The following is a 57,671-nucleotide window of genomic DNA, read 5'->3' on the forward strand; positions in this document are numbered from 1 at the left end:
GCTCCCCGAACAGGACTCGAACCTGTGACCCAATGATTAACAGTCATTTGCTCTACCAACTGAGCTATCGGGGATCGATATGTTACCGGCAATGTAGGGCGATGATGGCTCCCCGAACAGGACTCGAACCTGTGACCCAATGATTAACAGTCATTTGCTCTACCAACTGAGCTATCGGGGATCGGATTCATCGCGTGCTGGCTGTTGGCTCCCCGAGCAGGACTCGAACCTGCGACCCAATGATTAACAGTCATTTGCTCTACCAACTGAGCTATCGGGGAACATCTGTCAGCACGCGGCGTAGTATACGGACTGGATTCGAGGCGTCAAGGGTGAATCGCACATCGGATGAGAATTCCTGGCGCTGAATTTCTCAACGCAATCAATGTGCTGGGCACGCGACCGAAGAGAGCGCCAACCTCGACACGCCCCGCCGAGAGGCCTTTCGACCTGCCCCGGCTGCCTGCGCTGCGCCCGCCACAGGCAAGACGTGGCGCGAGCGGCAACCTCCGCTCGTCGCGTTGACACCCCCGCGCATTCGGCTTAGCGTCAATTCATTATAATCAATAGCGCCTTTTGACCGGCCCCGCGGTCCGTCAGAGGGCGACGACAACAACAAGATCTTTCAGGAGGTGCCCATGACGGCACGCGATACCTCGACCCGCAAGCCCTGGTACCAGCGCATCCCCCACCCCGCCATTCTGATCTTCTGCCTGCTCTGCGCGGTGTGGCTGCTGACGCAGATCATTCCCGCCGGCACCTATGAGCGTCATGAGATCAACGGGCGCAGCGCGGTGATCCCCGATACCTTCCATCTGATCGACCAGCCGGCGCCGTCGGTGCTTCAGATCTTTCACGCCATTCCGCTGGGCATGATCGCCGCGGCCAGCGTCATCGTCATCGTGTTCATCGGTGGCGGGCTGTTTCGGGTGATGGAGGCGACCGGCGCGTTGGAGAATCTGGTCGGCACCCTGGTCAAGCGGCTGGGCCGCGAGCGCCCCACGGCTCTGGTATGGCTGATGACCTTCGTCTTCGGCGGGCTCGGCGTGGCCGTGGGCTACGAGAACAACATTGCGCTGATCCCGCTGGCAGTGCTGCTCGGCCTGGCCCTGGGCGGCGACCGTCTGGTCGGCACCGCCATCGCCCTCGGCGGCGTGGGGATCGGCTTCGCCACTTCGCCGATCAACGTCTATACCGTCGGCGTCTCGGACCAGATCGCGCAGCTGCCGCTGTTCTCCGGCGCCGGGCTGCGCAGCGTGCTCTGTGTGGGCGCGCTGGCCCTGCTGGCCCACCACACCAGCCGCTACCTGAAGCGCGTGCGAGCGGATGCCGAGACCTCGCTGCTCGAGCGCGACGAGCGCGCCGGCAGCCTGGACAAGCCGGTCGAGAGCTACCGCCTGCGTGCCGCCGATATCCGTGTCCTCGCCACCTTCGTCGTCGGCCTGGCGATCATGCTCTACGGAGTCTTCGCCCACGGCTGGTACATCAATGAGATCTCCGCCGTGTTCGTGGCCATGGCGCTGGCCATCGGCGCCATGGCCAAGCTCTCGCCTTCACGCATCAATCAGTACTTCTTCGAGGGGGCGGCCTCGGTGACCAGCGGCGCGCTGCTGGTGGGCTTGGCCCGCGCGCTGCAGGTGATGATCGAGCAGGGCCATATCGGCGACACCATCGTCCATGGCCTGGCCGAGCCCCTGGCGGGCCTGCCGGTGCTGGTGTCGACCCTGGCGATGACCCTGGTGCACTCGGTGATCAACGTCTTCATCCCCTCCGGCAGCGGCCAGGCCATGGCCACCATGCCGATCATGATCCCGCTCTCCGACCTGATCGGCATGACCCGCCAGACCGCGATTCTGGCCTTTCAGGTCGGCGACGGGCTGACCAACATGGTGGTGCCCACCTCCGGCGGCACCCTGGCGATGCTGGCGATCGCCCGCGTGCCTTACGACCGCTGGGTGCGCTTCTTCTTCCCACTGCTGGTCCAGGTATTTCTGCTCAGTTGGCTGGTGCTGGCCTTCGCAGTGGCGATCGGCTGGGGGCCGGCGTGAGCCGCAAGCGCTCGGATCAGATCGCCGAGGGGCTGCGCCAGCGCATCCTCTCCGGCGAGCTGCCGCCCGGTGCCCGGCTGGAGAGCGAGGCCGCCTTGAGCGCGCGCCTGGACACCAGCAAGTGGACCCTACGTGAGGCGCTGAAGTCGCTCGAGACCCAGGGTCTGATCCGGATCCGCAGCGGCCCCGGCGGGGGTGCCAGCATCACCGAGGTGAGTGCATCCACCGCCAACGAGCTGTTGTGGAACTTTTGCTTCAGCCGCGACCTGTCGGTGGCGGATATCTACGCCCTGCGCAAGCTGCTGGAGCCGGCGCTCGCCCGCGAGGTCACGCCGCTACTCGACGCCCCCACCCTGGCACGCCTGAGCGCCACCGCCGGGCGCTGCTGCAGCCAGCGCCCGGAGGGGCGCGGTGTCGCCGAGCGCGAGGACGAGCTCGATTTCCACAACCTGCTCGCCGCGGTCTCGCCCAACCCGCTGCTGCGCTTTCTGATCGAGTTCCTCAACGGCCTGCTGCTCAAGGTGGTGGCAGCCCAGCACCACGATCCGGCGCTGGCGGGGATCGATATCAACTACCACGGCCACGACTATCATCTGGAACTGATCGAGGCCTTTCACGCCCGCGACGCCGAGCGCGCCGAGGCCGTGATGTATGCCCACATGCAGGCCGCCGAACGCTACATGGGCGAGCTGACTGCGCTCAGCCAGCGCGCCGGCGGCCACCAGGACGAGGAGACGAGAGACCTATGACGACACCTTCCGCGGATACCAACCACGCCCCGCGCACCCACTACACAGCGACCGAGATGCTCGCCGAACTGGTTGCCTTCGATACCGTTTCGCGCCACTCCAACCTGGCGCTGATCGAGTTCATCGAGCGCTATCTCACCGCCCACGGCGTGGAGAGCTGGCGCGTAGAGAACGACGACGGCAGCAAGTCCAATCTGCTCGCGCGTATCGGCCCCGCGGTCGAGGGCGGCGTGGTGCTCTCCGGGCATACCGACGTGGTCCCAGTGGATGGCCAGCCGTGGAGCACTGACCCATTCACCCTGACTGCCCGTGACGGCAAGCTCTACGCCCGCGGCAGTTGCGACATGAAGGGGTTCATCGCCTGCGCCCTGGCAGCGGTGCCACAGTGGACGGCAACAGAGCTGTCCAAGCCGGTATGGTTGGCATTCTCCTACGACGAGGAGATCGGCTGCCTCGGCGCACCGCGCATGATCGAGCGCCTGGTGGCAGACTTCCCACGCCCCGCGGTGGTGGTGGTGGGCGAGCCGACGCTGATGCACCCGGTGACCCAGCAGAAAGGCATCACCTCGCTCAAGACCGTGGTGCACGGCGTGGAGTCGCACTCCAGTCAGGTCGACCAGGGCATCTCGGCGATCCATGTCGCGGCGCGCCTGGTCACCCGCATCGAGGAGATCATGGCCGAGATGGTCAGCGAGGGAGAGACCAACGCCGACTTCAACGTCGCCCACTCGAGCCTCCACGTCGGCCGTATCCAGGGCGGCACCGCGATCAACATCATGGCCCGGGAGTGCAGTTTCGAATGGGAGATCCGCCACCTGCCCGAGCAGGGCTTCGACGCCGTGTTCTCGCGCTTCGACACCTTCAGCCGACGCCTGGAGCAGGAACTGAAGGCCCGCGATGCACGCTTTGCCATCGAGACCACGCCGCTGACGCACACCGTGCCCGGCCTCGCCGGCAGCGACAACCGTGATGCCATCGCCCTGTGCCGACATCTGCTGGGCGAGCGCGAGACCCAGGCGGTGGCCTACGCCACCGAAGCCGGCCAGTTCCAGAACGCCGGGCTCGAGGCGATCATCTGTGGCCCCGGCAGCATTGCCCAGGCGCACCAGCCGGACGAGTTCATCAGCGAAGAGCAGCTCGCCCAGGGCGAAGCTTTCATGCAGCGCCTGGGTGAATACCTGCAGGCGTGATGTGTGAGGAGCGAGCCATCAGGACGCCACACCAGCACGAGGCGGACGCGCAAAAGATCGCGTACGGCAACGAACGAGATCGCGCAGAGAACAATAACGAACAGGAGAAAGATCGGATACCGCGGGGGGAGTTGGTGGCTACGCCCTGATTCGAACAGGGGACCCCATCATTATGAGTGATGTGCTCTAACCAGCTGAGCTACGTAGCCATCCGGGGTCGTTGCCGTAAGGCAACGGTGGCGCACTATACCGGTGACGGGTCGCGACCGCAAGCCCTTGATCGCAAACCCTTGCCATGGCGGCCGTTCCCGAACCGCAGCGGTTCGGGAACGGCGCCATCAGCCGCGCTGGCTCACAGCCCCAGCGACTGCTTGACCGCCGGCAGTCCCGGTTGACCGTCCACCGTGGTCACGCCCTCGAGCCATGCCGTCAGGGTGTCCGGATGCGCCTTGAGCCACGCCCGGGCCGCGTCTTTCTCGTTCTGGCCCTCGTCCATGATCGCCCCCATCACCTGGTTTTCCATCGTGAGGGTGAAGCTCAGGTTGTCGAGCAGCTGGCCAACGTTGGTGCACTCGTCGGAATAGCCGGCGCGGGTATTGGTGTAGACCGTGGCGCCGCCGTAGTCCGGCCCGAAATAGTCATCGGCCCCGGACAGATAGCCCATGTCGAAGTTGGTGTTCATGGGGTGCGGCTCCCAGCCGAGGAAGACCATCCACTCCTTGTTGCGGGTGCGCGCCTTCAGCTCGGCGAGCATGCCGGCCTCGCTGGAGTCGACCAGCTGCCAGTCGCCCAGCCCGTAGGCATCGTCGTCGATCATCTTCTGGATGATCATGTTGCCGTCGTTGCCGGCTTCGATGCCGAACAGCTTGTGGCCGAACTGGTCGGCATGGGCGTCCAGATCCTTGACCGAGGTGACGCCGGCATCGAGCACGTACTGCGGCACTGCCAGGGTGTACTTGGCGCCTTCCAGATTGGCCCGCGGACGCTCGACCTCGCCGCGCTCGATGTAAGGGTCGCTGATCGATGCCATCGACGGCATCCAGTTACCCAGGAAGACATCGAAATCGCCGTTCTTCATCCCGGCATAGGCCACCGGCACGGAGACGGTGTCGGAAGACGGCTTGTAGCCCAGCCCCTCGAGCACCACGCTGGTGAGCGCGGTGGTGGCCTGGATATCGGTCCAGCCGACTTCGGCGAAGTGCACGCTCTGGCAGCTTTCCGGCACCGCCGCCTGGGTGGCGGCGCTGACGCTCAGGCTGGCGCCGGCGAGGGCCAGCAGTAGCGACTGTCGTTTCATGCAAGATCTCCCTGATACGAAAATGACGCCCACGCCTGAACTGCATCACCGTTGCGCAGTGCCCGAGCACCCCGGCTCGAGCGCCGCACGCAGCCCTGGCTGCTGGCGGGCGACTTCCCGACTGTTGTGTGGCTTGCGGTTGAGAATCGGCCAACTCAATAACCAGTGATTATCGAATCATGCCATTTAGATTCGGCATCACAATAGCAGATTTTTTGTTGATTGACCGTTCAATAAAAAAATCGCATAATGCCGCTATCCTTACGTCGAAGCGCCCTGGCGCCAATTTGAGTATCCGCCGTTTCAGACCGCAGTAGGAGAGCCCTATGCCGAAAGTCGGAATGCAGCCCATTCGTCGCCGGCAGTTGATCGAGGCGACGCTCGAGGCGATCGACGAAGTCGGTCTGGCGGATGCCACCATCGCCCGCATCGCCCGGCACGCCGGCGTCTCCACCGGCATCATCAGCCACTATTTCGATGGCAAGGATGGGCTTTTGGAAGCCACCATGCGCCATATCCTCGGCGATCTCGGCAGCGCCGTCAGCGAGCGCCGCCGCATGCTGGGCGAGGCGCCACCCCAGGCTCATCTGCACGCGATCATCGACGGCAACTTCGATCGCAGCCAGACCAGCCGCTCGGTGATGAAGACCTGGCTGGCGTTCTGGGCCAGCAGCATGCACCACACCAACCTGCAGCGGCTGCAACGGGTCAACGATCGCCGACTATATTCCAATCTGAGCAGCCAGTTCCGCCGCGTGCTGCCCAAGCGCCAGGCGCGCGATGCGGCCCGCGGGCTGGCGGCACTGATCGACGGGCTATGGCTGCGCGGCGCCCTGGCCCAGGAGGGGCTCGACGTGGACCGCGCCAGGCAGCTGGCCTACGACTACGTGCGTGAACAGCTCGACACGCCGCAACGCGCCCAGCGCCGCACCAGCGACTACGCCTGAGCCGGGCAGTCGCTCGCCACCCAGATTCGCATCAGACACTCGACTTCGAAGGGAGACCACCATGGCACGACTCGAGACGCAGACACTCTACATCGATGGGCGTCGTACGCCGGCCAGCGGCGAGGCCACCTTCGACGCCATCAACCCGGCCAACGGCGAAGTGATCGCCAGCATCCAGCAAGCCAGCGCCGCGGACCTCGACAAGGCCGTCGCCAGCGCCGCCCGCGCCCAACGCGAATGGGCCGCCATGACCGGCATGGAGCGCTCGCGCATCCTGCTCAAGGCGGTGGCCCTGCTGCGCGAGCGCAACGACGAGCTGGCCGAGCTGGAGACGCTTAACACCGGCAAACCGATCAGCGAGACCGCCAGCGTCGACGTGGTCACTGGTGCCGATGCGCTGGAGTATTTCGCCGGCCTGGCCCCGGCCATCGAAGGCAGCCAGATCCCGCTGCGCGAGGACTCCTTCGTCTACACCCGGCGCGAGCCGCTGGGCGTGATCGGCGCCATCGGCGCCTGGAACTACCCGATCCAGATCGCCTGCTGGAAAGCCGCGCCGGCGCTGGCCGCGGGTAACGCGGTGGTGTTCAAGCCGAGCGAGGTGACGCCGCTGACCGCGATGAAGCTGGCCGAGATCTTCACCGAAGCCGGCCTCCCCGACGGCCTGTTCAACGTGGTGCACGGCGATGGCAGCGTCGGCGCGATGCTGACCGAGCACACCGGCATCGCCAAGATCAGCTTCACCGGCGAGGTCGGCACCGGCAAGAAGGTGATGTCGGCCGCCGCTGGCTCGACGCTCAAGGACGTCACCATGGAGCTGGGCGGCAAGTCGCCGCTGATCGTATTCGAGGATGCCGATCTCGACCGCGCCGCCGACGGCGCGATGATGGCCAACTTCTACTCCAGCGGCCAGGTCTGCACCAACGGCACCCGGGTGTTCGTGCAGCGCTCGGTGAAGGAAGCCTTCGAAGCCAAGATCGTCGAGCGCGTCGAGCGTATCAAGGCCGGCGATCCGCTCGACCCGCAGACCAACTTCGGCCCGTTGGTGAGCTTCGAGCACCTGGAGAAGGTGGTCGGCTATCTCGATATCGCCAAGCAGGATGGCGCCCGGCTGCTGATCGGCGGTTCGCGCCTGACCGAGGGTGACTTCGCCCAGGGCGCCTGGGTGGCGCCCACGGTCTACACCGACTGCAGCGACGAGATGCGTATCGTGCGCGAGGAGATCTTCGGCCCGATGATGTCGATTCTGGCCTTCGATGACGAGGAAGAGGTGATCCGCCGCGCCAACGACACCGAGTACGGCCTGGCCGCCGGCCTGTTCACCGAGGGGCTAAACCGCGCCCACCGGGTGATCCATCGCCTCGAAGCGGGTATCTGCTGGGTCAACACCTGGGGCGACTCGCCGGCGGAGATGCCGGTGGGCGGCTACAAGCAGTCCGGTATCGGCCGCGAGAACGGCGTCGAGACGCTGGCGCACTATACTCAAACGAAGTCGGTGCAGATCGAGATGGGGCCCTTCGCCTCCGTGTTCTAGGTATGACGTGCCAGACACGACGTTCTGGACACCACGAGACGACGTCTAGGCAACGATCTAGACGATGAGAGGCTGGCGGGCCGCCACGGCCCGCTGCCCTCTCCCCCGCCTGCCCCCGCGGCTTCTCTCTCACCCCTTTGCTGACTCAAGGAGCGTGTGTATGCAACAGGCTCGCGAATACGACTACATCATCATCGGCGCCGGTTCCGCCGGCAACGTGCTGGCCACCCGCTTGACCGAGGACCCCGAGGTCAAGGTGCTGCTGCTCGAGGCCGGCGGTCCCGACTACCGCTTCGATTTCCGCACCCAGATGCCGGCGGCACTGGCCTTCCCGCTGCAGGGCAAGCGCTACAACTGGGCGTTCGAGACCGACCCCGAGCCGCACATGGATAACCGCCGCATGGAGTGCGGCCGCGGCAAGGGCCTGGGCGGCTCCTCGCTGATCAACGGCATGTGCTATATCCGCGGCAACGCGCTGGACCTGGACAACTGGGCCAAGCGTCCCGGGCTCGAGGACTGGCGCTATCTCGACTGCCTGCCCTACTACAAGAAGTCGGAGACCCGCGACATCGGTCCCAACGACTTCCATGGCGGCGATGGCCCGCTCTCGGTGACCACGCCCAAGGCGGGCAACAATCCGCTCTACCAGGCCTTCATCGATGCGGGCGTGGAAGCGGGCTTCCCGCGCACCGATGACCTCAACGGCGCGCAGCAGGAGGGCTTCGGTCCGATGGACCGGACGACCACCCCCAACGGGCGGCGTTCGTCCACCGCGCGGGGCTATCTCGATATCGCCAAGCAGCGCGATAACCTGACCATCGTCACCCACGCCACCACCGACCGCATCCTGTTCGAGGACAAGCGCGCGGTCGGGGTCAACTACCTGCACAAGAACCAGCCGCAGCAGGCGCTGGCGCGCCGCGAAGTGCTGCTGTGCGGCGGCGCGATCGCCTCACCGCAGATCCTGCAGCGCTCCGGTGTGGGCAACCCGGCGCTGCTCGAGAAGCACGGTATCGAGGTGGTCCACGATCTCAAGGGCGTGGGCGAGAATCTGCAGGATCACCTGGAGATGTACATCCAGTACGAGTGCAAGAAGCCGATCTCGCTCTATCCGGCGCTCAAGTGGTACAACCAGCCCAAGATCGGTGCCGAGTGGATGTTCCTGGGCCAGGGTGTGGGCGCCAGCAACCAGTTCGAGGCCGGGGCCTTCATCCGCACCGACGATCGCGAAGAGTGGCCCAACCTGCAGTACCACTTCCTGCCGATCGCGATCAGCTACAACGGCAAGAGCGCGGTGGAGGCCCACGGCTTCCAGGCGCATGTCGGCTCGATGCGCTCGGAGAGCCGCGGCCGCGTGCAACTCACCGACCGCGATCCGCGGAGCGCGCCCAGCATCCTGTTCAACTACATGTCCACCGAGCGCGACTGGGAAGAGTTCCGCGCCGCGATCCGGGTGACCCGCGAGATCATCAACCAGCCGGCGATGGACGAGTTCCGCGGCCGCGAGATCGCCCCCGGACCGGACGTGCAGAGTGACGCCGAACTCGATGCCTTCGTGCGCCAGCACGCCGAGACCGCCTACCACCCCTGCGGCACCTGCCGCATGGGTACCGGCGAAGACGCCGTGGTCGACGGCGAGGGCCGCGTGCACGGCCTGCAGGGGCTGCGGGTGATCGATGCCTCGATCATGCCGATCATCGTCACCGGCAACCTCAACGCCACCACCATCATGATCGCCGAGAAGCTGGCCGACCGCGTGCGCGGCAAGACGCCGCTGCCGCCGGCCGAGGTCGACTACTACGTCGCCAACGGCGCTCCGGCACGCAAGACGCCGGCACGCGCGTCCTGACCCTCTTTTTCTCGCGTTTCCGAGTCTTCAGCCCGGCCACGATGGTCGGGCTTTTTTGTCGTCGCACGGCCAAGATTCCGAGGATCGAACCCGTGTGTGCAGGTTGCGCATTTCGTGAACACTGTTCCGTTAGACTGCGAATCTGTTTAGCCTGTCACGGTTTGCGTCTACGCTTCTGGCGCAGGCTCATCACGAACGCCGTCCAAGGATTGCCGCCGCCCATGTCGTCTTCGCCTACTCAACGCCCTCGTCGTCCGCTGCGCTGGTTGCTGCTGATTCTGCTGCTGGTGGTGCTCGCCGGGGTCGCCTATCACCTGTTGCTGGCCCCGGCGGACAAGGCTACCCCGCCCGCCCGCGCAGGTGCCCCGGCCACCGCGGTGTCGGCGGTCAGCGCCAGCCGCGGCGATCTGCCGCTGCGCCTCAGCGCCCTGGGTACCGTACGCCCGCTGCGCAGCGTCGATATCCGCACCCGGGTCGAGGGCGAGCTGACCGAGGTGGACTTCAACGAAGGCGACCGGGTGGAGAAAGGCGAGCTGCTGGCAAGGATCGACCCGCGCGACTATCAGGCGGCGCTGGCCCAGGCCCAGGGCCAGCTGCGCCAGAATCAGGCCCAGTTGGCCTCGGCGCAGGAGGATCTGGCGCGCTATCAGAAGCTGATCTCCACCAACTATGTCTCGCGTCAGGAGCTCGAGCAGCAGCGCCAGCTGGTGCGTCAGTACGAAGGTAGCGTGGCCGCCGACCAGGCGGCGGTCGACAGCGCCCAGGTGCAGCTGGACTACACCCGGATCACCGCGCCCTTCAGCGGCGTGGTGGGTATCCGTAACGTCGATCCCGGCAATATCGTGCAGTTGGGTGACAGCGACCCCATCGTCACCCTGACCCAGCTCGACCCGATCTCGGTGATCTTCTCGCTGCCCAGCCGCTACGTCGACACCGTGCGGGCGCGCCTGGCAGCCGGCGAACATCCGGCGGTGAGCGTGACCGGCCCCGACGGCCAGACCGTCAACGGCCAGTTGACCAGCGTCGATAGCCGCATCGACAGCGCCACCGGTACCATTCGCCTGCGCGCCACCCTCGACAACCCCAGCGGCGGCCTCTACCCCAACGCCTATGTCGACGTCAGCCTGATCTCGCAGACCCTGCGCGACCGCGTGATCGTACCCGAACCGGCGATTCAGACCGGCCAGAACGGCGACTACGTCTACGTGGTCAACGCCGATGACAGCGTCAGCCGCCGCGAGGTCGAAGTGAGTGCCAGCGAGGACCACCAGAGCGCCATCGCCAGCGGCCTCGACGCCGGCGAGCGCGTGGTGGTGGACGGCGTCGACAGCCTGCGCGACGGCGCCAAGGTGCGTGTGGTCAGCGATGCCCTGCCGGGGGAGTCCACCGACGACAGTGGCAGCGCCAGCGCTGATGAGCCGGGTGGCAATAACGCTGGTGATAGCGGCGGAGATAGTGGCGAAGATAGCGGCGGAGATGGCGCCGAGACCAGCGCCACCCAAGGGGCGGCCTCGGCCGCGCCGGCAGGAGGCGCGGACGGCAGCGCCTCATGAATCCCTCTCGCCTGTTCATCCTGCGCCCGGTCGCCACCTCGCTGATCATGCTGGCGATCCTGATCGCCGGCGCCCTGGCCTATCGCCTGCTGCCGATCTCGTCGCTGCCGGAGGTGGACTTCCCCACCATCCAGGTGACCACGCTCTACCCCGGCGCCGGCCCGGACGTGATGCTCTCCCACGTCACCTCGCCGCTGGAGGATCAGCTGGGCGAGATCGCCGGCCTCGAGGACATGAGCTCGACCAGCACCGGCGGTGCCTCGCTGATCACCCTGCGCTTCGCCCTCGACTCGGACCTGGGAGTCGCCGAGCAGGAGGTTCAGGCCGCGCTCAGCCAGGCCGAGACCCTGCTGCCGGACGATCTGCCGCGCCCGCCCAGCTACAGCAAGGTCAACCCCGCCGACGTGCCGATCATGACCCTGGCGGTGAGTTCCAAGAGCCTGCCGCTGACCCGGGTCTACGATCTGGTCGACACGCGCATGGCGCAGAAGATCGCCCAGATCAGCGGCGTGGGTCAGGTCAAACTGGCCGGCGGCCACCAGCCGGCGATAAGGGTCAGCGTCGACGCGCGCCAGTTGGCCGCCCACGGCCTCGATCTGGCCGCGGTGCGCAGCGCCATCGCCGCGGCCAACGTCAATCAGGCCAAGGGCACCCTCTACGGCCCTTACCGCGCCTATACCATCGACGCCAACGACCAGCTGCTCTCCGCCGACGGCTATCGCGACCTGATACTCAAGAGCGATGCCAACGGTGTGCTGCGTCTGGGCGATGTCGCCGAGGTCGAAGAAGGGGCTGAAAACGCCTATCTCTCGGCGCGTGCCAACCAGGACGGCGCGATCCTGATCGACGTGCTGCGCCAGCCCGGGGCCAACGTGGTCGCGGTCGCCGACAGCATCAAGCGCACCCTGCCGCAGTTGGAACGCACGCTGCCCGGCAGCGTCGACGTGCGCGTGCTCACCGACCGCACCACCACCATCCGCGCCGCGGTCAAGGATGTGCAGTTCGAGCTGATGCTGGCGATTGCGCTGGTGGTCATGGTCACCTTCCTGTTTCTGCGTAACATCCCGGCCACGCTGATCCCCAGCCTGGCGGTGCCGCTGTCGCTGGTGGGTACCTTCGGCGCCATGCAGCTGGCCGGCTTCAGTCTCAACAACCTCACCCTGATGGCACTGACCATCGCCACCGGCTTCGTCATCGACGACGCCATCGTGGTGCTGGAGAACATCACCCGCTACATCGAGAAGGGTGAGCGGCCGCTGGCCGCCGCGCTCAAGGGCTCCCGCCAGATCGCCTTCACCATTCTCTCGCTGACAGTATCACTGCTGGCGGTGCTGATTCCGCTGGTTTTCATGAGCGGCGTGGTCGGGGTGCTGTTCCGCGAGTTCGCACTGACCCTGGCGATCTCGATCGTGATTTCGGCTTTCGTTTCGCTGACGCTGACCCCGATGCTCTGCGCGCGCTGGCTCAAGCATCGTCCGGAGGCGGTCGAGGAGAGTGATGACGAGGCGCTGGTACGCGGCCGCCAGGGTCTGTTCGGGCGGGTGACCCGTGGCTACGAGCACGCCCTGAACTGGGTGCTGCGCCACCAGGGCCTTACCCTTGGCGTGGCCGTGGCCACCCTGGCGGTGACCGGGCTGCTGTTCACGCTCACCCCCAAGGGACTGTTTCCGGTACAGGACACCGGGGTGATCCGCGGCATCACCACCGCCACCCAGTCGACCTCGTTCCACGCCATGTCGGTCCGCCAGCAGCAGCTGATCGACCGCCTGCTCGCCGATCCGGCGGTGGCGAGTCTCTCCTCGAGCATCGGCATCGACGGCACCAACACCACTCTCAACAGCGGCCGAGTGACGATCAACCTGAAGCCGCTGGATGCGCGCGACGACCTCCAAACGGTGCTCGCCCGGCTGCGCCAGGCGAGTCAGGGCATACCCGGGCTGACGGTGGCGCTGCAGCCGGTCCAGGATCTGACCCTGGAAGACACCATCAGCCGCTATCCCTATCAGTTCGCGCTGACCCAGGGTGACCGCGCCACCCTGGACGCCGACGCCGCCAAGCTGCTCGCCCGGCTGCGTCAGGCGCCAGCACTGGCCGGCGTCTCCAGCGACGTGCAGAACGCCGGGCGCAAGCTCCAGGTGACCATCGACCGCGCCCGTGCCGGGCGTCTCGGCGTCAGCGTCGCCGATATCGACGACGCGCTCTACGATGCCTTCGGCCAGCGCCTGGTCTCGACCATCTTCACCCAGGCCAGCCAGTACCGGGTGGTGCTCGCCGCCAACCACGCCGACAGCGATGGCCCGGCAGCGCTCTCGCGGCTCTACGTGATCAATGCCGATGACGAACGCATCCCGCTGACCACTCTGGTCAGCCTGCACGAGACCACCACCCCGCTCTCGCTGCAGCGACAGAACCAGTTCCCCTCGGCGCTGATGTCATTCGCCGTCGCCGATGGCTACTCACTGTCGCAGGCCTTCGCTGCGGTCGACCAAGCGGCGCAGGAGAGCCTGAGCGCGCAGACCACGCTCAGCTATCGCGGCGCGGCGCTGGCCTACAACGATTCCACCGGGGATACCCTGTGGCTGATCCTGGCCGCCATCGTCACCATGTATATCGTGCTGGGGATTCTCTACGAGAGCTTCATCCACCCGTTGACGATTCTCTCGACCCTGCCCTCGGCGGCGATCGGTGCCCTGCTGGCACTACAGCTGAGCGGCGGCGCGCTGGGTCTGGTCGCGGTGATCGGCATCATCCTGCTGATCGGTATCGTCAAGAAGAACGCGATCATGATGATCGACTTCGCCCTCGAGGCGCAGCGCGAGCGCGGCATGGCCCCGGCCCAGGCGATCCATACCGCGGCGCTGCTGCGCTTCCGGCCGATCATGATGACCACCTGTGCCGCCCTGCTCGGGGCGCTGCCGCTGATGTTCGCCAGCGGCTACGGCGCCGAGCTGCGCCAGCCGCTGGGGTTGACCATGGTCGGCGGGCTGCTCTTCAGCCAGCTGCTGACGCTGTTCACCACGCCGGTGGTGTATCTGTTCTTCGACCGCCAGGCGGCGCGCTGGCGGCGAGACGCGCCGAACACGGCCGCCGACGAGGTTGAGGCATGAGTCTCTCGGCCCCCTTCGTCCGTCGCCCGGTGGCCACCCTGCTGCTGGCGCTGGCGGTGGTGATGCTGGGCTCGCTGGCCTACGAGCGACTGCCGGTGGCGCCGCTGCCCAACGTCTCCTTTCCCACCATTCTGGTGATCGCCAATCTTACCGGCGCCAACCCGGAGACCATGGCGTCGAGCGTGGCGACCCCGCTGGAGCGCTCGCTGGGGCGGATTCCCGGGATCACCCAGATGACCTCCAGCAGCAGCAGCGGCTCGAGCCGGATCATCGTCCAGTTCGATCTCGACAAGGACATCAACGTCGCCGCCCAGGAGGTCCAGGCGGCGATCAACGATGCCCAGCCGCTGCTGCCCAGCGCCATGACCAGCCGCCCCAGCTACCGCAAGCTCAACCCTTCGGCGGCACCGGTACTGATTCTCTCGGTCACCTCCAACACCCTGCCCACCGGCGAGCTCTACCGCCTCGCCGATACCCAGATTGCGCCACCCATCGCCCAGGTCCAGGGCGTCGGCGACGTCAGCGTCGGCGGCAGCTCGTCACCGGCGGTGCGCGTCGCCCTCGACCCGCGCCGGCTCAACCACGCCGGTATCACCCTGGACGCGGTGGCCGGAGCGCTGCGCGCCGCCACCACCCAGTCGCCCACCGGCTTCGTCCAGAACATCGACCACCGCTGGGAGATCGACACCGACTCGCAGCTGCTCGAAGCCAGCGACTACGACCAACTGGTGATCAAGCGCGGCACGGATGGCGCCGAGGTACGCCTGGGCGATGTCGCCACCATTCGCGATGGGGTCGAGGATCGCTACAACGTCGGTTTCCAGAACGACCGCCCGGCCGTACTGCTGATAGTCAGCGCGGCCAGCGGGGCCAATATTATCGAGACCATCGCCGGGGTGCGCGAGCGGCTCGTCACTATCCGCTCGGCGCTGCCGGGGGATGTCAATCTCAGCGTCGAGCTCGACCGCGCGCCGGGTATCCAGGCGTCGCTGCACGAGACCCAGCTGACGCTGCTGCTGGCGATCGCGCTGGTGGTACTGGTGGTCTTTCTCTTTCTGCGCAACGCCCGCGCCACCATCATCCCCAGCGTCGCCATTCCGGTCTCGCTGGTGGGCACCTTCGCCATGATGCGGGTGTTCGACTTCTCCCTCGACACCCTGTCGCTGATGGCGCTGATCGTCTCGATCGGCTTTCTGGTCGACGACGCCATCGTGGTGGTGGAGAACATCGCGCGCCATATCGAACGCGGCGTACCGCCGCTGCGGGCGGCGCTGGATGGCGCCCGCGAGGTGGGCTTCACGGTCACCGCGATGAGCGTCTCGCTGGTGGCAGTGTTCATCCCGCTGCTGCTGCTGGGCGGCTTCATCGGGCGGCTATTCCACGAGTTCGCGGTCACGCTATCACTGGCCATCGCGGTATCGCTGCTGGTCTCGCTGACGCTGACGCCGATGCTCTGCGCGCGCTGGCTCAAGCCCAGCCGCGCCCAGGAGCCGCGCTGGTCGCGGGCGCTCGCCGGCTTCGGCCGGCGCTGTCTCGACCTCTACGCACGCAGCCTGGACATCGCGCTCAGACACCGCCGGCTGACGCTGCTGTCGCTGCTCGGCGTGATCGTGCTCAACGGTTATCTCTACGTCGCGGTGGACAAGGGCTTCGTGCCGGAGCAGGACACCGGGCGTCTGCTCGGCACCATGCGCGCCGACCAGGCGCTGTCGTTCGACGCTGCCTCGGACAAGCTGCGCCAGGTCCGCGAGCGCCTCACCGCCGACCCCGCGGTGGCCAGCGTGCTGGGCTTCATGGGCGGTCGCGGCCCGGGCCGCGGCGGCGCCTCGGCGACGCTGTTCATTACTCTCAAGCCGCAGCGCACCCAGTCGACCCAGGCCATCGGCAACCGCCTGATGGCCGGTCTCCAGGGCATGCCCGGGGTCAGCACCTTCATGTTCCCGCTGCAGGACATCCGCGTCGGCGGCCGCTCGACCAGCGCCTCGATGTACGAAATCACGCTCAAGAGCGATGATCTGGCCCTGCTAGGCACGTGGTCGAAGAAGGTGCAGACGGCGATGGAGAGCGTCGACGGCATCACCGCCATCGACAGCGACAACCGCGGCGAGGGGCAGTCGGCCAAGCTGGTGGTGGATCGCGACCTGGCCGCGCGCCTGGGCGTCGACATGCGCAGCATCGATACCGCCCTGGGCCAGGCCTTCGCCCAGAGCAAGGTCGCCAGCCTCTACGACGCCGACGAACAGCGCTACGTGGTGATGGAGGTGGCGGCGCCCTATCGCCAGGCGCCGGAGGCGATCGGCGATCTCTACGTCAGCGGCAAGGACGATACTCTGGTGCCGATCTCAGCGTTCAGTCATATCGAACGCAGCACCACACCTGTCAGCGTCAACCACCAGGGGCAGTTCGCTGCCACGACGATCTCGTTCAACCTTGAGGATGGAGTCTCCCTCGGCGAGGCCACCGCGCGCATTCGCGCAGCGGTCGACGCGCTGCGCCCACCCACCGCGATCCAGGTCGATTTCGAAGGCAGCGCCGGCACCTTCCAGAGCGGCATCGAAGCGATGCCGTGGCTGATCCTGGCGGCGCTGGTCACCGTCTACCTGGTGCTGGGCATCCTCTACGAGAGCTATATCCACCCGCTGACGATTCTCTCGACGCTGCCCTCGGCGGGGGTCGGCGCGCTGCTCGCGCTAATGGCGCTGGATACGCCGTTCACGCTGATCGCGCTGATCGGCATCATCCTGCTGATCGGGGTGGTCAAGAAGAACGCCATCATGCTGATCGACTTTGCCGTGATCTGCGAGCGCGAGCAAGGCATGAGCCCGCTGGAGGCGATTCGTCACGCCGCCCTGGTGCGCTTCCGTCCGATCATGATGACCACCCTGGCGGCGATTCTGGGCGCCCTGCCATTGCTGCTGGGCACCGACGAGAACGCCGCCCTGCGTGCTCCGCTGGGGATCACCATCATCGGCGGTCTGGTGGTCAGCCAACTGCTCACGCTCTACACCACGCCGGTGGTCTATCTCTATCTCGACCGCCTGCATCGGCGCCTGCGCCCGCGGCAGCTGGCCAACGAGCACGCCGACTGAGCACGCCGACTGAGCGCTGGCGAGGAGTAAGGCTCGCCGCGTTCAACCGGCGTGACGATAGCGCCCCTTGCCGGCGCGCTTGGCCTGATAGAGGGCGGCATCGGCGCGATCGATCAGCTTCATCAGCCGCTCGGCGTCCAACTGACGGAGGTCGGCCTCGCGTGCAATGCCAATGCTCATCCCCACCCCGGGATAGGTCTTGTCGAGCGCCTTGATGGTCGCCAGCAGGCGCTCGGCGATCTCCGACGCCAGGAACTCGCTGGCGCCGGACAGTAGCAGCAGAAATTCGTCCCCACCCCAGCGCACGACGAGATCCTGCTGACGCAACACCTGCTGAAGGAGTGCCGCCACGTCCACCAGCAGGGCGTCGCCGGCCTCGTGGCCTTGGTGGTCATTGATCTGCTTGAAGCCGTCCAGATCGATATAGTAAAGCGTCGCTGGCAGCGCGCCCGCGACACTGCGGCGCAAGTCATCGACCCGGCGATAGAAGCCGGGACGATTGTGGAGGCCGGTCAGATAATCGTGTTCCGCCTGGAAGCGGCTGCGGCTCTCCCCCAACAGGGCCCGCTCGGCGAAGCCATTGAGATAGCAGCTGAACCATAGCGTGGCCAGCCAGTAGACCGGCCCCTGGGCGACGAAGATCCAGTAGGCACCCTCCGCCTGGAACGGCACCGCCAGCTTGAGCGGCACATCGGCGAGCAGCACCAGCAGGACCGACAGCCGCGGCCGGCCAATGCACAGGGCGGGAAATGAGCTGGATACCACCAGCAAGGTACCGATGGCGACCAGCTGCAGCGGTGGTGGCGCCTCCATGAGGGCATAGACACCGAGCCCGCCCAGTGACAGCGCCCATAGCAGCACGAGAATGAGAATCCCGTCCACCGGCGCGCTCTGGCCGCGCTGCGCGCGTCGCTGACGCCAGTGGTACTCCAGGACTCGGCCGGCCATCAGCCCCAGGTTCAATATCACCCAGGCCAGCATGAACGGCGATGGAGTGGTGATCAGCATGGCCACGCCGGCGAGCAAGGTGCACGTCATCCCCGCCAACAGCAGCGGCAGATGCATGATGGCGCCACCACTGAGCCTTTTTATCACCTCGTCCGGCAACGCACGATCGCAGCCGTTGAGCCAACGCAGGAATCGATACCGGGGCAGGTCGAAGTTCATGCTGTACGAGCGCCGACCCAGGGCCACGAGACGCAAGAGGAGTTTCATTCAGGCTTCCGTTGAGGATCGCGTGCGATCGATGGATGGTGACCGGTGATCGACGACGGCCATCGCGTCGTATGTCTCTGCGCCCCTAGTGTGCCCTCGACTCGTCTAGGAGCCTATCGGCAGGCGGTCAGGCACGCTGAAGCGAGCCCGCCTAGCCCAAAAGGATAAGAGCCGTGACGCTAGCCAGCCGGCCTGCGATCCGCTAGTCTGAAAACCAAATTCAAACGCTCGTCTGAATTTGTGGGAGCGTCCCCCGCAGCGGTGTCTGCGGCCGGCACTCCCGACGTCTTCTCCTGCGGAGTTCGCCATGATCACACTGCTGCTTCTCGTCGCCGCCATCGTCGGCTGTCTGGTCGTCATGCGTCGCGAGGCCGGCGCCCTGCCGGCCGTCGCGGTACTCGCCGTTCTCGGCGTACTGGGGCTGGTTCTGGATGCCGAGATCATCGGCGTCGTGCTGCTGATCGCCGCCGCCGGCATCGCCATCTGCGGGCTCAAGCCGCTGCGCCGGCTGTGGCTGTCGCCACGTCTGTTCAAGGTGTTCAAGAAGATCGCGCCCAAGGTCTCCGAGACCGAGCGCGTGGCGCTGGATGCCGGCACCGTCGCCTGGGACGGCGAGCTGTTCAGCGGCCGCCCGGACTGGAAACGCCTGCTGGCGTTCGACAACCCCGGCCTGAGCGACGAGGAGCAAGCCTTCATCGATCACCAGTGCGCGGTCGCCGCCGGCATGTGCAACGCCTGGGAGATCGCCCGCGAGCGCGCCGACATGCCCCCCGAGCTGTGGGATTATCTGAAGAAGGAGCGCTTCTTCGGCATGATCATTCCCAAGGCCTATGGCGGCCTCGAGTTCTCGGCCAAGGCGCAGTCGGCGGTACTGCAGAAGCTCGCCTTCAACGAGACCCTGATGAGCACCGTCGGCGTGCCCAACTCGCTCGGCCCGGGTGAACTGCTGCTCAAGTACGGCACCGAAGAACAGAAGAACCACTACCTGCCGCGCCTGGCCGACGGCCGTGACATCCCCTGCTTCGCGCTGACCGGGCCGCGCGCCGGCAGCGACGCGACCTCTATCCCCGATGTGGGTATCGTCTGCCGCGGCATGCACGAAGGCAAGGAAGTGCTCGGCCTCAAGCTCACTTTCGAGAAGCGCTGGATCACCCTGGCCCCGATCGCCACCGTGGTCGGCCTGGCCTTCCGAATGTTCGACCCAGACAACCTGCTCGAACGCGGCGAGAGCGATATCGGCATCAGCTGTGCGCTGATCCCGCGTGAGACCGAAGGCATGCAGATCGGCCGCCGTCACCATCCGATCGGCAGCCCGTTCATGAACGGTCCGATCCGCGGCAAGGATGTGTTCATCCCGCTCGACTACCTGATCGGCGGGCTGGAGATGGCCGGCCAGGGCTGGCGCATGCTGGTCGAGTGCCTCTCCGTGGGGCGCTGCATCACCCTGCCCTCCGGCGCTGCCGGCACCGGGCGCTACGCGGTGGGCTGGACCGGCGGCTTCGCGCGGATCCGGCGCCAGTTCAACATCGCCGTGGCCGACATGGAGGGGGTGCAGGAGCCGCTGGCGCGTCTCGCCGCCAAGGCCTATATCTCCCAGGCCGCGGTGATGCAGACCGCCAACACCATCGACCACGGGGTCAAGCCGGCGGTGCCCTCGGCGATCCTCAAGAGCCAGCTGACCGAATTCCAGCGCGAGATGATGATCGACGCCATGGACGTGCATGGCGGGCGTACCGTGACCCTGGGGCCGCGCAACTACCTGGGGATCGGCTTCAGTGCCACGCCGGTGTCGATCACCGTCGAGGGCGCCAACATCATGACCCGCAACCTGATGATCTTCGGTCAGGGCGCGATCCGCTGCCATCCTTACGTGCTCGACGAGCTGGCGGCCAAGGACAGCAATGACTTCGCGGCGTTCGACAAGCTCTTCTTCCGCCATACCGGGCTGATCTTCGGCAACGCCGCGCGCGCCTTCACCCAGGCACTGGGACTCGGCCGCGCCGAGGTACCGTTCGACTCCCTGGCCAAGCCCTATGCACAGGAAGTGGCACGCCTCTCCTCCGCGTTCGGGCTGTGCGCCGACGCCGCCATGGCCAGCCTGGGCGCCAAGCTCAAGCAGCGTGAGATGATCTCGGCGCGCCTGGGCGACGTGCTCTCCAACCTCTACCTGCTGTCGATGGTGCTCAAGCAGTGGCACGACAGTGACCGGGTCGACGGTGAAGCCGCGCTGTTCCACTACAGCTGCCGCTTCCTGCTCAACCGCGCCGAGCAGGCCCTGGTGGAGCTCTACGAGAACCTGCCCAACCGCGCCCTGGCCCATCTGCTCGCTGGCATCACGATGCCGCTGGGGCGCCGCTGGCACAAGCCGCAGGACAGCCTGACCCGCGATATCGCCAAGGCGATCTCCACCGACACCGCGCTGCGTCACAAGCTCACCCGCAATACCTGGGACAGCTGGGAAGAGGGTCAGCAGGAGAACCCGCTGGCGCGCTACAACGCGCTGCTGGCCAACGCCGAGCGCGCCGAGACGATCTATCGCACGCTGGCCAAGGCGCGCGCCAAGCGCGAACTGCCGGAAGCCGCGCTGCACCCCGAGCAGTGGATCGAAGCGGGTCTCGAAGCCGGCCTGCTGAGCGAGGAGGATGCCGTATTCATGCGCGCCCACGAGGCCGAGGTGCTGGACATGCTGACGGTCGACGACTTCGACTTCGACGCCTTCACCAGCCAGCAGCCGAGTGCCAACCACGAGCGCCAGACCCACACCACGCCGGCGTGAATAGGGGCTGGGGGCCAGCAGTAATGATCCCCAGCCTCTCTCTCCCCAAAGGCCGCGGCCCCGTTCGAGAACGGGGCCGCGTTTTTTTTGCGCGCCCGGTGCGCGTTGAGAGGCTCGGGCTGGCAGCCGATGACGATCCGACTACTGCTCCAGCACCTGCAGCTGGACGTCGGCGGTGCCGTCATCGATCAGCCCCAGCTTCTCGGCGGCCCGCTGCGACAGGTCGATGATCCGCCCGGGGACGAAAGGCCCGCGGTCGTTGATACGCACGATGGCGCTGTCCCCGGTGCTCAGATGCGTCACCTTGACCCGGGTGCCGAACGGCAGCGTCTTGTGCGCCGCCGTCATCGCCTGGCCATCGTAGGGTTCACCGCTGGCGGTCAGCCGCCCTTCGAAATAGGGCGCGTAGTAGGTCGCTTCGCCGACCCGGCGGCGCTGGTTGGGCACCGGGCGTGGCTCGCGCGTATGCGCTACCACCGGTCCCGGCCCCTTGCGCTTGCCGGCAGCCTTGCCGGTGGTACTGGTCGCGGCCGGCGCGGCGTCCGTCTGGGTGGCCTGGGGCATGGCGCAGCCGGCCAGCAGTAGCCCCGTGGCGAGCGCGGCAAGCAACGGCCGCCACCCGAGTGCGGCACGCCCAGACGGCACCGGCGGCGGATCAGCGCGGGATGAATCGGCACCGGGCAGGTGGTCGCGAACGACGGCGCTAGCCCGAGCGGGCGCCGTGGAAACATCGAGCGTGGAGACATCGAGCATAGAAAAATCGATGGTGGCCATAAATTGCAGGTCTCTCGGCAAGCGGGTCGCGATGGCGGATCGCGGAACATCACGGCTGACGGAAGCTGCGCTCATGATAGCGGCCAAATGAGCAAGATGAGAGGAATCGCGGTGAGCGTGACCACCGCCGACAGCGGCAGCCCCAGCTTCCAGTAATCGCGGAAACGATAGCCCCCCGGCCCCATCACCAGGGTATTGGACTGATGCCCGATCGGGGTGAGAAAGGCGCAGGAGGCGCTCACCGCCACTGCCATCAGGAACGGATCGAGCGAGACCTGCATGCCGCTGGCCAGATTGGCCGCGATCGGCGCCATCAATAGCGCCGCGGCGGCGTTGTTGATGACGTTCGAGAGCAGCAGGGTCAACACGAACAGCGCCGTCAGGGTGACCACCGGCGGCCAGCCGCTGCCCGCCGACATCATGGCGTCGGCGATCATCTGCGCCCCGCCGCTGGTCTCCAGCGCCTTGCCCACCGGCAGCATCGCCGCCAGCAGCACGATCACCGAGCCCTCGATCGCGTCATACCCCTCCCGCAGTGGCAGCACGCCCAGGGCCAGGGTGATCAGCGCCGCCAGCGACATGGCGATGGCCGCGGGCAGCAGATCGAACACCATGGCGGCGATCGCCAGCGCGAAGATGCCCACCGACAGCCACAGCTGGCGCGGCTGCCCCAGCGCCAGCTTGCGACTGGCCAGCGGTAGGCAACCCAGCGTCGACAGGCTCTCGCTCAGGTTGTTCTCGTCGCCCTGCAGCAGCAGGACATCGCCGGGCTGGAAGCGCACCTCGCGCAGGCGCTGCTTGAGCCGGGTACCATCGCGGGAGACCGCCACCAGATGCAGGCCGTGCTGGTTGAGCAGGCGCAGTTGGGAGACGGTGCGGTTGATCATCATCGAGTCGTTGCGCACCACCACTTCGACCAGCTGCAGCTCGTCGGCATCGAGCCGGGGCGGCGCGGCGGCGCTGTCCTCGTCATCCTCGCCGCTGGCGCTGATGCTCAGCCCCGCCTTGTCCTCGAGCAGCTTGAGATCTTCCGGGCCCGCCTCCAGCAGCAGGATGTCGCCGGCGGCCAGGGGCCCAAAGAAGCGGTGGCCGGAATAACGCTCTTCGCCACGCAGCACTGCCAGTACCGGCACCGGGTCGCCGCACACCTCGCGCAACTCGCGCAGGCCCCAGCCCACCGCCTTGGCGTCCTCGTTGACGTGCAGCTCGCTGAGATAGGCCGAGGTCTCGAACAGCTCGTCGGCGGATGCCTGGCCCTGGCGCTGCGGCGTCAGCCGCCCACCCAGCAGGATCATGAAGGCGAACCCCGCCAGCGCCACGGCGCCGCCCACCGGGGCGAAGTCGAACATGCTGAAAGGGCCCTCGCCCTGCCCGGCGCGGAAGGCACTGATGATGATATTGGGCGGCGTGCCGATCAGCGTGATCAGCCCGCCCAGCAGCGAGCCGAAGGCCAGCGGCATCAGCAGCAGCGAAGGCGAGGTGTCGTGCTCGCGGGCGACGCGCACCGCCACCGGCAGCAGCAGCGCCAGCGCACCGACGTTGTTCATCATCGCCGAGAGCAGGATCACCGTCGCCGTGAGCACCGAGAGCTGCCAGATCGGGCGACTACCGGCCTTGAGCGTCTTCTCGGCGATCCAGTCGACCACGCCGGCGTGTTCGAAGCCACGACTCAGAATCAACACCGCGGCGACGGTGATCACCGCCGGATGGCCGAAGCCGGAAAATGCCTGATCGGCGGGCACCAGCCCCAGCAGCACGCTCGCCAGTAGCGCCGCCATGGCCACCATGTCGTAACGAAAGCGGCCCCAGACGAAGGCGACCAGGGTCAGAAAGAGGACCGCGAAGACCCAATAGGCATCCTGCATGGGTATGACTCCTTGTCGTGCACTGCTGCCCTCCCGGCAACAGGTTTGGTAGGCAAACCACCTGCCGAGCCTGCCCGCAGCAGCGAAAAAGCCGGCAGCGCCCCAGAGGCGCTGCCGGCTTTTGCAGCATAGGTCATTGTCACGCCGACGGCCGTGCGCCGGCGCTTGCGGGCACGGCTCAGGGGATCAGAATCGTCGACCCGGTGGTGCGTCGCGCCGCCAGAGCCTCCTGCGCCTTGCCCGCGTCGGCCAGATCGAAACGCTGGGCGATATCCATCTTGACCTTGCCGCTCTCGAGCAGATCGAACAGATCCAGGCTCATCTCATCCAGCCGCTCAGGCGTGTCGGCGTAGCCGTTGAGGCTAGGGCGGGTCAGATAGAGCGAGCCCTTCTGGTTGAGAATGCCGATATTGACCCCCTCCACCGCGCCGGAGGCGTTGCCGAAACTCACCATCAACCCGCGCGGGGCGAGACAGTCGAGCGAGGTGGTGAAGGTGTCCTTGCCCACCGAGTCGTAGACCACCGGCACCATGGCTCCGCCGGTCAGCTCGCGCACCCGCTCGGCGACGTTCTCCTTGCGGTAGTTGATCGTCGCCCAGGCGCCGTTGCGCTTGGCCAGCTCGGCCTTCTCGTCAGAGCCCACGGTGCCGATCACCTTGACGTCGAGCGCCTTGGCCCACTGGCAGGCGATCGAGCCCACACCGCCGGCCGCGGCATGGAACAGGATCGTCTCGCCGCCCTCCAATGGAAAGGCCTGGCGCAGCAGGTACTGCACCGTCAGCCCCTTGAGCATCGACGCCGCGGCGATCTCGAAGGAGATGTCCTCGGGCAGCTTGACCACTTTCTCCGCCGGCAGCACGTGCAGCTGCGAGTAGGCGCCGAGTGGCCCCTGGGCATAGGCCACGCGGTCACCGACAGCAAGGTGGGTCACGCCTTCACCCACTGCCTCGACCACCCCCGCCCCTTCGGTGCCCAGCCCGGACGGCAACGACGGCGCCGGATAGAGCCCGGTGCGGAAATAGATATCGATGAAGTTGAGGCCGATGGCACGGTTCTCGACGCGCACCTCGCCCGCCTGGGGCGCTGCCGGTTCGAAGTCGACATACTCGAGCACCTCGGGGCCACCGGTGCGAGAAAACTGAATGCGCTTGACCATGAACTTTCCTTGTGGAGAAACGGGTTGAGCTGGGCGTACTTGGCGTGCGTCGTGGTATCGGACGACACGAACCTCAGTCCTGTCGATACCTCAGTCCTGTCCAAACCCTCATCCAAGCGCCATTCGCCAGCCGGGTCAAGCGACACGCCGCGAACGGGCCGGTTTGATGCTCGGAGGCTCGGCCCGCTCGATGGGGTCAGATCACGCTGTGGGGAAAGCGCTCCAGCGCGGCAACGAAGCGCTGCTTGTAGGATTCGAAGGTCTCCGGGTCGGCCTTGAAGGTCTTGACGATGCCGTCGCCGTCGAAGCGCACCACGCCGGGCAGCTTCCCGCCCTTGGGCTCGGGATGACGCGGCGCCAGACCGACAAGCATGCCGCCCTCGGCATCGATCCAGCGGGTGATGCCGCAGTCACGGAAAAAGCGCTGTGCCTCGGCGTCATTGGCGAGCACGCGCAGCGGCGCCTTCTCGGCGAGCAGACGGATCAGGCGCGCACTGTGCTCGCTATGGCCGTCGCCCTGGGGTGTCGAAACCATCGCCAGCTCCATGCTGCGACCCTCGACGTCGGCGGAGACCAGCGCCAGGCTCAGCACCTGGCGGTCATCGTCGGTCAGCGCGAACAGCCGTGCCGCTTCCTGCTCGAACAGCACACCCAGGGTTCCGGCGAAGGTGACCAGCGGCGCCAGCCCCGCTTCACGGCCATAGACATTGGCGCACAGCTGGGCCAGGCACGCCTCGCGGCTCTCGGGATTCTTCACATGAACGACTTTCATCGGACTCTCCGCACGCATCGACTCGGCCCCGCCCGCGCTGACGATCGAGGACGCACGCTGTTGGCGTGCCGCCGGACGCGGGCAGGCAAAAGCGCGCAGCCTAGCATATTCCATCGCCGCGGGCGCGCCACCGGCCCCGGAGGCCGGCATCACCCCTCGGTTCGAGACCGGGTCAGCGGACAGGACTGGCAGTAGGCCACCGGGCAGGCGGCACGGTAATAGAGGCAGCAGCTGCGCCGATAGCGCACCTCGACGCCATCCGCGCGGCGGGTCTTGGCGTGATGGAAACGCGCCAGCGGGTTGAAGTCGATGCCGAACAGCTCGGGCTCGGCCTCGAGCAGGAAGCGGTAGTCCGCCTCACAGCGCCGGCGCGCGGCGGCATCGACCAGCCCGCCTTCGAGCTCGATCAGGCGGCGCTCGTAGAGTGAATAGACCCGCACCGCCAGATTCTCCCAAAGCATGCGCGGCGGCACGCCGCCCACCTCGCGCAGGGTCTGCCACAGCGGTGTGATCAGCCCGGTGAACAGCTGCTTCAACAAATCGTGACGCGCGTGCTCCCGCGCCGCCGGCGCCCAGTGCTGAAGTTGCAGCGAGCGCAGTGGCAGCGTCGAACGCCACGCCTGGCCATCGTGGCGGATATCGATCAGGCAGTTGCCCGGCGCCAGATCGAGCCCGCGATCGCACACCGAGAGCAGATAGAGTGGCGCGCCGGTGAGCAGAAAACCCAGGCGCTTCGACAGCAGCGAGGCGGTGGTGCGCCGGTCGGGCGAGCCGAGAATCGGCCCCAGACGGTCCAGCAGTTCAGCGCAGCGCCGGGGGTCGCAGAACGCCGTCATCGATAGAGCCGCCGCCTCCGCGGCATCCGCCGACTCGAGGCACAAGGCCTCATGCAGATAGCGATGGTGCTCGGCCGCCACTGGAGCGCAATCCTGGTGGCCAAGCGGGTACCGCGCCGCTGCCGGCATCATCACGTTGCCCCCTTGCCGAACGGAATGCATAGCGGCGTATGGAAGAATGGATCCTCGATCACCCGGCACTCGAGCTGGAATATCTCTTTGACCCGTTCACGGGTGATCACCGTCTGAGGCCGCCCCTGGGCGTGAACGCGGCCCGCGCGAATCGCCACGATATGATCGGCATAGCGGCACGCCAGGTTGAGATCGTGCAGGACCATGACAATGGTCTTGCCGGCATCGCGGTTGAGGCTGACGAGTAACTCCAGCACCTCCATCTGATGGGTCAGATCGAGAAACGAGGTGGGCTCGTCGAGCAGCATCAGCGGCGTGTCCTGAGCTACCGCCATGGCGATCCAGGCACGCTGACGCTGGCCACCGGAGAGCGTCTCGACGCGCTGCTCGGAAAGGTCGTGAAGGCCGGTCCTCGAAAGCGCCTGCGCGACGGCGCGTTCATCGTCTTCGGACCACTGCGCCAGCCAGCTCTGATGCGGATGGCGGCCCAACCCCACCAGTTGACGCACGCTGATGCCCTCCGGCGCCACCGGGTGCTGTGGCAGTAGCGACAAAGTCCTGGCCACCGCCTTGGTCGGCCGCTGCCGGATATCCTCACCGTCGAGAGCGACCTGACCCTGCCACGGCGTCAGCAGTCGAGCCAATGCTTTCAGTAGCGTGCTCTTGCCGCAGCCGTTGCTGCCGACCAGCACCGAGATGCGCCCTTCCGGCAGCTCGAGCGACAGCTCGCGCAGGATGGCCTGCCGCTGGTAGCCCAGCGTGAGTCGGTTCGCAGAGAGAGTCGCCATGGCGTCAGCGTGCCTGTTTCATCATCAACCCCAGAAAGAACGGCGCTCCGATGGCCGCCACGAAGAGCCCCGCCGGCAGATCCAGCGGCGGAAACAGCAGCCGCCCGGCAAGATCTGCCGCCATCGTCATGCCCGCGCCGACCAGGATTGCCATGGCAATCTGCGCCGCGCCCGGCTGGCGCAACAGACGTCTCGCCACATGCGGTGCCACCAGGCCGACGAAAGCCATCGCCCCACCCCAGGCCACTGCGATACCCGCCAACCCCGCCGCCAGCAGGATCAACAGCGTGCGTGTCCACTGTACCCGCACCCCGATACCCACCGCCAAGCCGTCGTCCAGCGGCGCCAGCAAGGCAAGACGCACCAAGGGCATCAGCGCCACCAGCGCCACGCCGAAGCAAGCCGCGAGCCACCCGACATCGGACCAGTTGCCGCCGTAAACGCTGCCGGTCAGCCATACGTAGGCCGACAGTGTGGTGGTGAGCGGACTGGACACCAGCACGAAGGTCGTCACCGCACTCAGCAACGTCGACAGTCCGATGCCCATCAGCACCAGCCGCAGCGGCGTCGTCCCCCCGCGCCAGGCCGCGAGCATCACCAGCAGTACCGCGAGCAGCGCCCCCAGGGCCGCCGCCAGCGGCATCCAGGCGGTGCCGACATCGGCGGCCAAGAATGCCAGATAGCCGACCGCCAAAGTCGCGGCGCCGACGGTCACGCCCAGGGTATCCGGCGACGCCAGCGGGTTGCGCATGACCTGCTGCAGCAACCAGCCAGAAAGCGCCAGGGCCGCCCCCACCAGCGCGCCTAGCAGCGTCCGTGGCAGGCGCAGCTGCCACAGGATCAGGCCAGCGCCGCTATCGGGCGAGCGCAGTGCCACCAGCCACTGCGGCGCAGACACGGCAGCCTCGCCGAGAGCCAGCGAGGCCAGCAGAATCAGCAGTACCACCAACAGTGCCAGCGCCACACGGCGCCACGCTCGCCAGGTAACGACACGCGAAAAGGGTCCAAGACGCAGCGCGCGAGCCTCACCCATGGCGGCCCCCCTGGCGACGCACCAGTGCCATGAACACCGGCGCCCCGAGTAGCGCCGTCATCACGCCGATGGGCACTTCCCGGGGCGGAATCAGGGTCCGCGCCATCACGTCCGCGACGAGCAGCAGCATGGCACCCAGCAGCGCCGCCAGCGGCAGCCAGTGGCGATGATCCGGCCCTGCCAGACGTCGCGCCAGGTGCGGCACTATCAGCCCGATGAAGACGATATTGCCCGCCATCGCCACCGCCGCGCCCGCCAACAGCACCACACACACGACCGAGATCAGTTGCAGGCGCCGCACCGAGATACCGGCGCCGACTGCCACCGCCTCCCCCGCCGCCAGCACGTTCCACTGCCGCAGACAGGGCCAGCACGCCAGCAGTGCCGCCAGCGTGACCAGCATCAGCGGCCAGACCTGCGTCAACGGCCGGGCCGCGACCGACCCTGCCAACCAGAACAGCATCGTATCCAGCCCCTGCTGATCGATCACCAGCAGCGCCTGACTGAAAGCATGGAACAGCGCACTCAACGCGGCGCCGGCCAGGATCAGTCGCAGCGGCCCACTCGGGGCTGCTGGACGCATGGCTATCGCCCAGACCGCCAGTGCCGCCAGCGCCGCGCCTGCGAAGGCGCCGCCGCTCGCCAGCCACGCTGGCAAGCCGCTCCCCAAGGTGACCAGACAGACCACCACCAGCAGCGCGCCAGCGTTGACGCCGAGCAGCCCAGGCGATGCCAACGGATTGCGGGTCAGGGTCTGCATGATACCGCCGGCCACGCCCAACCCTGCGCCCACCGTCAGTGCCACCAGGGTGCGAGCCATACGGGTGGTACGAATGAGCAGATCATCGACATCGGTCGGTGACGGCGACCACAGCGCCTGCCATACCTGCAGCGGGCTGGACCAGTGAGCCCCCGCCATCAGGCTCACCACCACGGCGATGGCCAGTCCGGCGCTAGCCAGTCCGACGATAGCCAGAATCGTGCGCAGGCTCATGCCGAGGCCTCGGTGGTATCCAGCCACGCATCCAGGTCGTCGAGCATGCCAAATACACCCAGGATGCCCCCGGAGAGACTCCAGGCTACCGGATCGACCTGCCAGACACGTCCCTGACGCACCGCCGCCAGACGCTGCCAGAGTGGATGCGCGCGCAGACGTCCGTAGTGCTCGCGTGCGGGCCGGTCGCGCGGCTGCAGTAGGAAGAAGACGTCGGCGTCGAGCGCCGGCAGGCTCTCCACGCCGCTCAGTGTCAACAGCACCCCAGGCTGCCCCTCGACCTGTCGGGGCCAACCAAACCCGAGCTGGGTCAGTACCGAGCCGCCGAAGCTGGGCGCCAGGTAGCTGCGAATCTCGCCGGCCCTGACATCGAGCAGTGCCACCGTCAGCGGCCAGCGCGCGCCGAAACGCTGCTGCAGTCTTGCGCGTAGTCCCGCCATGCGCGATGCCAGCACCCGCTGCAGAGACTCGGCCCGAGCCTGGCGGTCGAGTGCCTGCGCCATCGTCTCGAGGGTATATCGATAGTGGTAGATATCATCCAGCAGCGTCAGCGGAGCCAGCGCCGACAGCAGCGGCGCGATACGCTGATGACGGAAACGCGAAGCCACGATCAGATCCGGCTCCAGCAGTGCGATCCGCTCCAGGTTGGGCTGTGTCTCTAACCCCAGAAGCGCGGACTGGGCCAGCGCTGGGCGCAGATAGGGGTAGATCGGCTGATACTGCCATGACAGCACGACCCCGACCGGAACCACGCCGAGCGCCACCGCCGTATCGGTGGCACCCTGGAACAGCGTGGCGATCCGCTGCGTTCGGCGCGGCGCGCTTGGCTCTTCCCGGCGCGTGATGCCGACGCGCGCCAACGCCGGCATGGCACCCAATGCCAGCGTCGGCATGGCGCCCAGTGCCAGCGCCCGGGCCATGAACTCACGACGTTTCATCGCGGGTCCGCTCGATCACTCGGCACGCCAGCGCGGCTGATATCGTCGGCGACATCAAAAGTCCACGCTGTAGCCCAGGGTCAGAGTCCGCCCTCGCCCTGCGAAGTAGCGTTCGTTCATATAGTCCGCATTGGGGCTATCCAGCGCACTCTGCGAGTAGTAGGTGATGTACTGCTTGTCGAAGAGGTTAGCGACGGCGAGATTCAACTGCCCCACCGGTAGCCGATAGCCGACGGCGGCATCGACCAGGGTGTAACCGTCGAAGTCGGTGTCCCAGCCATTGCTGCTGTCGTCGAAATCCTTGTCGAAAGCGTGATTGATCTGCACGAACGACGTCCAGCGCGGAGACCACCGGGCGCTCCAGCTCGCGACCAGCCGGTCCGGCGCCACGTTGAGCCCGTTCAGCTTGGCATCCAGGGTGCCATTGTCGTCACTGTCGTAACGTCCCTTCATGTGGGAGTAGCCAAGCCGGGCGCTGTGACGGTCGTTGAAGCGATAGCCGACGGACGCCTCGATGCCTTCGATCTCGGTCTTCTCTCGCTGCATCACGAAGGCATCGTGGCGGGTCGTCAGACGCGTGCCATAGTCGGAAGACGACACGTAATAGCTCAGCTCGGCGTTGAGGCGACCATCGTCATAGCGCACCCCGGTCTCGATATTGTCGGTCACGATGGGGCGCAGATTCTCGAAGCGGTCGACCGACTGTCCGGGCGTGTCGATACCGCGCAGCACGCGGCCGACATCGGGAATGGCAAACCCTTCGGAATAGCTGGTGAACAGGCTCCAGTGTTTCACCGGTCGCCATACCACACCGGCGTTGTAGAGGGTCTCGTCGAAGTCGGGGGACCCGCCGTCTACCCGCACACCGTTGTTGGCGGCCACCGTGCGGTAACTATCGACATCGAGCTTGGCGTATTCGTAACGCGCCCCGGCCGAGAAGGTCAGCGACTCGATCGGGCTAAAGTCGATCTGGGCGAACGGCGACAGATCGGTGTATTTCACCTTCGGCACGTAGGTGCGATCGGTGCCCCACAGATACTGCTCGGTATCGTCGCGCATGGCGTCGAAGCCGAAGGTCAGCTTGACCCGGTCATCCCACAGCCCCTCCTTGGTCAGCGAGGTCTTGATGCCGTACTTGCGAGTCTCGGCCATGGTCTGGTCGTAGAGCGTCCCGACCGGCGCAATCGCGGGATCCTGGAAGGTGCCGGAGTTGGTCGCCCCGAACAGTGATTTGTAATCCTGGTAGAAGCCCAGCACATTGAGATGCATGCCGGCGAGATCGTAATCGTCCCAGGTGACGCCAGTGGTCCAGACACTGTTGAAGGGCGCCGAGCCTTCTGGATCGCCACGGCGCGAGGTCGTGGGGACACCGGCGTTACGATCGCCAAGCACGCTGACGTAATCGTTCTGCCCCTCGATGCGATAGCGATTGACACTCAACTGCAGACGCCGGTCTTCATCGAACCAGTAAGCGATCTTCCCGAAGACATCGTAGGCGCGGGAGTTCATCAGGTCGCCCTGGGTATTGTCGACGCCGATCGCATCACCCTTCCCATCCAGGAACAGCCCCTGGTCCTCGTAGCTCAACGAGAACAGGTAGTCGACCGGCCCACGATTGCCGCTGACCGCGTAGTTGGTGCGGTAACTGTTGGTATCGCCATCCAGCTTGGAGGTCGGCGTGGTGAGCTGGGCCTCGAAGTGCTGATTGAGCGAGCCCGGCTCGGGGCGTTTGGTGATCAGGTTGATCACCCCGCCGGCGGCGCCCAGACCGTTGGTGGCGTTGGCCCCCTTGATCACCTCGATATGATCGATCATCGAGAAGTCGATGGTGTGCAGCTCGCGCCCCGTGGGCCGCAGCGGATTGGACTGCGGGATACCATCGATCATCACCAGCGGCGTGCGTCCGCGCAGGGTCTCGCCACTTCCGCTCATCTTCTGGCGCGGCGGTGAATAGTCCGGCAGCAGGTTACTGAGTATCTCGGAGGAGTCGGAAGTGATGCGTCGCTGCTGTTCCAGCTCCTGGCGTGAAATCACCCGGATCACCTGCGGGGAGTCCTGCTGTTCGGCACCCGAGCGCGTCGCTGTCACCACCAGCGGTTGTTGATCAGCACCGTCTGCCATCACACCCGGCGACGCCATCAGTGTCGCTAGTGCGCCCCAGACCATGCCGGTTCCCTTTGATCCCATGTCTCGCCTCTTGTTTTCGATCTTGTCGAGTCGTCACGCGCTCCAGCCACCGCCGTGAACGCCGGCGGATTATTGCAAATGAAATGCATAATTATCAACGAATGAGAATCGTTTGTTTTTGAATGAACCAACATTGCCCTCTCCGGCTGTCTGAGCAAGCAACACGAGGGGCCGCCCGCAAATAATCCGCGCGCCGTCTTGACGCCGACCGCGGCGTGGACGAAGGTCAAGCCTGATTTCGGGGCGTCGCCCCGGCGCCTGCGTGCGACACCCGCCGGCCAGCCCCCGCTTACCTCTCACCGGAGACCCTAGACGCATGACACAGAGTTCGTCCCCTCAGCCCACCCCGGGCGATGGACCCCGCTATATCGCGCACCGTGGTCTCTCCGCGCGCGCGCCGGAGAATACGCTGGCGGCGGTGCAAGCCGCGCATGCGGCCGGATGCCGGTGGGTAGAGCTGGACGTTCAACTGCTCGGCGACGGCACCCCGGTGCTGTGGCACGACGCCGGGGTCAAGCGCTGCTCCAACGGGCGCGGCAAGCTGTTCCGCTTCGACGCTGCCAGCGCCGCGCGGCTCGACGTGGGCGCCTGGTTCGGTGAGCAGTTCCGCGGCGAGCGCATGGCTACGCTCGAGGCAATGCTGGCACTGCTCAAGCGTCTCGACATGGGCCTCAATCTGGAGCTCAAGGTGACCCGCGGGCGCAATGCGATCGAGCTGGTCAAGGCGGCACTGCCGCCGACCCTGGAAGCCCTGGCACCGGAGAAGCTGATCGTCTCTTCGTTTGACCGTCACGCCCTCACCGCAGCGCGGGCGCTGGAGGCGAACCCGGATCGATTGCGCCTGGGCGTGCTCGACGACAAGGCGCCCAAGCGCTGGTGGCGCGAGACCGAGCGGCTCTCCGCCTACAGCCTGCATCTGGACTGGCGCAAACTGAAGGTCAAGCGCGCCCGCGAGATCGCCGACGAGGAGATCAAGCTGTTCTGCTACACCGCCAACGACCCCGTCGCCTTCGACAAGCTGTGGGAGTGGGGCGTGGACGGCGTGATCAGCGATGACCCGGTGCGCTTCATCGAGCATGCCGGCCAGCAGCAGATCCATACCGAGTCGCAGCGCGGCGGCGTCTGACACAGCGCACGAAAAGCGCCCGTTAGTCGCGTCAGTTAGCGTCTTTGACCGCGACCGCCCCGGGCTATGATGCCAACCTGCCCGTTTCCAGGTTGCGAGCCGTCCATGAATCCCTCCACCCTCATCGGCATGGTCGCCAGTGCGCTGCTGCTGGTGACCGTCGTGCTCTTCACCGCTCAGGCCCCGAGCAGCTTCTTCAATCTGCCGGGGCTGGCGATCGTGCTCACCGGCACCCTGGCCGCCAGCTTCATCAGCTATCCGCTCGCCGAGATGCAGCGCCTGTGCCGCCAGATCGCGGTGGTGTTCCGGCGCGAATCCCAGCAGAGCGAACTCGATGCCGACCTCGACCAACTGGTCGAAATGTCGCGCCACTGGAGCCGCGGTAACATCCGCGCCATCGAGAGCGCGCTGGAGGGCGTCACCAACCCCTTCCTGCGCACCGGCATGCAGATGGTGATCGCCAACAGCCGCGAGGAGGAGATTCGCGAGATGCTGCGCTGGCGCATGGTGCGGGTGAAGGCGCGCGAGCGCACCGAGGCGCAGATCCTGCGTACCATGGCGATCTACGCCCCGGCATTCGGCATGCTCGGCACCCTGGTCGGGCTGATCAACATGCTTGAGGTGATCCAGGCCGGCGATCTGACGATCATCGGTCCGCGTCTGGCGGTGGCGCTGATGTCCACCTTCTACGGCATCCTGCTCGCCAACCTGGTGTTCAAGCCGATCGCGGTGAAGCTGGAGCGGCGCACCGAGGCGCGACTGATGGCGATGACGATGATCCTCGAAGGCATCATGATGGTGAGTAAACGCCGTCTGCCCGCTTTCATCGAAGAGGCGCTCAACACCTACCGCGTCGAACATCGCGACGAGATGCGTGACCCGCGCCAGGCCGCGGCCACGGATCTCTCGTCCCCGACCTCATGAGTGGCACCACGGACTACGCCGCGCGGGGCCCCTTCGCCGAACTGCTGTTCGACGACGACGCCCTGGCCGAGGGTGGGCGTGGCAGCGAGAGCGACTCCTGGCTGATGAGCTATCTCGACCTGCTGCTGTTACTGGTCACCTTCTTCGTGCTGATGCTGGCGCTCTACGGCGGCCAGCTCGCCTCCCCTGAACAACCCGCTACGCCCCAGGTCGCGCTGGCGCTCAAGGTGCCGGCACCCGTGCCTCCCAAAGCCGCCCCAAGCGCCGCCCAGATCGGTTTCTATCGGCCGCCGCGCCAACTGACGGCTGCCCCCGTGGCCAGCGATGTCGGCTTCTACGCGCCGCGACCGGCCCCGCCGCCGCTGGTGCCGATGACACCGCTGCTGTTCGCGGTGCCGCTATTCGACCTGCCCGACCCGGTGGACGAGACACTGCCGCAGATCGACGGCGTCCAGGTGACCGCGATTCCGCACGGCTTCAATCTGCGCATCCAGGATCATCTGCTGTTCGACTCCAGCGCCGTCGGCGTCAGCGACAAGGGCCGCGCGCTGCTGCAGAAGATGATCCCGCTGCTGCAGGAGTTCCAGGGCACCATCTCGGTCGAAGGGCATACCGACAGCGTGCCGATCTCGACCCAGCAGTTCCCCTCCAACTGGGAGCTCTCCGCGGCGCGTGCCGCCGCCGTGGTGCGCGCACTGCGTCTGGACGGCATCGATGGCGGTCGCCTGCGCGCCATCGGCTACGCCTCAACCGAGCCGCTGGCCGACAACGACACCCCCGCCGGCCGGGCACGCAACCGCCGGGTGGAGCTGGTACTGCAGGAGACTGGCAGCGACGGCTCGTGAGCCGCGCGACGCGCGATTTCCCTGGCCGGCGAGAAGCTGCGACAATCCGCGCGTCGAGAGCGACGTGTTCGGGAAACGGGTGAGAGCCCCGTACTGCCCCCGCAACGGTAATCGCGTCAGACACCGGTGGATCTTGTGTGTCCAGCCACTGTGAGCATCGGCGCCCTCTATTGCGGCGCGCCATCCACTCATGGGAAGGCCCGGTGTCGGGTGATCGAAGATCACCGCGCGTGAGTCCGGAGACCGGCGTCGTTCTCTTCACTGGTTGATGCGGAGGGCTCAAACCAGTGACGACAGCGCACGCCGGCCGCCCAGAATGCGTTGGCCGGAGTATTTCGTCACGCCGTTCCCTCCCATCGCGTCATCGCAACACAAGGAACCGCCCGCGGCGCCACTGCGCCGCGTACGAGAACGGTTCCGATACGCGTTTGGGGATCATCTTTCATGGGTTACCGTCCTACCGTCATGGCCCACGGCGTCGCCATGGCCCTGCTGCTGCCAAGCCTCGGCGCCGCAGCCCAGCAGCTCGACGACGTGCAGGTCACCGCTAACCGGCTGCCACAGTCGCAGGCCGACGTGCTCGCCAGCACCACCATCATCGACCGCGCGGAGATCGAGCGCAGCCAGGCCGACAGCGTGATCGACCTGCTGCAGAACCGCGCCGGTATCGAAATCACGCAGAACGGCGGGCCCGGCACCATTACCAGCCTGTTCATGCGCGGCACCGAATCCGACCACACCCTGGTGCTGGTCGACGGTGTACGCATCAATGCCGCCACCAGCGGCGGCGCCAGCCTGGAGTTCCTGCCGGTCGAGGCGATCCAGCGCATCGAGATCGTGCGCGGCCCGCGCGCTGCCGCCTACGGCGCCGATGCCATCGGCGGCGTGATCCAGATCTTCACCCGGCGCGGCGGCGAAGGGACCCAAGCGGCTCTGTCCCTGCGCGCCGGCGACCAGCACACGCAGAAACAGAACCTGTTCTTTTCCACCGGTGACGCCGCTACCCGCCTCAACGCCAGTCTGTTCCGGCGCGACGGCGACGGCTTCAACGCCCTTGCCAGCGACGCCAGCGGCGAGCGCGATGGCTTCAAGCGCGGCGGGGCTCAGTTAGGGCTATCGCACCGCTTCGGCGCCAACGCCAATCTGAGCCTGAATGCCCTGCGCCAGGATACCGACGCCGACTACGACGACTGCTTCCCGCTCAATGCCAGCACCGCCAGCAACGACTGCCGCACCGACGGCTATCTGCAGACCTTCGGCGGGCGCTACGATCTGGCTCTGGCGCCCGACTGGGACATGGCGATCAGCGCCGGGCACTTCGACGAGCGCCGCGAGGAGCGCTACGCCGGCGAGCGCTATAGTGTCACCGAATCGCACCGCAACGAACTCGGCATCCAGCACAGCTTCACCCGCGCCAACGGCGTCGACACCCTGGGGGTGGACTACCGCCAGGAGCATGTCGACTTCGACTCAGCCAGCCCGTTCGCCGGGCGCTACGCCAAGGACAGCCGCGAGAACTACGGCCTGTACGGCATGCTGCAGCGCGAGTACGGGCGCCATGAGCTGAGCGGCTCGCTGCGCTACGACGACGATTCACGCTTCGGCGACGAAACCACCGGCAGTGCCGGCTACGCCTACCGTCTGACACCGGCACAGCGCCTCGGGCTGGTCTACTCGACCGCCTTCAAGGCGCCCAACCTGATCGATCTCTACGGGCCCTACGGCAGCAACCCCGACCTCGACGCCGAAACCTCGCGCAACCTGGAGGCGTTCTGGGCCATCGAGCATGACGCCTGGAATGCACGCGTCAGCGCCTTCGAGAACCGGATCGACGATCTGATCGCCTTCGACGCGGCCTTCGTGCCCTACAACGTCGACCGCGCGCGTATCCGCGGTGTCGAGCTGAGCGGTGGCTGGCAATACGCGGGCCTCTCGCTGCGCGCCAGCCTGACCCATCAGGAACCGGAAGACCGCGACAGCGGTGAACGCCTGAAGCGCCGAGCCAGAACCTTCGGCCGTCTGGATGCCGACTACGCCTTGGGCGACTGGCGCTACGGCGCCACCCTGCGCGCCGCCGGCGACCGTCGCGATACCCGCTACACCTTCCCCTATGGCGACACCACCGTCAGCGGCTACGGCATCGTGGATCTGCGCACGGCGTGGCAGGTGACGCCGAAGGTCGAACTGTCGGCCAAGCTGGATAACGCCTTCGACCGCGACTACACCCTGGCCGAGGGCTATGACACCCAGGGCCGCTATGTCGAGGCCGGCGTCAAGCTGACGCTGTAACTGTCCATCCCGATGGCGCCCTCATCCATTGGCGGCCTCATCCATTGGTGGCCAACGCCGGGTGAGGGTGTGCTGACGCCACGAGCGGCGCCATGCCTCCACGACCGGCACTTTGCGTCGTGACGACCCCGTGATACTGTATATTTGAACAGCTTCCGATCACGGAGTCGTCATGTCGTCTCCCACCCCACCGCGCGATCCCTACGCCGCGTCACCGGGCCCGCTCAAGGGCCGCGGCGCGACCTTCAATCCGCATAACCGCTTTCAGCCGAGCCATACCGAAGCCTTCGACGATGGCTGGTGGCAGGAGGCGCTGCCGCAACGCATACCCACCCAGATCCAACACGAGACGCCGCGCAGCGCACTCTCCTGGAACCACTCCCCGGACCTGGGCTTCGACCGCTCGCTCAACCCCTATCGCGGCTGCGAGCACGGCTGCATCTACTGCTATGCCCGCCCCAGCCACGCCTACTGGGACCTGTCGCCGGGCATCGACTTCGAGACTCGGCTGATCGCCAAGCAGGGGATGGCGGCGCGGCTGCGCGAGGAGCTGTGCAAGCCCGGCTACCGCTGCCAGCCGATCAACCTCTCCGGCAACACCGACTGCTACCAGCCGATCGAGGCCGAGTACGGCACCACCCGCGAGCTGCTGACGCTGCTGCTCGAGTGCCGCCATCCGGTCACGCTGGTGACCAAGAGCGCCCTGATCCTGCGGGATCGCGACCTGCTGGCCGCACTCGCCGAGCAGCGCCTGGTGCGCGTCTTCATCAGCCTCACCAGCCTGGACAACGAGCTCAAGCGCACGCTGGAGCCGCGCGCCGCCTCGCCGGCGGCCCGGCTCAAGACACTGGGCGAGCTCGCTGCCGCGGGTATCCCGGTGGGCGCCCTGCTGGCGCCAGTGATTCCGGCGATCAACGACCACGAGATAGAGACACTGCTCGAACGCGCAGCCGAAGCCGGCGCCACCAGCGCCAGCTGGACCCTGTTGCGTCTGCCACGGGAGGTGGCCCCGCTGTTCGAGGCGTGGCTGCAAGCCCACTACCCTGAGCGCGCCGGCAAGGTGATGAGTCTGATCCGCCAGTCGCGTGGCGGCGCCAGCAACGACAGCCGCTTCGGCCACCGTATGCGCGGCGACGGGATCTTCGTCGACATGATCGATCAGCGCTTTCGCCGGGCCGCCGGTCGCCTGGGCCTGCAGCGGCGCCCCGACCAGGGGCTCGACACCCGCCATTTTCGCCCGCCTCACCGCCAGCAGGATCTGTTCAGTTGAGCTTCTGCTCGAGCCGCCAGCGTGGCACGATAAGGGTTCCGCGTTCCTGAGAATCCGCGTTCTTAAGATTCCTTTAAGTCATGGCCCCGATCATGGCGACATTCGCATTCGATGGTCGCAAAACATGTGCCATCGTTTGCCTTTTGCGCACTCTCCTTTCATAAAGGGCGGGTCTCCAGCGCACGGCCGGCGCGCCCTCTTGCCAGGAGCGGCAAGGGCGGCGTGGCGGAGCGTCCAATAAAAGTCCCATCGCCAGGAACTCAGCGTCAATGCACTCTCCACAGCTCTCGATTCTCATTCCCGCCAAGGACGAAGTCGGCAATCTGCCGGGGCTACTCGACGAAATCTCCCGTGCCCTGCAGGAGATAGCGCACGAAGTGATCGTGGTCGACGACGCCTCCAGCGACGGCTCCTGGGAGATGCTGACGCGCCGCGCCGCGGCCGATTCACGCCTGCGTCCGCTACGCCATGCGCAGAGTGCCGGCCAGAGCACCTCGGTGTGGCAGGCGGCCTGGGCCGCCCGCGGCACCTGGCTGGCGACCCTCGACGGCGACGGCCAGAACGACCCCGCCGACCTGCCGCGACTGTTCGAGCGCGCCTGTCGGGGCGACGTGGTGATGGTCGCCGGCCACCGCACCAATCGCCGTGACGACTGGCTCAAGCGAGTCTCGTCGAAGGTCGCCAACCGGGTCCGCTCGGCGCTGCTCAACGATGCCACCCCGGACACCGGCTGCGGGCTGAAGATCGTACGCCGCGACGCCTTCCTCAACCTGCCCTACTTCGACCATATGCACCGTTTCCTGCCCGCCCTGGTGCGGGCCCAGGGCGGCGAGTGCGTGTCGCTGCCGGTCAACCACCGCCCGCGCGGCACCGGGGCCTCGCACTACGGTCTCAACAACCGTCTGTGGGTCGGTCTTGTCGACATGGTCGGGGTGATGTGGCTGCGCCGGCGCAGCCGCCTGCCGGCGGCGATCGAGCCGCTGGCAATGACCGAGCGCCCGGCCGCGACGGTGGCACCCGAACATCTCGACGGGGAGGCCCGCGCATGAGTGCCGAGTGGGTATGGGTGGCGATCGGGTTCGTCGGTCAGGCGCTGTTTTCGGCGCGCTTCATCGTCCAGTGGCTGGCCAGCGAGCGCGCCCGGCGCAGCATCGTACCGGTCGCCTTCTGGTTCTTCAGCCTGGGCGGCGGCGCCACGCTGCTCGCCTATGCCCTCTATCGGCGCGACCCGGTGTTCATCGCCGGCCAGGGCGCCGGGCTGATCATCTATGTCCGCAATCTGATGCTGATTCGCCGCGAGAAGCGCGAAAGCGCCGCACCCAGCCAATCCTCGTCCTGAGCGGATGCCCAAGACCATGCGATCTTTTCTCGACGACCCCACCCAGGCGCACTATCGGCGCGCCTGGCTGCTGCTGTTACTGCTGGCGATCGTGCTGCTGGGTATCGGTATCGGGCTGCGCGATCCCTGGCCCGCCGACGAGCCGCGCTTCGCCCTCAATGCGCTGGAGATGCTGCGTACCGGCCAGTTCTGGTTCCCCCATCGCGGCGGCGAGCTCTACCCCGACAAGCCCCCGGTATTCATGTGGGCCTCGGCACTCTCGATCTGGTTGACCGGCTCGGTACGCCTGGGTTTTCTGATTCCCACCGCGCTCAGCGCCCTGGGGACCCTACTGCTGGTGGTCGACCTCGGCCGGCGCCTGCATGGGCGGCGTGTCGCACTGCTGTCGGGCCTGGCGCTGCTGACTGCATTCCAGTTCGTGCTGCAGGCCAAGACCGCGCAGATCGACATGATGCTGACCTTCTTCACCACCCTGGGCGCCTACGGGCTGCTGCGCCACGCCCTGCTCGGCCCGGCCCGACGCTGGTGGCTGATCGGCTGGGCGGCGATGGGTATCGGGGTGATCACCAAGGGCGTGGGTATCCTGCCGCTGGCGCTGCTGCCGGCATGGCTGTGGTTCGGCTATCGCGGCCGCGCGGTGCGCCTCGGCCTCAAGGAACTGCTGCTGGGGCTGGGGGTGATGCTCGCCTGCATCGCCGCCTGGGCCATCCCGATGATGCTGATGGCCAGCTTCAGCGGCGACCCGGCGCTCGCCGCCTACCGCGACAATATCCTGTTCAAGCAGACCGGACAGCGCTACGCCGACTCCTGGACCCATCTGGAGCCATGGTACTACTACGTCGTCAAGGTGCTGCCGTGGGCCTGGATGCCACTGGTGCTGGCACTGCCGTGGGCGCTGCCGGCGTGGTGGCATCGCCTCAAACGCAGTGATGCGCGGGTCTGGATGCCGCTCAGCGCGGTCGTCCTGATCGTGGTGTTCTTCTCGCTCTCGCCGGGCAAGCGCGGCGTCTACATGCTGCCCACGCTGCCACTGCTGGTGATGGCGCTGGCGCCGCTGCTGCCCGGGCTGATCCGGCGCCGCGGCCTGCATCGCGCCGCCTTCGTGGTGCTGGCGCTGCTCGCCGGTTTACTGCTGCTCGCCGGGATGCTCGGCGCATTCGGTCTGCCGGCGCTGGCACGGGTGGCCGAGCGTCATCAGGTCGACCCCTGGGCGTGGTGGATCGTGATCGGCGCGCTGGGGGTCGGCCTGCTGGCCTGGACCCGCCCGGCCCGCGGGCTGTGGGCACTGGGCGGCTGGCTGGCGCTGTTCTGGCTCAGCTGGTCCACCTGGGGCTATGCGCTGCAGGATCACGCCCGCTCACCGCGCGACATGATGACCCAGGTTGCCGCGATCACCGGGCCCCAGGCGTGGCTGGCGCTGCCCGACTTCGACGAGGAGTTCCTGCTCCAGGCGCGCCAGCCCAGCGTCCAGTTCGGTGACAAGACCCCGGCCAGCCAGCAATTCCAGCGCGCCTTCGCCTGGCTCAAGCAGGGCGATGACCGCTGGCTGTTCGCGATGGAGCGTCAAGCCAAGGACTATCCGTGTATCGCGCGTGATCAGATCACCGACATGGGCGTGCAGAACGGTGACGACTGGTGGCTGATCCCGGCTCGCGCCGCATCCCAGTGCCAGGGCGACCCCAACGCCGCCCCGCTGTTCGTCGCCCCCACCACCCTGCCCGACCCTGACGGCAAGGCCCCGCGCTTGTGAGTCCCGCTCCCCGGCCCAAGGGCCGGGGAGATCATCCGAGACAGCTAACGGATGCACGGCTACCCAGGTCGCACCGGCCAGCACCATACGTTTTCGCCCCCTGTAGGAACGGCCACCGCAGCTCGAACTCGCCCCCTGTAGGAGCGAGCTTGCTCGCGAAGGCAAAGGCCAGCAAGTCAGCCTCCGCCACAACCTCGTTCTATCACACCGTATCCGGCGCGCGAGGCGCGATCACCGGCTTGTCCCACACCAACCTGACTTCCAGGCCGCCCTCGGGCCGGTTGGACAGCCTCATATTCAACTGCTGACGCTCGGCGATCTCGACCGCGATGGAGAGCCCCAGGCCGCTACCGCTGATGCGCTGGTCGGCGGCACGCTGGAAGCGCTGGGTCACCGCCTCGAGCAGCGCCTCGGGGATCCCCGGGCCGCTATCGCGGATAGACAGCCACGGCCGCCGGTCCGCAGTCTGACCCATGGCCACTTCGACCCGCCCCCCCTCCGGGGTATAGCGCAGCGCATTGTCGAGCAGATTACGGACGAGAATGCCCAGCTCGGTGGCATTGCCCTCGAGACTCAGCGCCGGGTTCTCGGCGATCTCCAGCGTCTGCTGCTGCGACTCCGCCAGCGGCCACAGTTCGGCGGCCAGATCGAGCACCAGCGAAGAGAGCTCCACCGTCTCTGGCGCCGCGCCCTGATCATCCAGCTCCAGGCGCGCCAGCAGCAGCAGCTGTTCGACCACCCGCTGCAACCGCTCGATCCCGTTGTAGGCCTTGTCCAGCGCGCTGGGTTCGCCGAAACGCGCGTTATCGAGATGAATCTTCAGCGCCGCCAGCGGCGTGCGCAGTTCGTGGGCCGCGTCCGCGGTGAAGCGGCGCTCGCGCTCCAGGGTCTGCCCCAGCCGGTCGATGAAGTCGTTGAGCGCGCCGCGTAGCGCCTGTAGCTCCTGGGGCACCGCGACCCGAATCGGGCGCAGGTCCTTTTCGTCCCGCGCCTCGACCTGACGCGAGAGCTCCTCGATCGGCGCCAGGCCGCGCCGGATCAGACGCGCCATCAGCCACAACAGGATCGGCAGCGTCAGCAGCAGCGGCACGAAATTGCCCAGGGCGACCTTGTTGAACAGCTCGCTCTGGAAGGCATCGCGCAGGCCGATACTGAGCCAGCGTCCGCCGGCGATCGGCATGCTGAAGGTGCGCCAGCGATGCTCCTGATAGCTGACCCAGCGGTGGCCTTCGTGGCGGGGCGCAGGGAAGCTGGTACCATCGGCATCGTCGTGCCAGCGCGCGCCCATCAGAATGGGCCGGCCGCTGTCGCTCCACACCCCCAGCGAGATCATCTTCTCTTCGTGGTCGTAGAGCGCGGGCGCGGCCAGGTCGGTGAGCAGATTGCCGGTGCTGCCGTACCAGCGTGCGAAGTGGCCCGGCTGGGAGAGCTGCGCGGCGATCCTAGCGTACTCGTCCGAGGTGGTGCGCTCGGTCACCAGGCCGGCGACGATACGCCCCTGCAGACTCAGCTGAGCGTCGAAGATCTCTTCCATCTCGTGACGGGTGACGAAGTAGGCCGCGGTCACCGCCAGCGACATCACCACCAGCAGCAGCGTGGCCAGCGCCCAATTCAGATAGCGTCGAATCGAGGTCATGCCACGCGGCTGTCCAACCGATAGCCGATGCCGCGCACGGTGGTGATCAGCTGCTTGTCGAGCTTGCGCCGCAGGTGGTGCACATGCACCTCCAGTGCATTGGAGCCGACCTCTTCTCCCCAGCCGTAGAGCAGGCTTTCGAGCTTGGGCCGCGACATCACCTTGTCGCGATGGCGTGCCAGCTCGAGCAGCAGCGCGAACTCGCGCCGCCCCAGAACGACCGGCTCACCCTTCCAGGTGACCTCGTGCTGGGATTCATCGATGGAGAGCCGCCCGATGGTCAAGAGCTGGGTCGAACGCCCCTCGGCACGCCGGGTCACCACGCGCATGCGGGCGAGCAGCTCCTGCAGATCGAAGGGCTTGAGCACGTAGTCGTCGGCGCCCGCGTCGAGGCCCTCGATGCGCTGCTCGACGGCGTCCCGGGCGGTCAGGATCAAAACCGGCAGCGCGGATTGACGGCGGATCTCCTTGAGTACCGCCAGACCGTCGATATCCGGCAGGCCCAGGTCGAGCACCACCAGCGAGAACGGCTCGATCTTGACTGCCTCCAGTGCCTCGCGCCCGCGGGTGAGCCAGTCCACCACGTAGCCCTCGCGAATCAGGGCCGTGCGAATGCCATCCCCCAATAGCGGATCATCCTCCACCAACAGTACGCGCATCGTCGTCGTCCACTTCCTTTTCGTTGTCTGGAGAGCGTTGTCCGCCCGGCGTGCCGTACGAACCTGCGCCAGCGAACCGATGGCAGGCTCCTGGCGACGCTATCACGCGCTCATTGAGTCACAACCAGCTTAACGCTTCCTTAGCCTGCCACGGGCCCGGCACGCCGGGCCCCCCGCGTTCCATAGTTAGTCCCACTACACGCTTCCCAGATCGCCACGACAGTAATATTGCGTTAAGACTCAGCGTACACAGTAGCCGCCGAGTCAGGTAGAGAGCCCAGAGCCGTGATGACGACCTTGAAGAAAAGCCTAAGCCTCCCCACCCTGTGCTGGGACGCCCGCTACCGCGATACCCTGGCCATCGCCCTGCTATGGACGCTGGCGGTCATCGGCGCGCTGTCGCGTCCGCTGATGCCGATCGACGAGACCCGCTACGTCTCGGTCGCCTGGGAGATGTGGCACGCCCACTCCTGGGTGCTGCCGTTGATGAACGGCGAGCCCTACTCGGACAAGCCGCCGCTGCTGTTCTGGCTGATCCAGGCCGGCTGGGGGGTGTTCGGCGTCAACGCCTGGTGGCCCAAGCTGATCGCGCCGCTGGCGGCGCTGGTGGCGATGCAGCACCTCTATCGCATCGCCCGGCGCCTGGGCTATGCCGGCAGCCGCGCCCGCGTGGCACCGCTGGTGCTGATGGCGATGCTGATGTGGAACCTCTACAGCGGCGCGCTGATGTTCGACATCCTGCTCACCGCCTGCCTGCTGGGTGCGATCAGCCCGCTGGTGAGCGGCGCGCTGACGCCTCGGCGCGCACTGCGCTGCGGCGTCTGGCTGGGCCTGGCCCTGCTCGCCAAGGGCCCGGCGGTGTTCGTCACCTTCGGCCCGATCCTGCTCGGCCTGCGCTGGTGGCGCGCCGAGCCGCTGGGTCCCGGCGGGCGCCGGCGCCTGCTGCTGGCCCTGACCCTGGGCATCGCCATGCTCGCCGCCTGGGCCCTGAGCGCCGCCGTGATCGGTGGGCACGCCTACGCCCGCGAGCTGCTGTGGGGTCAGAGCGTCGATCGCCTGCACGACTCCATGGCCCATGCTCGGCCGCTGTGGTGGTATTTGCCGTGGCTGCCGGTGCTGCTGTTCCCGTGGTCGCTGTGGCCGGCAGCCTGGCCGCGCCGGCCGCGCCAGCGTCACCAGCGGCTGATGTGGATCTGGGCGCTGGTGCCCTTCGTGCTGTTCTCGCTGATCAGCGGCAAGCAGATTCACTACTTGATGCCGCTGCTGCCGGCGCTGGCGCTGATGGTGATGGACCGGCTGGCGCAACCCGAGGACGAGCGCCCGCGCCGGGTGCGCGCGGTAGCCGCGGCGATCATCGCCCTGGGGGCAATGGGGCTGGGCCTTGCGCTGTTCGGCCATGGCGTGCTGGATGCCACCACGCTGTCGCTGTTCGGCAGCCTGGCGTTGATCGCCTGGGGGGCGATCGTGTGGCGCTGGCGACCCGCCAAGCGCAGTATCGCCGCCCGCGGGCTGGCGCTGGGCAGCGGCATCGCGCTGCTGATCCTGGCGCAGCTGATGCTGGCGCCGCTATGGCAGCGCTACGACGTGACCCGCCCGGGCGAGCTGATCGCCCAGCTGCAGCTGGAAGGCAAACCGGTGGCCTTCGACGGCAACTATCAGGCCACCTTCCAGTTCGCCGGACGTCTAGAGCAGCCGCTGGCGACCCTCGGCTCGCCCCAGGATGCCTGCGCCCTGCATCAGGCCCACCCGGACGCCTGGATCGTCGGCCGCGAGCGTGACTGGCAGCGCTACATCGCCGACATCAGCGCGGTGCACACCTTCGACTACCGCGGCGGCAAGCTCGATATCCTGCCCACCCGCGCACTCTTCCACGCCGGCCAGTCGGCGCTCTGCGGCAATACCACGCCGGCGCCTTGAGCGCCGGCGTGGTCGGCCCCGTTCCTCAGGATCCTGCATGAAAATTCTCGTCACCGGCGCCGCCGGCTTCATCGGCTTTCATCTCACCCGGCGCCTCGCCGCCGAGGGCCATAGCGTGGTCGCGCTGGACAACCTCAACGACTATTACGCGGTGGCGCTCAAGCAGGCGCGCCTCGAACGCCTCGGCAAGGTGCCCTTCGTGCGCCTGGATATCGCCGACCTCGCCGCGCTGGATGCGCTGTTCGCGCGGGAACGCTTCACCCACGTGATGCACCTGGCGGCCCAGGCCGGGGTGCGCTACTCGGTCAGCCACCCGCACCAGTACGGCCACAGCAATCTCACCGGCTTTCTCAACCTGCTCGACGTGTGCCAGCGCCACGCGGTCGAGCATCTGCTCTACGCGTCTTCCAGCTCGGTCTACGGGCGGCAGCAGCGGCTGCCGTTCTGCGAGAGCGACCCGGTCGATACCCCGGCCTCGCTCTACGCCGCGACCAAGCGCGCCAACGAGATGATGGCCTACAGCTATGCCGACCTGCATCGCCTGCCCGCCACCGGCCTGCGCTTCTTCACCGTCTACGGCCCCTGGGGGCGCCCGGACATGGCGCCATGCCTGTTCGCCGAGCGCCTGCTGCGCGGTGACCCCATCGCGGTGTTCAACCATGGCCGCATGGCGCGGGATTTCACCTATATCGACGACATCGTCGAGAGCCTGGTGCGGCTGCTGCCACACGCCCCCGCCGGCGACACCGACGCACCGCACGCGCTCTACAACGTCGGCCGCGGCGACCCGGTGGCCCTGCTCGACTTCATCGACACCCTGGAAAGCGCCCTGGACGCCCGCGCACCGCGCGATTTCCAGCCGATGCAGCCGGGCGACATCGAACGCACCTGGGCCGACACCACGCGCCTGCGCGAAGCCACCGGCCATGTGCCGCAGGTGCCGCTGGAGACCGGCATCGAGCGCTTCGCCGCCTGGTACCGCGAGCAGCGCCCGCTGATGCAGCGGGTGATGGGAGACTGAGCCCCGCCGCGGCGGGCTCGTCGTCGCTGCGCGCATATCGTAGGATGAGCCCCCAGCCAGCAGCCAGAGCCCTGCGCATGTCGCTCAGCAAGACTCGCACCAGCTTCTATCGCCGTCTCTACGTCGCCTACCTGATCGACGCGGGGCTCGCCACCAGCGTCCCGGCGCTGGTGGCCGCCACCGGCATGCCGCGGCGCACTGCCCAGGACACCCTCGCCGCCCTGGGCGAGCTCGATATCCGCTGCGAGTTCGAGCAGACGCCCGGCGCGCGCCACCTCAGCGGGCGCTACGTGATCCACGACTGGGGTCCGCTATCGGCCGAGTGGATCGCCACCCACGCCGCCGCCCTGGCCCAGACCCTGGGCTATCCGCCGCCGCCCACCACGCCCGCCGAGTAAGGCGACGCCCGCGCGCGTGTCTCGCCGTCAGACAGGAATCGCCAGCCAGGAGCCAGCATGACCGACCGTCAGCAGCGCCATCAGCGCGCGATGCAGAAACTCAAGGCCCATGTCGACGACAAGATCGCCGCCGCCGACCAGCAGCGCGGCCTGCTGCTGGTATTCACCGGCAACGGCAAGGGCAAGACCACCGCCGCCTGGGGCACGGTGACCCGCGCCCTGGGTTACGGCTATCGCGTCGGCGTGGTGCAGTTCATCAAGGGGCTGTGGGAGTGCGGCGAGCGCGAGCGGCTGGCCGATGACCCCCGTCTCGAAGTATCGATCATGGCCACCGGTTTTACCTGGGAGACCCAGAACCGGGAGAGCGATACCGCCGCCTGCCAGGCGGTGTGGCAAGACGCCGCGCGCCTGCTCGCCGATCCCGAGGTCTATCTGGTGGTGCTCGACGAGATCACCTACATGCTCAAGTTCGGCTATCTCGATATCGACACGGTGCGCCAGGCGATCGCCGCCAGGCCGCCGGAGCAGAGCGTGATCGTCACCGGGCGCAACGCCCATCGTGAGCTGATCGAGATGGCGGACACGGTGAGCGAGATGCAGGACGTCAAGCACGCCTTCGATGCCGGCATCCAGGCCCGCCGCGGTATCGACTATTGATCCCAGCCACGACTATTGATCGCAACGACGACCATTGAGCCCGCGACGACTGCGCGTGTCGTCTACTGGGCCTGCCGTTGACCGGGGCTGGGGGATGCCAGCCGCGCGGCGGCATCGGCAAGGTCCGCACAGAGTTGGCGTGCGGCCTGCGCCAGCCGCGGCCCGGGGCGGCTGATCGCGTCCGGGTCGAGGCTGTAAAGAGTGCCGGCAGCCACCGCCGGCAGCGCCTCGTGCCCGGCCCAGAACGCCTGCCAGGCGTCGTCCCGCGCGGCGGCGACAATCACCTCAGGGCGCGCCAGCAGCAGCGCCTCCCAGCCGATCTCCGGCACCAGCACCGGGGCGTCGGCAAACAGCGGCTCACCGCCACAGTGGCGGATCACCCGGGTCACGATCTGACCATCGGCCAGGGTGGTCAGCGGCGCCTGCCCCAATTGATAGAACACCCGCGGCGCCGGCGTCAGCCGCTGGCGACTCTCCAGCAGGGCCCGTTCGAAGCGCGCGGCGGCGCGCTCCCCCGCCGCCGGATGGCCGCTCAGCAGGCCGATATCGCGCAGGTTGCCGGCGATGTCGGCAAGCCGCCGCGGCTCGCTGCGGTAGACCGGAATCCCCAGCGCCTGGAGCTGGCGCACCAGCGCATCCGGGGTGCCGCTGCCCCACGCCAGCACCAGATCCGGCTGCGCCGAGACCACCGCCTCCAGCGGAATGCCGCGATAGCTGCCGACCCGGGGCAGCTCACGCGCCGCCGGTGGATAGTCGCTGCCGGCGATCACCCCGACCAGCTCGGCACCGGCCCCGACGGCAAAGGCATCCTCGACCAGGTGCGGCGCCAGCGCGACGATACGCTGGGCCGGCGCGGCCAGCGTCAAGGTGTCACCCTGATCGTCGACCACCCGGATCTGCGCCTGCGCGGGAAACGCCAGCAGAACGAGCAGGACGCCCCCCCAGCCATGGGCCAGCCACGAAAATTGCGGCCGACAGGGACGTTGCGCCTGAAAAAAGCCGAGATGCCAGAGCAGATGGCTGGCGATAAGGCGAATGATTGGGGAAAAAGCGCGCATGGCGACCCTTCTCGCTTGGGACATGGGCGCCGGCGAGCATAGCATGAGAGGCTAAGCCCACCGTGCGTCGGCGATGGCAGTCTGCTGCCACCGGCACCGTGAACTCTGGAAGTCAGTAACGCGAGTAAGGAAACGCCATGATTCGCTACCGCTCCAACGCCGCCCGCCCGCTCACGCGCCGTCTGCCGCGGACCATCGGTCTGGGTGCCGTCGGCCTGTTGGCGGGCCTGAGCCTGGCCACCCCGGCACTGGCCGACAAGACCCCGCATGAGCTGCGCGTCCAGGCCAACGCCACCCTGAGCGTCGCCCCCGATACCGCGACCCTCAATGCACGGTTGTGGGAGCGCACCCCGGCGCAGGCCCAGGGCAGCGAGACCAGCGGCGACGCCGCCGCGCTCAAGCAGGCCCGCGAGCGGCTCGAGCAGCGCACCGGCGAGCTGATCCGCACGCTGGAGAAGGCCGGCATTCCGCGTGACGCCATCCGCGCCGGATCGCTCAGCGTGCGGCCCGACTATGTACCGTCACCGCAGCGTGGCGACGACACTCAGCCGCCGCAGGTGCGCACCCAGCTGGAGCGTCCGATCACCCTCACGCTGGACGATCTGGAGCGGCTGCCGCGGGTACTCGATGCCCTCACCACGGCCGGCGTCGATTCCCTCGATGGCGTCACCTACGGGCTCAAGGACAGCGACGCCGCCGATGACCGGGCACTGGCTCAGGCGCTCGAACGCGCCCGAGCCAAGGCCAAGCTGATGGCCAAGACCCTGGACGTGGATCTCGGCGACGTGATCAGCGTCGAGGAGACCACCGCGCCCAGCTTCAAGCCGCAGATGATGATGCGCGCCGCCGCCGAGGATAGCGCCGGTAGCGCAGCGGAGTACCGCAGCGGCGAGATCGACATCGATGCCGGGGTCAACGTGACCTGGTCGATCGACGACTGACACTGCCGGTCGAGCCCGCCCTCTGCGCCGCGCGCCCCGCGGCGCAGAGGGCTTCTCAAGAGATCTGCCTCACTCGATGGGTGTTACGACGCCTGACGCTGCGTCGCGCGCCCCAGCGCGATCTCACCGATCAGCGCCAGCAGCAGGATCGCCGCAACCCAGCGCAGATCGAAGCCGGCGCCCAGCCAGCCCAGCGCATCCAGGAATACCACGAGGATCGCCAGCGGGCTGACATAGCGGATCACGAACTGCCACAGCGCGAATACGCCGCCGGGCAGCCCCAGCTCCTCACGCACCACCTCACGCCGCAGCACGAAGCCGGCCAGCAGCGCCGTGCCCAGTCCGCCGAGCGGCATCATCAGGCGTGAGGTGAGGAAGTCGAGCCAGTCGAACACGGTCTTGCCGGCCAGGGTCCAGTCGGCGCCGATATTGAACGACAGCATCGCCAGCGTGCTCACCAGCCACAGCACGATCCCCACGCCCCAGGCGGCATGCCGCCGGGCGATGCCATGGCTCTGATTGAGCCAGGCCACGGTCGCCTCGATCATCGAGATCGCCGAGGTCAGCGCCGCCACCGCCAGCATCAGGAAGAACACTATCTCGACCACACCGCCGAGGGGCATCTGCGCGAAGGCCAACGGCAGGCTCATGAAGATCAGTCCGGGGCCGGAGGCCGGATCCATGCCATTGGCGAAGATCACCGGGAAGATCGCCAGCCCCGCCATCAGCGCGACCAGGGTGTCGCAGAGCGCCACCGTCAGCGTGGTACGGCCGATCGACTGCTGCGCCGGCAGGTAGGCGCCGTAGGTCAGGATCGCACCGGAGGCCAGCGACAGGGTGAAGAAGGCGTGCCCCATCGCCGCGAGTACCGCAGGCCCGGTCAGCTTCTGCGGGTCGAAGGCGAACAGGAAGTGGAAGCCGGCGCCGAAGCCGCCGCTGAACAGCGCATAGACGATCATGATCGCCAGCATCACCACCAGCCCCGGCATCATCCAGCGCACGCTGCGCTCGATCCCCGCCTGCACGCCCTTGCCGACGATCGCCATGGTGGCAATCGTCACCAGGGTGCTCCAGAAGCCCAGGTTCCAGGGGTTGGCGTTGTTCTTCGTGAAGATCGCCGCCATGCCATCGACGCTATCCGCCTGCAGTCCGCCGGTGACCGCCTTCCACAGATAGGAGACCGACCAGCCGGCGACCACCACATAGAACGACAGCACCATGAAGCCGCACAGCATCGCCATCCAGCCGAAGGCCGACCACAGCCCGCTGCGCCCCGACTCCCGCGCCACCCGGCGGATCGCATCCACCGGGCTGCCGCGACCACGGCGGCCGAGGGCGATCTCGGCCATCATCACCGGCACGCCGATGGCAGCGATGCACAGCAGATAGACCAGCACGAAGGCGCCGCCGCCGTACTCGCCGGTCATGTAGGGGAATTTCCAGATGTTGCCCAGGCCCACGGAGGAGCCGGTGGCGGCGAGCACGAAACCCCAGCGGCCGAGCCAGAGGGTCTTGGTGGGTGCGGTGTCGGTCATGATTCCTCGAACGCAAAGCGCGCCTGACGGACCAGGCAGCGAATGGAGCGCGATGACACGGTCCCGATGGCCGCGCCTGCGAAAATGCGGCGGGGATTGTACCGTCGGCCCGGCGTCGATGCGACAGCCGCGAGTCTCGGTGCCTGGCAGCGTGTCTCGATGCCGGGCAGTGCCTGTCGCGGTTTGGCCGATGCCGCGGCTTGTGCCAAGCTGCGGATCTGCGTCCGCACCGTGGCGGGCGATACGAGGAGTGATCGATGTCCCGGCAATTCGCCATTCTCGGCCTGGGCTACTTCGGCAGCACCGTGGCCCGCGAGCTCAAGCGTCACCAGAACCAGATTCTCGGCGTCGATCGCGACGAGTCGCGCGTCGATGCCCTCTCGGACCTGCTCGACCACGCCGTGATCGCCGACCTCACCGACGAGAAGGCGCTCGCCGAGCTGTCGCTGGAGTCCTACGACGCGGTGGTGATCGATGTCGACGGCAACCTCGAGGCGAGCGTGATCTGCACCCTCCACGTCAAGGAGCTGGGAGCCAAGGAGATCTGGGCCAAGGCGCACAGCGATGCCCACTACAAGCTGCTCAAGCGGCTCGGCGCCGACCGCGTCATATACCCCGAGTACGACGCCGGCGTGCGCGTGGCGGAGAGCCTCAACTACCACGCCATGGTCGACTTCATCCGCCTCGGCGAGCGCCAGTTCATCGTCGAGGTCGAGACCACCGAACGGCTGGTCGACAACTGCAAGAGCGTGGCCGAACTGGCGATCGATCCTGACTCGCTGTTTCTGGTGGCGATCAAGCGCGGCGAAGAGGTGATCCAGAACCCCTCGGATGACACCACACTGCAGGCCGGCGACAACCTGGTGCTGATGGGCGATCTCGACGCCCTGCGCGAAATCGGCAAGCAGATATGAGCGGTTTACCGCGGGTTGCTACCCGCTACACGGGGGGGCGCCGATGAGACGCTGGCAACGCCTGCGCAAACCGCTGCGCCGGGCGCCCCACGGCCGCGTCCTGCGCCTGTCACCGCCGGAGGTGCTGCTGCTCGGCTTCGCCCTGCTGTGCGCGCTGGGGGCGCTGCTGCTGTGGCTGCCGGGCAGCGCGGTACGCCCGCTGGCCTGGCACGAGGCGCTGTTCACCGCGACCTCGGCGGTCACCGTGACGGGGCTCAGCGTGATCGACGTCGGCCACGATCTCACCTTCACCGGCCAGGCGGTGCTGCTGGTCCTGATCCAGATCGGCGGGCTCGGCTTCATGACCTTCGCCGCGCTGACGGTACTGCTGATCGGCGCGCGCCTGCCGATCCAGCAGCAGAATCTGGTGCGCGAGGCCCTCGGCGAGATCGCCTTCAGCGACGTGCGCCATCTGGTCAATCTGGTGATCCTGTTCGCGCTGCTGGTGGAGAGCCTGGGCACCGCGCTGCTGGCGGCTCACTGGGTGCCCGAGTACGGCTGGCGCCTGGGCCTCTGGCACAGCCTGTTCCACGCTGTCTCGGCGTTCAACAACGCCGGCTTCTCGACCTGGTCCGACAGCCTCATGGGCGAGGTCGACGACCCACTGGTCAACGGCGTGATCACACTGCTGTTCATCGTCGGCGGCCTGGGCTTCGTGGTGGTCAGCGATATCTATCGCCAGCGCCGCTGGTCGCGCCTGGCGATGCAGACCAAGGTGGTGCTGCTGGCCACGCTGTGGCTCAACCTGATCGCCACCGCCATCCTGCTCGGGCTGGAGTGGTCGAACCCCAAGACGCTGGGCGCCATCGGCGATATCTTCGGCCGGGTCCAGGCTGCCTGGTTCCAGGCGGTCACCCCGCGTACCGCGGGCTTCAATACCCTCGATACCGGGTCGCTCACCAACGCCTCGACCCTGTTGACCATGGTGCTGATGTTCATCGGTGCCGGTTCCAGCTCCACCGCCAGCGGGATCAAGATCACCACCTTCGTGGTGCTGTTGCTGACCGCTCGCGCCTTCTACCGCAACACCGAGCAGCCCACGGCGTTCGGCCGCTCGATCCCACAGGAGACGGTGATCAAGGCGATCACCGTAGCCCTGGCGGGGGTGCTGCTGGTGGTGCTCGCACTGTTCGGACTGACCATCACCGACGCCGACAAACCGTTTCTGGATCTCGCCTTCGAGACCGTCTCCGCCTTCGGCACCGTGGGGCTGTCGCGCGGCGTCACCAGCGATCTCTCGCTGCCGGGTCAGTTCCTGCTCGGGCTGACCATGCTGCTGGGGCGCGTGGGGCCACTCTCGGTGGGTTACTTCCTGGCCACGCGGCGGGCCCGCGGCGTGCGCTACGCGCGCGGCGATATACAGATCGGCTGAGCCGAGGCGCCGCTGGACGGCATGGCCCCGGGCCGCGCGGCCGCGCCGTCAGCCCAGGGCCAGATGCAGCGCCACCCACAGCATCACCAGCGCCACGCCGAGGTCGATACCGCGCCACCAGCGCGGGTCGCGCAGGCGTGGCGCCAGCCACTGGGCCAACCCCACCAGACCGAAGAACCAGAGCAGCGAAGCCAGCGCCGCGCCGACGACAAAAGCCGGCGGGCTCGCCTGCTGGTTGCCGATCAGCCCCAGCATCACCAGGGTGTCGAGATAGACATGCGGATTCAGCAGCGTCACGCCGAGGGTCGCCAGCACGACCCGGCGCGCGCTGTTACCGGCCCCTGCCGCCGGCGACAGCCCCTGCGGCCGACGCGCGCGCCCCAGTGCCAGCCACGCCTGCCAGCAGAGCCAGACGACCCCACCCCAGCGCGCCAACTTCATCAACAGCGGGTTGGCTGCCAGCAGCGGCGCGAACCCCGCCACGCCGAGCGCGATCAGCGCCAGATCGCACAGCGCGCAGATGGCCGCCACCCGTAGCGCGTACTCCCGGCGCAGCCCCTGACGCAGGACAAAGGCATTCTGGGCGCCGATCGCCACGATCAACCCGGCGCCGATCACCAGCCCCTGCAGCAGTGAGTCGCCAAGCGGCGCGGCGGCGATTGCGTCAGGGGCGAATCCGGCGTCGACGGAGAGGTTCATGCGATAGGTCCTGGGATGGGCAGAGGCCCGCAGAATGGCGTGCTATGCTGTATTAACTGAAGTTAAAACCCCTAATGGATCATTAGGAACCCTAATGCTCGACTACAAGCTACTCGAAGCTCTCGCGGCGATCGTCGACCAGGGCGGGTTCGAACGCGGGGCGCAGCAGCTCAATCTGACCCAGTCGGCGGTGTCGCAACGCATCAAGCTGCTCGAGGCGCGCCTGGGTCAGCCGGTGGTGGTGCGCACGCCGCGACTGCTGCCCACACCGCTGGGTCAACGGCTGCTCAATCACGCCCAGCAGGTGCGTCTGCTCGAACACGATCTGCTCGATCGCATCCCCGCCCTCGGCGAGGGCACCCAGCGCCTGCGTCTGGCGATCAACGCCGACAGCCTGGCAACCTGGTGGGCGCCGACCATCGGTGACTTCTGCCATCGCCGCGGAGTGCTGCTCGATCTGGTGGTCGACGATCAGGAAGTGGCCCTACGGCGCATGCGCGATGGCGAGGTCGCCGGCTGCATCTGCGCCACCGCGCGTCCGGTGCAGGGCGCCCGCTCGCGCCCGCTGGGACATATGCGCTACCGGGTCGCCGCCAGCCCCGGCTTCGCCGAGCGCTATTTCCCCGAGGGGGTGTCGACCCAGGCGCTAGCGCGGGCACCGGCGATTCTCTACGGCCCCGACGATCGCCTGCAGCAGCGCTACCTCGACAGCCAGGGCTTCAAGGAGCCCTTTCCCCATCATCTGTGCCCGTCATCGGAAGGGGTACTGCACATGGTGCTGGCGGGCATCGGCTATGCGCTGATCCCGGAGTGCCAGGCGCAGACCGCCCTGAAGCACGGCGAGCTGGTCGATCTCGACCCCGGCCGGCCGCTGGACGTGCCCCTCTACTGGCACTTCTGGCGCCACGGCGGCGAGCTGCTGGACGCGCTCACCGTCCACCTGTTCTCTGCCAGCGATGACTGGCTGCTGCCCATGGAAGCGTCGCCAGGCCCCGGCGCGTACGCCTGATTAGCGAGTCTCATGTCAGGCGCGAGTCTCATGTCAGAAGCGTTGTTCGACGCTTCTGGCGTGTCGCTATTTGGCAACGTTTTTTTGAGACTTTCCAACGACTTGCGAAGACGGCGCGAGCTTCTAGACTCAACCTTATAGGTATCCGGATGAGGTACCGCATTTTGTGCACAAGGAGAACGTGGATATGACCCTCCCAACCCTCGACAAACGTCTGCTGATCGCCCTCGCCGCCGGCCTCTCGCTGACCGCTTTGGCCGGTTGCGCCAGCGATAGCAGCTCACTGGAGAAGGACAGCTCGCAGTACGTGGTCACCGGCCTGGGCGACGACCAGGACGAGGCGCTGGAGAACGCCAAGGAACGCGCGCTGGAACAGTGCGAGTCCGAAGATCGCGAGGAGTTCGTGATCGTCAAGCAGCAGATCCTAGGACCTAACGACGGCGCCAGCAAGGCAGCCGAAGTCAATGCCCAGATGGAAGGCGCCACGGTGAACGAAGATACCGAGCTGCAGGCGGCCACCCAGGAAGGCGATGGCTACAAGGCGACCTGGACCATCCGCTGCCGCTGAACGACTGACACCCTCTGAGACTCAGGCCCCGGCGCGCTCGCCCGGGGCCGATTTTTTTGAGCCGCTGCCCGACACCGACCGCTACCCGACGCCGACCGCTGTCAGCCGCCAGCGTGGCGGGCACGCCGCCAGGCGCTGCCAAGGCTACGCTTCGGCAGCGCCCGGGTCAGAGGAACGCAGGCGCGTCTCGACGCTCGCTACCTTGTCGTCCATGCTTTGCTCGCGATCGGTGCGGGTACCCAGTTTCAGGGTGGTGGTGATACGTGGCGCACCCATGGCGTGAACGCGCTCATGGCACGCCTTGACCACCGCCATCACCGCGTCCCAGGGCCCTTCGATATTGGTGCCATAGGCGTGCATGCGGTAGCCGAGCCCCGAGGCCTCGATCACCCGCTGACACGCCGCCACGTACTCGGATACCGAGACCCCGACGCCCAAAGGCACCACGCAGAGATCCACGATCACCTGCATGGGCGCCTGGCGCTGGCCGTTCATGTCGCTTTTGATATCGTCACTGCTCATAGTCGTCGCTCGTACGGATACGCTGATGTCGGCGGTCATCATCGCCGGCCCTTTCAGGCCGAGACTAGCACTCGATGCGTGCCCTGCCGATGCCGGTGACGCAGACGAAAAAGCCTGACGTCACCAAGCCCCAACGAAGCGGCTGGAATAATCGTCCAGGCGCGCTACCCTAAGAGGGGCAAAGAAGTTAGCACGCAATGTAATTGCCCGATGGCGGCGGTCGCCACCGGGTAAAGTTCAGGGAACCGGGGCCACGCCCCTCCTCCACCGCCATCGTTCATCGCTCGGGTCGTTTTAGGCGAATCGAGACGCCGACCGGGACAGGCCGTCACTCGCGTCATCTCATGCCTCTCCTAC

At 67.1% G+C, this 57,671-nt stretch carries 45 protein-coding genes, 4 tRNA genes and 1 riboswitch; of the genes, 27 read left to right on the forward strand and 22 right to left on the reverse strand.

Annotation, left to right across the window (positions count from 1 at the left end; genetic code table 11):
- Position 1: 1 nt before the first annotated feature.
- From J0A90_RS03330 to J0A90_RS03340, 3 genes are all read right to left on the reverse strand, one after another.
- A tRNA-Asn gene (locus J0A90_RS03330) sits at positions 2–74 on the reverse strand.
- 31 nt (positions 75–105) lie between these two features.
- Positions 106–181: transfer RNA gene (locus J0A90_RS03335), tRNA-Asn, on the reverse strand.
- Between the two features lie 24 nt (positions 182–205).
- A tRNA-Asn gene (locus J0A90_RS03340) sits at positions 206–281 on the reverse strand.
- Between the two features lie 357 nt (positions 282–638).
- Here J0A90_RS03340 and J0A90_RS03345 point away from each other — a divergent pair.
- The 3 genes from J0A90_RS03345 to argE are packed head-to-tail and all read left to right on the forward strand — an operon-like array spanning position 639 to position 3,987.
- Positions 639–2,048, forward strand: coding sequence for a YfcC family protein (locus J0A90_RS03345; RefSeq protein WP_207037134.1), 1,410 nt, complete (start codon positions 639–641; stop codon positions 2,046–2,048).
- On the forward strand, positions 2,045–2,797 hold the full coding sequence (locus J0A90_RS03350) for an FCD domain-containing protein (protein WP_207037133.1): 753 nt from the start codon (positions 2,045–2,047) through the stop codon (positions 2,795–2,797). Before J0A90_RS03345 ends, J0A90_RS03350 begins: the two co-directional genes overlap by 4 nt.
- A complete protein-coding gene (argE, locus tag J0A90_RS03355; RefSeq protein WP_207037132.1) occupies positions 2,794–3,987 on the forward strand; it encodes an acetylornithine deacetylase in 1,194 nt (397 codons plus the stop codon). Before J0A90_RS03350 ends, argE begins: the two co-directional genes overlap by 4 nt.
- A 132-nt stretch (positions 3,988–4,119) precedes the next feature.
- Here the strand turns inward: argE and J0A90_RS03360 are convergent.
- Both J0A90_RS03360 and J0A90_RS03365 read right to left on the reverse strand, forming a co-directional pair.
- A tRNA-Met gene (locus J0A90_RS03360) sits at positions 4,120–4,196 on the reverse strand.
- Between the two features lie 143 nt (positions 4,197–4,339).
- Positions 4,340–5,284 (reverse strand): choline ABC transporter substrate-binding protein, encoded by a 945-nt coding sequence (locus J0A90_RS03365; protein ID WP_207037131.1) that lies wholly within the window; start codon positions 5,282–5,284, stop codon positions 4,340–4,342.
- 326 nt (positions 5,285–5,610) lie between these two features.
- On the opposite strand from J0A90_RS03365, the gene betI reads away from it, so the two are divergent.
- The 6 genes from betI (at position 5,611) to J0A90_RS03395 (ending at position 17,360) form a co-directional block, all read left to right on the forward strand.
- Positions 5,611–6,231 (forward strand): transcriptional regulator BetI, encoded by a 621-nt coding sequence (gene betI / locus J0A90_RS03370; RefSeq protein ID WP_207037130.1) that lies wholly within the window; start codon positions 5,611–5,613, stop codon positions 6,229–6,231.
- A 61-nt stretch (positions 6,232–6,292) separates the two neighbouring features.
- Positions 6,293–7,762, forward strand: a complete 1,470-nt coding sequence (betB, locus tag J0A90_RS03375; protein WP_233076465.1) for a betaine-aldehyde dehydrogenase — start codon at positions 6,293–6,295, stop codon at positions 7,760–7,762.
- Positions 7,763–7,922: 160 nt separating this feature from the next.
- On the forward strand, positions 7,923–9,611 hold the full coding sequence (gene betA / locus J0A90_RS03380; RefSeq protein ID WP_207037129.1) for a choline dehydrogenase: 1,689 nt from the start codon (positions 7,923–7,925) through the stop codon (positions 9,609–9,611).
- A 221-nt stretch (positions 9,612–9,832) separates the two neighbouring features.
- Positions 9,833–11,164 (forward strand): efflux RND transporter periplasmic adaptor subunit, encoded by a 1,332-nt coding sequence (locus tag J0A90_RS03385; protein WP_207037128.1) that lies wholly within the window; start codon positions 9,833–9,835, stop codon positions 11,162–11,164.
- Entirely contained in the window at positions 11,161–14,271 is a 3,111-nt protein-coding gene (locus tag J0A90_RS03390) for an efflux RND transporter permease subunit (RefSeq protein ID WP_207037127.1), read from the forward strand. Before J0A90_RS03385 ends, J0A90_RS03390 begins: the two co-directional genes overlap by 4 nt.
- The gene (locus tag J0A90_RS03395) at positions 14,268–17,360 is read left to right on the forward strand and encodes an efflux RND transporter permease subunit (protein ID WP_207037126.1); all 3,093 of its coding nucleotides are present in this window, start codon (positions 14,268–14,270) and stop codon (positions 17,358–17,360) included. The genes J0A90_RS03390 and J0A90_RS03395 overlap by 4 nt, the downstream gene beginning before the upstream one ends.
- Before the next feature lie 42 nt (positions 17,361–17,402).
- Here the strand turns inward: J0A90_RS03395 and J0A90_RS03400 are convergent, their stop codons facing one another.
- The gene (locus J0A90_RS03400) at positions 17,403–18,575 is read right to left on the reverse strand and encodes a diguanylate cyclase (RefSeq protein ID WP_207037125.1); all 1,173 of its coding nucleotides are present in this window, start codon (positions 18,573–18,575) and stop codon (positions 17,403–17,405) included.
- 307 nt (positions 18,576–18,882) lie between these two features.
- On the opposite strand from J0A90_RS03400, the gene J0A90_RS03405 reads away from it, so the two are divergent.
- A complete protein-coding gene (locus tag J0A90_RS03405) occupies positions 18,883–21,351 on the forward strand; it encodes an acyl-CoA dehydrogenase (protein ID WP_207037124.1) in 2,469 nt (822 codons plus the stop codon).
- 141 nt (positions 21,352–21,492) lie between these two features.
- On the opposite strand, the gene J0A90_RS03410 is transcribed toward J0A90_RS03405, so the two are convergent.
- The 10 genes from J0A90_RS03410 to J0A90_RS03455 form a co-directional block, all read right to left on the reverse strand.
- Complete coding sequence (locus J0A90_RS03410; protein ID WP_233076467.1) at positions 21,493–21,960, reverse strand: septal ring lytic transglycosylase RlpA family protein; 468 nt, start codon at positions 21,958–21,960, stop codon at positions 21,493–21,495.
- Between the two features lie 236 nt (positions 21,961–22,196).
- On the reverse strand, positions 22,197–23,990 hold the full coding sequence (locus tag J0A90_RS03415) for an SLC13 family permease (protein ID WP_207037123.1): 1,794 nt from the start codon (positions 23,988–23,990) through the stop codon (positions 22,197–22,199).
- Positions 23,991–24,168: 178 nt separating this feature from the next.
- Positions 24,169–25,146, reverse strand: coding sequence for an NADPH:quinone reductase (locus J0A90_RS03420; protein ID WP_207037122.1), 978 nt, complete (start codon positions 25,144–25,146; stop codon positions 24,169–24,171).
- 196 nt (positions 25,147–25,342) lie between these two features.
- Entirely contained in the window at positions 25,343–25,918 is a 576-nt protein-coding gene (locus tag J0A90_RS03425; RefSeq protein WP_207037121.1) for a hypothetical protein, read from the reverse strand.
- A 149-nt stretch (positions 25,919–26,067) separates the two neighbouring features.
- Entirely contained in the window at positions 26,068–26,835 is a 768-nt protein-coding gene (locus tag J0A90_RS03430; protein ID WP_207037120.1) for an IucA/IucC family C-terminal-domain containing protein, read from the reverse strand.
- Between the two features lie 50 nt (positions 26,836–26,885).
- Positions 26,886–27,674, reverse strand: a complete 789-nt coding sequence (locus J0A90_RS03435; protein WP_207037119.1) for an ABC transporter ATP-binding protein — start codon at positions 27,672–27,674, stop codon at positions 26,886–26,888.
- A gap of 4 nt (positions 27,675–27,678) precedes the next feature.
- A complete protein-coding gene (locus J0A90_RS03440) occupies positions 27,679–28,707 on the reverse strand; it encodes an iron ABC transporter permease (RefSeq protein WP_207037118.1) in 1,029 nt (342 codons plus the stop codon).
- Complete coding sequence (locus J0A90_RS03445) at positions 28,700–29,701, reverse strand: iron ABC transporter permease (RefSeq protein ID WP_207037117.1); 1,002 nt, start codon at positions 29,699–29,701, stop codon at positions 28,700–28,702. Before J0A90_RS03445 ends, J0A90_RS03440 begins: the two co-directional genes overlap by 8 nt.
- Complete coding sequence (locus J0A90_RS03450) at positions 29,698–30,639, reverse strand: iron-siderophore ABC transporter substrate-binding protein (protein ID WP_207037116.1); 942 nt, start codon at positions 30,637–30,639, stop codon at positions 29,698–29,700. The genes J0A90_RS03445 and J0A90_RS03450 overlap by 4 nt, the downstream gene beginning before the upstream one ends.
- Before the next feature lie 54 nt (positions 30,640–30,693).
- Entirely contained in the window at positions 30,694–32,826 is a 2,133-nt protein-coding gene (locus tag J0A90_RS03455) for a TonB-dependent receptor (protein WP_207037115.1), read from the reverse strand.
- A gap of 316 nt (positions 32,827–33,142) precedes the next feature.
- Between J0A90_RS03455 and J0A90_RS03460 the strand changes: the two genes are divergently transcribed.
- The 8 genes from J0A90_RS03460 to J0A90_RS03495 all read left to right on the forward strand — a co-directional run bounded on the left by J0A90_RS03460 (position 33,143) and on the right by J0A90_RS03495 (position 42,369).
- On the forward strand, positions 33,143–33,952 hold the full coding sequence (locus J0A90_RS03460) for a glycerophosphodiester phosphodiesterase family protein (RefSeq protein ID WP_207037114.1): 810 nt from the start codon (positions 33,143–33,145) through the stop codon (positions 33,950–33,952).
- Between the two features lie 105 nt (positions 33,953–34,057).
- Entirely contained in the window at positions 34,058–34,876 is an 819-nt protein-coding gene (locus tag J0A90_RS03465; RefSeq protein ID WP_207037113.1) for a motility protein A, read from the forward strand.
- Positions 34,873–35,721: an OmpA family protein gene (locus J0A90_RS03470; protein WP_207037112.1), complete on the forward strand. Its 849-nt coding sequence runs from the start codon at positions 34,873–34,875 to the stop codon at positions 35,719–35,721. The genes J0A90_RS03465 and J0A90_RS03470 overlap by 4 nt, the downstream gene beginning before the upstream one ends.
- Positions 35,722–35,752: 31 nt before the next feature.
- Positions 35,753–35,988, forward strand: a riboswitch (cobalamin riboswitch).
- A 177-nt stretch (positions 35,989–36,165) separates the two neighbouring features.
- Entirely contained in the window at positions 36,166–38,010 is a 1,845-nt protein-coding gene (locus tag J0A90_RS03475; protein ID WP_207037111.1) for a TonB-dependent receptor domain-containing protein, read from the forward strand.
- Positions 38,011–38,182: 172 nt separating this feature from the next.
- Positions 38,183–39,280 (forward strand): PA0069 family radical SAM protein, encoded by a 1,098-nt coding sequence (locus J0A90_RS03480; RefSeq protein WP_207037110.1) that lies wholly within the window; start codon positions 38,183–38,185, stop codon positions 39,278–39,280.
- Positions 39,281–39,549: 269 nt separating this feature from the next.
- Positions 39,550–40,329, forward strand: coding sequence for a glycosyltransferase family 2 protein (locus J0A90_RS03485; RefSeq protein WP_207037109.1), 780 nt, complete (start codon positions 39,550–39,552; stop codon positions 40,327–40,329).
- A complete protein-coding gene (locus J0A90_RS03490; protein ID WP_106419978.1) occupies positions 40,326–40,619 on the forward strand; it encodes a lipid-A-disaccharide synthase N-terminal domain-containing protein in 294 nt (97 codons plus the stop codon). The genes J0A90_RS03485 and J0A90_RS03490 overlap by 4 nt, the downstream gene beginning before the upstream one ends.
- Positions 40,620–40,635: 16 nt before the next feature.
- Positions 40,636–42,369: a glycosyltransferase family 39 protein gene (locus J0A90_RS03495; protein ID WP_207037108.1), complete on the forward strand. Its 1,734-nt coding sequence runs from the start codon at positions 40,636–40,638 to the stop codon at positions 42,367–42,369.
- Positions 42,370–42,571: 202 nt separating this feature from the next.
- Here J0A90_RS03495 and J0A90_RS03500 read toward each other — a convergent pair whose 3' ends face one another.
- Positions 42,572–44,005 carry an ATP-binding protein gene (locus tag J0A90_RS03500; RefSeq protein ID WP_207037107.1) on the reverse strand — a complete coding sequence of 478 codons (1,434 nt, stop codon included), beginning with the start codon at positions 44,003–44,005 and terminating at the stop codon, positions 42,572–42,574.
- Positions 44,002–44,664, reverse strand: a complete 663-nt coding sequence (locus J0A90_RS03505) for a response regulator (protein WP_207037106.1) — start codon at positions 44,662–44,664, stop codon at positions 44,002–44,004. Before J0A90_RS03505 ends, J0A90_RS03500 begins: the two co-directional genes overlap by 4 nt.
- Positions 44,665–44,961: 297 nt before the next feature.
- On the opposite strand from J0A90_RS03505, the gene J0A90_RS03510 reads away from it, so the two are divergent.
- The 4 genes from J0A90_RS03510 (at position 44,962) to cobO (ending at position 48,657) form a co-directional block, all read left to right on the forward strand.
- Positions 44,962–46,581: a glycosyltransferase family 39 protein gene (locus J0A90_RS03510; RefSeq protein ID WP_207037105.1), complete on the forward strand. Its 1,620-nt coding sequence runs from the start codon at positions 44,962–44,964 to the stop codon at positions 46,579–46,581.
- 37 nt (positions 46,582–46,618) lie between these two features.
- Positions 46,619–47,602 carry an SDR family NAD(P)-dependent oxidoreductase gene (locus tag J0A90_RS03515; RefSeq protein ID WP_207037104.1) on the forward strand — a complete coding sequence of 328 codons (984 nt, stop codon included), beginning with the start codon at positions 46,619–46,621 and terminating at the stop codon, positions 47,600–47,602.
- Positions 47,603–47,679: 77 nt separating this feature from the next.
- Complete coding sequence (locus J0A90_RS03520) at positions 47,680–48,000, forward strand: helix-turn-helix domain-containing protein (RefSeq protein ID WP_207037103.1); 321 nt, start codon at positions 47,680–47,682, stop codon at positions 47,998–48,000.
- Between the two features lie 57 nt (positions 48,001–48,057).
- Entirely contained in the window at positions 48,058–48,657 is a 600-nt protein-coding gene (cobO, locus tag J0A90_RS03525) for a cob(I)yrinic acid a,c-diamide adenosyltransferase (protein WP_207037102.1), read from the forward strand.
- A gap of 62 nt (positions 48,658–48,719) precedes the next feature.
- Here the strand turns inward: cobO and J0A90_RS03530 are convergent, their stop codons facing one another.
- A complete protein-coding gene (locus tag J0A90_RS03530; protein WP_207037101.1) occupies positions 48,720–49,715 on the reverse strand; it encodes a cobalamin-binding protein in 996 nt (331 codons plus the stop codon).
- Positions 49,716–49,852: 137 nt separating this feature from the next.
- On the opposite strand from J0A90_RS03530, the gene J0A90_RS03535 reads away from it, so the two are divergent.
- On the forward strand, positions 49,853–50,656 hold the full coding sequence (locus J0A90_RS03535) for an SIMPL domain-containing protein (protein WP_207037100.1): 804 nt from the start codon (positions 49,853–49,855) through the stop codon (positions 50,654–50,656).
- An 83-nt stretch (positions 50,657–50,739) separates the two neighbouring features.
- Here the strand turns inward: J0A90_RS03535 and J0A90_RS03540 are convergent, their stop codons facing one another.
- Positions 50,740–52,191: a sodium-dependent transporter gene (locus J0A90_RS03540; RefSeq protein WP_207037099.1), complete on the reverse strand. Its 1,452-nt coding sequence runs from the start codon at positions 52,189–52,191 to the stop codon at positions 50,740–50,742.
- 257 nt (positions 52,192–52,448) lie between these two features.
- Here J0A90_RS03540 and J0A90_RS03545 point away from each other — a divergent pair, with 257 nt between their 5' ends.
- Together J0A90_RS03545 and J0A90_RS03550 are read left to right on the forward strand one after the other, a co-directional pair.
- Entirely contained in the window at positions 52,449–53,105 is a 657-nt protein-coding gene (locus J0A90_RS03545; protein WP_035469539.1) for a TrkA family potassium uptake protein, read from the forward strand.
- A 43-nt stretch (positions 53,106–53,148) separates the two neighbouring features.
- Positions 53,149–54,516 carry a TrkH family potassium uptake protein gene (locus tag J0A90_RS03550; RefSeq protein ID WP_207037098.1) on the forward strand — a complete coding sequence of 456 codons (1,368 nt, stop codon included), beginning with the start codon at positions 53,149–53,151 and terminating at the stop codon, positions 54,514–54,516.
- A 48-nt stretch (positions 54,517–54,564) separates the two neighbouring features.
- On the opposite strand, the gene J0A90_RS03555 is transcribed toward J0A90_RS03550, so the two are convergent.
- Complete coding sequence (locus J0A90_RS03555; protein WP_207037097.1) at positions 54,565–55,215, reverse strand: LysE/ArgO family amino acid transporter; 651 nt, start codon at positions 55,213–55,215, stop codon at positions 54,565–54,567.
- Positions 55,216–55,309: 94 nt separating this feature from the next.
- Here J0A90_RS03555 and J0A90_RS03560 point away from each other — a divergent pair, with 94 nt between their 5' ends.
- The gene (locus tag J0A90_RS03560; RefSeq protein ID WP_207037096.1) at positions 55,310–56,224 is read left to right on the forward strand and encodes a LysR family transcriptional regulator ArgP; all 915 of its coding nucleotides are present in this window, start codon (positions 55,310–55,312) and stop codon (positions 56,222–56,224) included.
- A 187-nt stretch (positions 56,225–56,411) separates the two neighbouring features.
- A complete protein-coding gene (locus tag J0A90_RS03565) occupies positions 56,412–56,792 on the forward strand; it encodes a hypothetical protein (RefSeq protein WP_035469532.1) in 381 nt (126 codons plus the stop codon).
- A gap of 144 nt (positions 56,793–56,936) precedes the next feature.
- Here the strand turns inward: J0A90_RS03565 and J0A90_RS03570 are convergent, their stop codons facing one another.
- Positions 56,937–57,263, reverse strand: coding sequence for an MTH1187 family thiamine-binding protein (locus J0A90_RS03570; RefSeq protein WP_207037146.1), 327 nt, complete (start codon positions 57,261–57,263; stop codon positions 56,937–56,939).
- Between the last annotated feature and the right edge of the window lie 408 nt (positions 57,264–57,671).

This window comes from Salinicola sp. DM10, from assembly GCF_017306975.2.
Classification (GTDB): Bacteria; Pseudomonadota; Gammaproteobacteria; order Pseudomonadales; family Halomonadaceae; genus Salinicola.

Excerpts from the sequence above, each read along its gene's own strand:
- J0A90_RS03535 (WP_207037100.1), top strand. The coding sequence starts at position 49,853 with ATGATTCGCTACCGCTCCAACGCCGCCCGCCCGCTCACGCGCCGTCTG.
- J0A90_RS03415 (WP_207037123.1), bottom strand. The coding sequence starts at position 23,990 with ATGCAGGATGCCTATTGGGTCTTCGCGGTCCTCTTTCTGACCCTGGTC.
- J0A90_RS03520 (WP_207037103.1), top strand. The coding sequence starts at position 47,680 with ATGTCGCTCAGCAAGACTCGCACCAGCTTCTATCGCCGTCTCTACGTC.
- J0A90_RS03540 (WP_207037099.1), bottom strand. The coding sequence starts at position 52,191 with ATGACCGACACCGCACCCACCAAGACCCTCTGGCTCGGCCGCTGGGGT.
- J0A90_RS03420 (WP_207037122.1), bottom strand. The coding sequence starts at position 25,146 with ATGGTCAAGCGCATTCAGTTTTCTCGCACCGGTGGCCCCGAGGTGCTC.
- J0A90_RS03470 (WP_207037112.1), top strand. The coding sequence starts at position 34,873 with ATGAGTGGCACCACGGACTACGCCGCGCGGGGCCCCTTCGCCGAACTG.
- betB (WP_233076465.1), top strand. The coding sequence starts at position 6,293 with ATGGCACGACTCGAGACGCAGACACTCTACATCGATGGGCGTCGTACG.
- J0A90_RS03545 (WP_035469539.1), top strand. The coding sequence starts at position 52,449 with ATGTCCCGGCAATTCGCCATTCTCGGCCTGGGCTACTTCGGCAGCACC.
- J0A90_RS03460 (WP_207037114.1), top strand. The coding sequence starts at position 33,143 with ATGACACAGAGTTCGTCCCCTCAGCCCACCCCGGGCGATGGACCCCGC.
- J0A90_RS03445 (WP_207037117.1), bottom strand. The coding sequence starts at position 29,701 with ATGAGCCTGCGCACGATTCTGGCTATCGTCGGACTGGCTAGCGCCGGA.
- J0A90_RS03440 (WP_207037118.1), bottom strand. The coding sequence starts at position 28,707 with ATGGGTGAGGCTCGCGCGCTGCGTCTTGGACCCTTTTCGCGTGTCGTT.
- J0A90_RS03565 (WP_035469532.1), top strand. The coding sequence starts at position 56,412 with ATGACCCTCCCAACCCTCGACAAACGTCTGCTGATCGCCCTCGCCGCC.
- J0A90_RS03395 (WP_207037126.1), top strand. The coding sequence starts at position 14,268 with ATGAGTCTCTCGGCCCCCTTCGTCCGTCGCCCGGTGGCCACCCTGCTG.
- cobO (WP_207037102.1), top strand. The coding sequence starts at position 48,058 with ATGACCGACCGTCAGCAGCGCCATCAGCGCGCGATGCAGAAACTCAAG.
- J0A90_RS03450 (WP_207037116.1), bottom strand. The coding sequence starts at position 30,639 with ATGAAACGTCGTGAGTTCATGGCCCGGGCGCTGGCACTGGGCGCCATG.
- J0A90_RS03515 (WP_207037104.1), top strand. The coding sequence starts at position 46,619 with ATGAAAATTCTCGTCACCGGCGCCGCCGGCTTCATCGGCTTTCATCTC.
- J0A90_RS03495 (WP_207037108.1), top strand. The coding sequence starts at position 40,636 with ATGCGATCTTTTCTCGACGACCCCACCCAGGCGCACTATCGGCGCGCC.
- betA (WP_207037129.1), top strand. The coding sequence starts at position 7,923 with ATGCAACAGGCTCGCGAATACGACTACATCATCATCGGCGCCGGTTCC.
- J0A90_RS03400 (WP_207037125.1), bottom strand. The coding sequence starts at position 18,575 with ATGAAACTCCTCTTGCGTCTCGTGGCCCTGGGTCGGCGCTCGTACAGC.
- J0A90_RS03570 (WP_207037146.1), bottom strand. The coding sequence starts at position 57,263 with ATGCAGGTGATCGTGGATCTCTGCGTGGTGCCTTTGGGCGTCGGGGTC.
- J0A90_RS03555 (WP_207037097.1), bottom strand. The coding sequence starts at position 55,215 with ATGAACCTCTCCGTCGACGCCGGATTCGCCCCTGACGCAATCGCCGCC.
- J0A90_RS03405 (WP_207037124.1), top strand. The coding sequence starts at position 18,883 with ATGATCACACTGCTGCTTCTCGTCGCCGCCATCGTCGGCTGTCTGGTC.
- J0A90_RS03390 (WP_207037127.1), top strand. The coding sequence starts at position 11,161 with ATGAATCCCTCTCGCCTGTTCATCCTGCGCCCGGTCGCCACCTCGCTG.
- J0A90_RS03500 (WP_207037107.1), bottom strand. The coding sequence starts at position 44,005 with ATGACCTCGATTCGACGCTATCTGAATTGGGCGCTGGCCACGCTGCTG.
- betI (WP_207037130.1), top strand. The coding sequence starts at position 5,611 with ATGCCGAAAGTCGGAATGCAGCCCATTCGTCGCCGGCAGTTGATCGAG.
- J0A90_RS03385 (WP_207037128.1), top strand. The coding sequence starts at position 9,833 with ATGTCGTCTTCGCCTACTCAACGCCCTCGTCGTCCGCTGCGCTGGTTG.
- argE (WP_207037132.1), top strand. The coding sequence starts at position 2,794 with ATGACGACACCTTCCGCGGATACCAACCACGCCCCGCGCACCCACTAC.
- J0A90_RS03425 (WP_207037121.1), bottom strand. The coding sequence starts at position 25,918 with ATGAAAGTCGTTCATGTGAAGAATCCCGAGAGCCGCGAGGCGTGCCTG.
- J0A90_RS03505 (WP_207037106.1), bottom strand. The coding sequence starts at position 44,664 with ATGCGCGTACTGTTGGTGGAGGATGATCCGCTATTGGGGGATGGCATT.
- J0A90_RS03345 (WP_207037134.1), top strand. The coding sequence starts at position 639 with ATGACGGCACGCGATACCTCGACCCGCAAGCCCTGGTACCAGCGCATC.
- J0A90_RS03465 (WP_207037113.1), top strand. The coding sequence starts at position 34,058 with ATGAATCCCTCCACCCTCATCGGCATGGTCGCCAGTGCGCTGCTGCTG.
- J0A90_RS03455 (WP_207037115.1), bottom strand. The coding sequence starts at position 32,826 with ATGGGATCAAAGGGAACCGGCATGGTCTGGGGCGCACTAGCGACACTG.
- J0A90_RS03490 (WP_106419978.1), top strand. The coding sequence starts at position 40,326 with ATGAGTGCCGAGTGGGTATGGGTGGCGATCGGGTTCGTCGGTCAGGCG.
- J0A90_RS03480 (WP_207037110.1), top strand. The coding sequence starts at position 38,183 with ATGTCGTCTCCCACCCCACCGCGCGATCCCTACGCCGCGTCACCGGGC.
- J0A90_RS03365 (WP_207037131.1), bottom strand. The coding sequence starts at position 5,284 with ATGAAACGACAGTCGCTACTGCTGGCCCTCGCCGGCGCCAGCCTGAGC.
- J0A90_RS03475 (WP_207037111.1), top strand. The coding sequence starts at position 36,166 with ATGGGTTACCGTCCTACCGTCATGGCCCACGGCGTCGCCATGGCCCTG.
- J0A90_RS03550 (WP_207037098.1), top strand. The coding sequence starts at position 53,149 with ATGAGACGCTGGCAACGCCTGCGCAAACCGCTGCGCCGGGCGCCCCAC.
- J0A90_RS03435 (WP_207037119.1), bottom strand. The coding sequence starts at position 27,674 with ATGGCGACTCTCTCTGCGAACCGACTCACGCTGGGCTACCAGCGGCAG.
- J0A90_RS03560 (WP_207037096.1), top strand. The coding sequence starts at position 55,310 with ATGCTCGACTACAAGCTACTCGAAGCTCTCGCGGCGATCGTCGACCAG.
- J0A90_RS03485 (WP_207037109.1), top strand. The coding sequence starts at position 39,550 with ATGCACTCTCCACAGCTCTCGATTCTCATTCCCGCCAAGGACGAAGTC.
- J0A90_RS03530 (WP_207037101.1), bottom strand. The coding sequence starts at position 49,715 with ATGCGCGCTTTTTCCCCAATCATTCGCCTTATCGCCAGCCATCTGCTC.